General features: G+C 71.0%; 59 protein-coding genes (1 of these 59 only partly in view). 27 read left to right on the forward strand and 32 right to left on the reverse strand.

Translation table 11 applies throughout. The annotated features are described in order from the left end of the window. Positions 1-423 precede the first annotated feature (423 nt). Complete coding sequence (locus tag AQI70_RS00005; RefSeq protein ID WP_062142286.1) at positions 424-1,074, reverse strand: DNA-3-methyladenine glycosylase; 651 nt, start codon at positions 1,072-1,074, stop codon at positions 424-426. A gap of 139 nt (positions 1,075-1,213) precedes the next feature. Between AQI70_RS00005 and AQI70_RS00010 the strand changes: the two genes are divergently transcribed. From AQI70_RS00010 to AQI70_RS00020, 3 genes are all read left to right on the forward strand, one after another. Beyond that, positions 1,214-1,996, forward strand: a complete 783-nt coding sequence (locus tag AQI70_RS00010; protein ID WP_062142288.1) for a sporulation protein — start codon at positions 1,214-1,216, stop codon at positions 1,994-1,996. Between the two features lie 43 nt (positions 1,997-2,039). Beyond that, positions 2,040-2,579 (forward strand): YbhB/YbcL family Raf kinase inhibitor-like protein, encoded by a 540-nt coding sequence (locus tag AQI70_RS00015; protein ID WP_062142290.1) that lies wholly within the window; start codon positions 2,040-2,042, stop codon positions 2,577-2,579. 146 nt (positions 2,580-2,725) lie between these two features. Further along, positions 2,726-3,232: an HNH endonuclease gene (locus AQI70_RS00020; RefSeq protein WP_062142292.1), complete on the forward strand. Its 507-nt coding sequence runs from the start codon at positions 2,726-2,728 to the stop codon at positions 3,230-3,232. Positions 3,233-3,373: 141 nt separating this feature from the next. Here the strand turns inward: AQI70_RS00020 and AQI70_RS00025 are convergent, their stop codons facing one another. The 3 genes from AQI70_RS00025 to AQI70_RS00035 form a co-directional block, all read right to left on the reverse strand. Further along, positions 3,374-4,321, reverse strand: coding sequence for an SPFH domain-containing protein (locus AQI70_RS00025; protein ID WP_062142294.1), 948 nt, complete (start codon positions 4,319-4,321; stop codon positions 3,374-3,376). Positions 4,322-4,454: 133 nt separating this feature from the next. After that, positions 4,455-4,886, reverse strand: coding sequence for an NfeD family protein (locus tag AQI70_RS00030; RefSeq protein WP_079051086.1), 432 nt, complete (start codon positions 4,884-4,886; stop codon positions 4,455-4,457). 94 nt (positions 4,887-4,980) lie between these two features. Next, the gene (locus AQI70_RS00035; protein WP_062142298.1) at positions 4,981-5,778 is read right to left on the reverse strand and encodes an ABC transporter ATP-binding protein; all 798 of its coding nucleotides are present in this window, start codon (positions 5,776-5,778) and stop codon (positions 4,981-4,983) included. A gap of 137 nt (positions 5,779-5,915) precedes the next feature. On the opposite strand from AQI70_RS00035, the gene AQI70_RS00040 reads away from it, so the two are divergent. Further along, complete coding sequence (locus tag AQI70_RS00040) at positions 5,916-6,704, forward strand: hypothetical protein (RefSeq protein ID WP_079051087.1); 789 nt, start codon at positions 5,916-5,918, stop codon at positions 6,702-6,704. 158 nt (positions 6,705-6,862) lie between these two features. Here the strand turns inward: AQI70_RS00040 and AQI70_RS00045 are convergent, their stop codons facing one another. From AQI70_RS00045 to AQI70_RS00055, 3 genes are all read right to left on the reverse strand, one after another. After that, complete coding sequence (locus AQI70_RS00045) at positions 6,863-7,108, reverse strand: chaplin (protein WP_062142302.1); 246 nt, start codon at positions 7,106-7,108, stop codon at positions 6,863-6,865. Between the two features lie 169 nt (positions 7,109-7,277). Then, a complete protein-coding gene (locus AQI70_RS00050; RefSeq protein ID WP_062142304.1) occupies positions 7,278-7,919 on the reverse strand; it encodes a response regulator in 642 nt (213 codons plus the stop codon). Beyond that, positions 7,912-9,057, reverse strand: coding sequence for a GAF domain-containing sensor histidine kinase (locus AQI70_RS00055; RefSeq protein ID WP_062142305.1), 1,146 nt, complete (start codon positions 9,055-9,057; stop codon positions 7,912-7,914). The genes AQI70_RS00050 and AQI70_RS00055 overlap by 8 nt, the downstream gene beginning before the upstream one ends. A gap of 327 nt (positions 9,058-9,384) precedes the next feature. Here AQI70_RS00055 and AQI70_RS00060 point away from each other — a divergent pair, with 327 nt between their 5' ends. From AQI70_RS00060 to AQI70_RS00070, 3 genes are all read left to right on the forward strand, one after another. Next, positions 9,385-10,083, forward strand: coding sequence for an SDR family NAD(P)-dependent oxidoreductase (locus tag AQI70_RS00060; protein ID WP_062142307.1), 699 nt, complete (start codon positions 9,385-9,387; stop codon positions 10,081-10,083). After that, a complete protein-coding gene (locus AQI70_RS00065) occupies positions 10,080-11,216 on the forward strand; it encodes an S-adenosylmethionine:tRNA ribosyltransferase-isomerase (protein WP_208607261.1) in 1,137 nt (378 codons plus the stop codon). Before AQI70_RS00060 ends, AQI70_RS00065 begins: the two co-directional genes overlap by 4 nt. 297 nt (positions 11,217-11,513) lie before the next feature. Further along, positions 11,514-12,281: a transglycosylase SLT domain-containing protein gene (locus AQI70_RS00070; protein WP_062142310.1), complete on the forward strand. Its 768-nt coding sequence runs from the start codon at positions 11,514-11,516 to the stop codon at positions 12,279-12,281. Positions 12,282-12,405: 124 nt separating this feature from the next. Here the strand turns inward: AQI70_RS00070 and AQI70_RS00075 are convergent, their stop codons facing one another. Next, positions 12,406-14,988, reverse strand: a complete 2,583-nt coding sequence (locus AQI70_RS00075) for an ABC transporter ATP-binding protein/permease (RefSeq protein ID WP_208607262.1) — start codon at positions 14,986-14,988, stop codon at positions 12,406-12,408. Between the two features lie 240 nt (positions 14,989-15,228). Here AQI70_RS00075 and AQI70_RS00080 point away from each other — a divergent pair, with 240 nt between their 5' ends. Together AQI70_RS00080 and serB are read left to right on the forward strand one after the other, a co-directional pair. Beyond that, on the forward strand, positions 15,229-17,475 hold the full coding sequence (locus AQI70_RS00080; RefSeq protein WP_244181423.1) for a streptophobe family protein: 2,247 nt from the start codon (positions 15,229-15,231) through the stop codon (positions 17,473-17,475). After that, positions 17,472-18,683, forward strand: a complete 1,212-nt coding sequence (serB, locus tag AQI70_RS00085; RefSeq protein ID WP_062142314.1) for a phosphoserine phosphatase SerB — start codon at positions 17,472-17,474, stop codon at positions 18,681-18,683. Before AQI70_RS00080 ends, serB begins: the two co-directional genes overlap by 4 nt. A 77-nt stretch (positions 18,684-18,760) precedes the next feature. On the opposite strand, the gene AQI70_RS00090 is transcribed toward serB, so the two are convergent. The 4 genes from AQI70_RS00090 to AQI70_RS00100 form a co-directional block, all read right to left on the reverse strand. Then, positions 18,761-19,279, reverse strand: coding sequence for a SixA phosphatase family protein (locus AQI70_RS00090; protein WP_062142315.1), 519 nt, complete (start codon positions 19,277-19,279; stop codon positions 18,761-18,763). A 65-nt stretch (positions 19,280-19,344) separates the two neighbouring features. Continuing rightward, entirely contained in the window at positions 19,345-19,551 is a 207-nt protein-coding gene (locus AQI70_RS00095; protein WP_062144843.1) for a hypothetical protein, read from the reverse strand. Positions 19,552-19,745: 194 nt separating this feature from the next. Next, positions 19,746-19,865 carry an SGM_5486 family transporter-associated protein gene (locus AQI70_RS40565; protein ID WP_086026059.1) on the reverse strand — a complete coding sequence of 40 codons (120 nt, stop codon included), beginning with the start codon at positions 19,863-19,865 and terminating at the stop codon, positions 19,746-19,748. A 49-nt stretch (positions 19,866-19,914) separates the two neighbouring features. Next, complete coding sequence (locus AQI70_RS00100) at positions 19,915-21,210, reverse strand: CynX/NimT family MFS transporter (RefSeq protein ID WP_062142318.1); 1,296 nt, start codon at positions 21,208-21,210, stop codon at positions 19,915-19,917. 70 nt (positions 21,211-21,280) lie between these two features. Between AQI70_RS00100 and AQI70_RS00105 the strand changes: the two genes are divergently transcribed. Further along, positions 21,281-21,973 carry a FadR/GntR family transcriptional regulator gene (locus tag AQI70_RS00105; protein ID WP_062142319.1) on the forward strand — a complete coding sequence of 231 codons (693 nt, stop codon included), beginning with the start codon at positions 21,281-21,283 and terminating at the stop codon, positions 21,971-21,973. On the opposite strand, the gene AQI70_RS00110 is transcribed toward AQI70_RS00105, so the two are convergent. The 3 genes from AQI70_RS00110 to fabG all read right to left on the reverse strand — a co-directional run bounded on the left by AQI70_RS00110 (position 21,951) and on the right by fabG (position 23,941). Further along, the gene (locus tag AQI70_RS00110) at positions 21,951-22,301 is read right to left on the reverse strand and encodes a hypothetical protein (RefSeq protein ID WP_062142321.1); all 351 of its coding nucleotides are present in this window, start codon (positions 22,299-22,301) and stop codon (positions 21,951-21,953) included. The genes AQI70_RS00105 and AQI70_RS00110 overlap by 23 nt on opposite strands. Before the next feature lie 162 nt (positions 22,302-22,463). Next, a complete protein-coding gene (fabI, locus tag AQI70_RS00115) occupies positions 22,464-23,231 on the reverse strand; it encodes an enoyl-ACP reductase FabI (RefSeq protein ID WP_062142324.1) in 768 nt (255 codons plus the stop codon). 5 nt (positions 23,232-23,236) lie between these two features. Beyond that, a complete protein-coding gene (gene fabG / locus AQI70_RS00120; RefSeq protein ID WP_004002313.1) occupies positions 23,237-23,941 on the reverse strand; it encodes a 3-oxoacyl-[acyl-carrier-protein] reductase in 705 nt (234 codons plus the stop codon). 240 nt (positions 23,942-24,181) lie between these two features. On the opposite strand from fabG, the gene AQI70_RS00125 reads away from it, so the two are divergent. The 3 genes from AQI70_RS00125 to tyrS are packed head-to-tail and all read left to right on the forward strand — an operon-like array spanning position 24,182 to position 28,421. Beyond that, positions 24,182-25,705, forward strand: coding sequence for a TldD/PmbA family protein (locus tag AQI70_RS00125; RefSeq protein ID WP_062142326.1), 1,524 nt, complete (start codon positions 24,182-24,184; stop codon positions 25,703-25,705). Then, entirely contained in the window at positions 25,702-27,096 is a 1,395-nt protein-coding gene (locus AQI70_RS00130; RefSeq protein ID WP_062142329.1) for a metallopeptidase TldD-related protein, read from the forward strand. The genes AQI70_RS00125 and AQI70_RS00130 overlap by 4 nt, the downstream gene beginning before the upstream one ends. 56 nt (positions 27,097-27,152) lie before the next feature. Continuing rightward, the gene (gene tyrS, locus AQI70_RS00135) at positions 27,153-28,421 is read left to right on the forward strand and encodes a tyrosine--tRNA ligase (protein ID WP_062142331.1); all 1,269 of its coding nucleotides are present in this window, start codon (positions 27,153-27,155) and stop codon (positions 28,419-28,421) included. A 75-nt stretch (positions 28,422-28,496) separates the two neighbouring features. Here the strand turns inward: tyrS and AQI70_RS00140 are convergent, their stop codons facing one another. Next, positions 28,497-28,775 (reverse strand): GlsB/YeaQ/YmgE family stress response membrane protein, encoded by a 279-nt coding sequence (locus AQI70_RS00140; RefSeq protein WP_062142332.1) that lies wholly within the window; start codon positions 28,773-28,775, stop codon positions 28,497-28,499. 246 nt (positions 28,776-29,021) lie between these two features. Here AQI70_RS00140 and AQI70_RS00145 point away from each other — a divergent pair, with 246 nt between their 5' ends. Both AQI70_RS00145 and AQI70_RS00150 read left to right on the forward strand, forming a co-directional pair. After that, positions 29,022-29,420: a DUF3099 domain-containing protein gene (locus AQI70_RS00145; RefSeq protein WP_062142334.1), complete on the forward strand. Its 399-nt coding sequence runs from the start codon at positions 29,022-29,024 to the stop codon at positions 29,418-29,420. A 202-nt stretch (positions 29,421-29,622) separates the two neighbouring features. Then, positions 29,623-29,832, forward strand: coding sequence for a hypothetical protein (locus AQI70_RS00150; RefSeq protein ID WP_037890030.1), 210 nt, complete (start codon positions 29,623-29,625; stop codon positions 29,830-29,832). Positions 29,833-29,921: 89 nt separating this feature from the next. Here the strand turns inward: AQI70_RS00150 and moaA are convergent, their stop codons facing one another. The 3 genes from moaA to AQI70_RS00165 all read right to left on the reverse strand — a co-directional run bounded on the left by moaA (position 29,922) and on the right by AQI70_RS00165 (position 33,038). Further along, positions 29,922-30,911, reverse strand: coding sequence for a GTP 3',8-cyclase MoaA (gene moaA, locus AQI70_RS00155; RefSeq protein ID WP_062142336.1), 990 nt, complete (start codon positions 30,909-30,911; stop codon positions 29,922-29,924). 145 nt (positions 30,912-31,056) lie between these two features. Then, positions 31,057-32,685: a solute symporter family protein gene (locus AQI70_RS00160; protein ID WP_062142338.1), complete on the reverse strand. Its 1,629-nt coding sequence runs from the start codon at positions 32,683-32,685 to the stop codon at positions 31,057-31,059. Beyond that, a complete protein-coding gene (locus tag AQI70_RS00165) occupies positions 32,682-33,038 on the reverse strand; it encodes a DUF485 domain-containing protein (protein WP_004002304.1) in 357 nt (118 codons plus the stop codon). The genes AQI70_RS00160 and AQI70_RS00165 overlap by 4 nt, the downstream gene beginning before the upstream one ends. 393 nt (positions 33,039-33,431) lie before the next feature. Here AQI70_RS00165 and AQI70_RS00170 point away from each other — a divergent pair, with 393 nt between their 5' ends. The 3 genes from AQI70_RS00170 to AQI70_RS00180 all read left to right on the forward strand — a co-directional run bounded on the left by AQI70_RS00170 (position 33,432) and on the right by AQI70_RS00180 (position 37,681). Continuing rightward, entirely contained in the window at positions 33,432-34,976 is a 1,545-nt protein-coding gene (locus AQI70_RS00170) for a S8 family peptidase (RefSeq protein ID WP_062142340.1), read from the forward strand. A 124-nt stretch (positions 34,977-35,100) separates the two neighbouring features. Continuing rightward, entirely contained in the window at positions 35,101-36,549 is a 1,449-nt protein-coding gene (locus tag AQI70_RS00175; protein WP_062142342.1) for a CoA transferase, read from the forward strand. Positions 36,550-36,655: 106 nt separating this feature from the next. Further along, positions 36,656-37,681 carry a CopD family protein gene (locus AQI70_RS00180; RefSeq protein WP_062142344.1) on the forward strand — a complete coding sequence of 342 codons (1,026 nt, stop codon included), beginning with the start codon at positions 36,656-36,658 and terminating at the stop codon, positions 37,679-37,681. Between the two features lie 33 nt (positions 37,682-37,714). Here AQI70_RS00180 and AQI70_RS00185 read toward each other — a convergent pair whose 3' ends face one another. Continuing rightward, complete coding sequence (locus tag AQI70_RS00185) at positions 37,715-38,758, reverse strand: zinc-dependent alcohol dehydrogenase family protein (RefSeq protein ID WP_062142346.1); 1,044 nt, start codon at positions 38,756-38,758, stop codon at positions 37,715-37,717. A gap of 380 nt (positions 38,759-39,138) precedes the next feature. Between AQI70_RS00185 and AQI70_RS00190 the strand changes: the two genes are divergently transcribed. The 3 genes from AQI70_RS00190 (at position 39,139) to AQI70_RS00200 (ending at position 41,336) form a co-directional block, all read left to right on the forward strand. After that, positions 39,139-40,140, forward strand: a complete 1,002-nt coding sequence (locus tag AQI70_RS00190) for a DEDDh family exonuclease (RefSeq protein WP_062142349.1) — start codon at positions 39,139-39,141, stop codon at positions 40,138-40,140. Positions 40,141-40,219: 79 nt separating this feature from the next. After that, on the forward strand, positions 40,220-40,453 hold the full coding sequence (locus AQI70_RS00195) for a hypothetical protein (protein WP_079051088.1): 234 nt from the start codon (positions 40,220-40,222) through the stop codon (positions 40,451-40,453). Positions 40,454-40,544: 91 nt separating this feature from the next. After that, entirely contained in the window at positions 40,545-41,336 is a 792-nt protein-coding gene (locus tag AQI70_RS00200) for an SURF1 family cytochrome oxidase biogenesis protein (protein WP_062142353.1), read from the forward strand. A gap of 33 nt (positions 41,337-41,369) precedes the next feature. Here AQI70_RS00200 and AQI70_RS00205 read toward each other — a convergent pair whose 3' ends face one another. The 4 genes from AQI70_RS00205 to AQI70_RS00220 all read right to left on the reverse strand — a co-directional run bounded on the left by AQI70_RS00205 (position 41,370) and on the right by AQI70_RS00220 (position 45,126). After that, entirely contained in the window at positions 41,370-42,395 is a 1,026-nt protein-coding gene (locus tag AQI70_RS00205) for a hypothetical protein (protein WP_244181424.1), read from the reverse strand. Positions 42,396-42,490: 95 nt separating this feature from the next. After that, entirely contained in the window at positions 42,491-42,682 is a 192-nt protein-coding gene (locus AQI70_RS00210) for a YbdD/YjiX family protein (protein WP_062142357.1), read from the reverse strand. Next, the gene (locus AQI70_RS00215; RefSeq protein ID WP_062142359.1) at positions 42,679-44,832 is read right to left on the reverse strand and encodes a carbon starvation CstA family protein; all 2,154 of its coding nucleotides are present in this window, start codon (positions 44,830-44,832) and stop codon (positions 42,679-42,681) included. Before AQI70_RS00215 ends, AQI70_RS00210 begins: the two co-directional genes overlap by 4 nt. Positions 44,833-44,907: 75 nt before the next feature. After that, the gene (locus AQI70_RS00220; RefSeq protein ID WP_062142361.1) at positions 44,908-45,126 is read right to left on the reverse strand and encodes a DUF3311 domain-containing protein; all 219 of its coding nucleotides are present in this window, start codon (positions 45,124-45,126) and stop codon (positions 44,908-44,910) included. A gap of 168 nt (positions 45,127-45,294) precedes the next feature. On the opposite strand from AQI70_RS00220, the gene AQI70_RS00225 reads away from it, so the two are divergent. From AQI70_RS00225 to AQI70_RS00245, 5 genes are read left to right on the forward strand one after another with little or no spacing between them, the layout of a single operon-like run. Continuing rightward, positions 45,295-46,857, forward strand: a complete 1,563-nt coding sequence (locus tag AQI70_RS00225; RefSeq protein ID WP_062142363.1) for a sodium:solute symporter family protein — start codon at positions 45,295-45,297, stop codon at positions 46,855-46,857. Beyond that, positions 46,854-47,504, forward strand: coding sequence for an RNA polymerase sigma factor (locus AQI70_RS00230; RefSeq protein ID WP_062142365.1), 651 nt, complete (start codon positions 46,854-46,856; stop codon positions 47,502-47,504). Before AQI70_RS00225 ends, AQI70_RS00230 begins: the two co-directional genes overlap by 4 nt. Then, on the forward strand, positions 47,501-47,812 hold the full coding sequence (locus AQI70_RS00235; RefSeq protein WP_062142367.1) for a hypothetical protein: 312 nt from the start codon (positions 47,501-47,503) through the stop codon (positions 47,810-47,812). Before AQI70_RS00230 ends, AQI70_RS00235 begins: the two co-directional genes overlap by 4 nt. 55 nt (positions 47,813-47,867) lie before the next feature. Beyond that, positions 47,868-49,655: a glycoside hydrolase family 15 protein gene (locus AQI70_RS00240; protein ID WP_062144846.1), complete on the forward strand. Its 1,788-nt coding sequence runs from the start codon at positions 47,868-47,870 to the stop codon at positions 49,653-49,655. A gap of 5 nt (positions 49,656-49,660) precedes the next feature. Then, positions 49,661-50,416, forward strand: coding sequence for an SDR family oxidoreductase (locus AQI70_RS00245; RefSeq protein WP_062142369.1), 756 nt, complete (start codon positions 49,661-49,663; stop codon positions 50,414-50,416). 31 nt (positions 50,417-50,447) lie between these two features. On the opposite strand, the gene amaP is transcribed toward AQI70_RS00245, so the two are convergent. Genes amaP through AQI70_RS00270 form a run of 5 tightly spaced genes read right to left on the reverse strand, consistent with a single transcriptional unit; the run spans position 50,448 to position 52,845 of the window. Then, positions 50,448-51,026 (reverse strand): alkaline shock response membrane anchor protein AmaP, encoded by a 579-nt coding sequence (amaP, locus tag AQI70_RS00250; protein WP_062144849.1) that lies wholly within the window; start codon positions 51,024-51,026, stop codon positions 50,448-50,450. 5 nt (positions 51,027-51,031) lie between these two features. Continuing rightward, on the reverse strand, positions 51,032-51,709 hold the full coding sequence (locus AQI70_RS00255; RefSeq protein ID WP_062142371.1) for a DUF6286 domain-containing protein: 678 nt from the start codon (positions 51,707-51,709) through the stop codon (positions 51,032-51,034). Further along, positions 51,706-52,119, reverse strand: a complete 414-nt coding sequence (locus AQI70_RS00260; RefSeq protein WP_062144852.1) for an Asp23/Gls24 family envelope stress response protein — start codon at positions 52,117-52,119, stop codon at positions 51,706-51,708. Before AQI70_RS00260 ends, AQI70_RS00255 begins: the two co-directional genes overlap by 4 nt. A gap of 4 nt (positions 52,120-52,123) precedes the next feature. Continuing rightward, a complete protein-coding gene (locus AQI70_RS00265; RefSeq protein WP_004002285.1) occupies positions 52,124-52,309 on the reverse strand; it encodes a hypothetical protein in 186 nt (61 codons plus the stop codon). 59 nt (positions 52,310-52,368) lie between these two features. Further along, positions 52,369-52,845, reverse strand: a complete 477-nt coding sequence (locus tag AQI70_RS00270) for an Asp23/Gls24 family envelope stress response protein (RefSeq protein WP_062142373.1) — start codon at positions 52,843-52,845, stop codon at positions 52,369-52,371. A gap of 87 nt (positions 52,846-52,932) precedes the next feature. Between AQI70_RS00270 and AQI70_RS00275 the strand changes: the two genes are divergently transcribed. Continuing rightward, on the forward strand, positions 52,933-53,655 hold the full coding sequence (locus AQI70_RS00275) for a hypothetical protein (protein ID WP_062142375.1): 723 nt from the start codon (positions 52,933-52,935) through the stop codon (positions 53,653-53,655). A 12-nt stretch (positions 53,656-53,667) separates the two neighbouring features. On the opposite strand, the gene AQI70_RS00280 is transcribed toward AQI70_RS00275, so the two are convergent. From AQI70_RS00280 to abc-f, 3 genes are all read right to left on the reverse strand, one after another. Further along, positions 53,668-54,471, reverse strand: a complete 804-nt coding sequence (locus AQI70_RS00280) for an enoyl-CoA hydratase/isomerase family protein (RefSeq protein ID WP_062142377.1) — start codon at positions 54,469-54,471, stop codon at positions 53,668-53,670. Between the two features lie 132 nt (positions 54,472-54,603). After that, a complete protein-coding gene (locus tag AQI70_RS00285; RefSeq protein ID WP_004002281.1) occupies positions 54,604-54,825 on the reverse strand; it encodes a helix-turn-helix domain-containing protein in 222 nt (73 codons plus the stop codon). A 335-nt stretch (positions 54,826-55,160) separates the two neighbouring features. After that, positions 55,161-55,164: the 3' end of a ribosomal protection-like ABC-F family protein gene (gene abc-f, locus AQI70_RS00290; protein ID WP_062142379.1), read on the reverse strand. 1,595 nt of this gene lie beyond the right edge of the window; 4 of the gene's 1,599 nt are visible here — the last part of the coding sequence; its start codon lies off the right edge, out of view; the stop codon is at positions 55,161-55,163.

Consider the following 55,164-nt stretch of genomic DNA (forward strand, 5'->3'; position numbering starts at 1 on the left):
AACCGGTGATCCGGCCGGAGACGGGGTATCAACATATCTGGCGTTGATTTTTGGCACGCTGTTGAGTTCTCAAGGAACGGTCGCTTCCTTTGTACTCACCCTCGCGGGCTTTCCTCCGGGCGCTTCCCTTCAGTCTTGCGTTTCCGACTCTATCAGATCTTTTCTCGATCCGATTCCCTGTCGGCGGGATTGCCGTAAGCCCCTGGGCTTTCGCCCGTCGGCCTTTCGACATTCACTACGTTAGCCGATTTCCCCGCCCGTTCATAATCGGGCTTCGCGGATTCGAATTCGGGCGTGCGGACACGCCAGAATCGACCCCGCTGAGGGGTTGTCACTAGGTAGTGGGTTGGCCGCTCCGGCTGCTGACTAGCGCAGTACCCGGTTCAGCGGCTCGGGCTACGTTACGCCTCTCGCCTAGGCGCGTCAACTTCGGCGGCGCCTCGGGGCATGGGCCCGATAAGGGCTGACCGTGGGGTCGTTGGCGATCCAGAAGCGCCAGGGGTGGATGTCTCCGTTGCCGCCGTCTCCGGCCACGCCGGTGCGTGGGCCGTTGCGTACCTGGTCGGAGGGGGTCGGGGTGCCGGCGAGGATCCTCAGCGGTGTCTCGCCGGAGGCGCACGCGTCCGTGCCGTCCAGAGCCCGGTCCACGTCCAGGGCCGTGGCCAGGCGGGCCGGGCCTTTGGCCAGTTCCTTGTCGTTCCGGGCCGAGAGTCGCCGTTTGCGGGCGAGCTCGGCGCCCTCGACGATCTCGCCGGCGCGCAGCAGGACCGCGCTCGCCCGGCCGTCGGGGCCACAGACCAGGTTCATGCAGTGCCACATGCCGTAGGTGAAGTAGACGTAGACGTGCCCGGGCGGACCGAACATGACGTCGTTGCGGGGCGTACGGCCGCGATAGGCGTGGGAGCCGGGGTCGTTCGGGCCGTCGTAGGCCTCGACCTCCGTGAGGCGTAGGGCGATCGGACCGTCCGGGGTGGAGCGTACGAGGATGCGGCCCAGGAGGTCGGGGGCGACTTCCAGGACGGGCCGGTCGAAGAAGTCCCGGGGAAGGGGCGTACGGTCGGGGGTCGCGATCATGCCGTCCGAGGGTAGTGCAAACGGGTGGTCGCAACGGGGTGGTCACGGGGCGTGCGCCTTGCCAGGGTGGGGCGCGGAACCGGCCACGGCCGGATCGCGTTGATAGGGATCAAGGATCCACTCTGAAAAGAGGAGAGACATGGCGTTCAAGAAGCTGCTCGCGAGCCTGGGGGCCGGCGGTGCTTCGGTCGAGACGGTGCTGACGGAGGTCAACGTCGTTCCGGGCGGTGTCGTCCAGGGTGAGGTGCGGATTCAGGGCGGATCCGTGAAGCAGGACATCGAGGGCCTGTCCGTGGGCCTGCAGGCGCGGGTCGAGATCGAGAGCCAGGACTCGGAGTACAAGCAGGACATCGAGTTCACGAAGATGCCGCTCGGTGGTGCCTTCGAGCTGCAGGCCGGGGCCGTGCACGCGGTGCCCTTCGGGCTGGAGATCCCCTGGGAGACGCCGATCACGATGATCGACGGTCAGGCGCTGCGGGGGATGAACATCGGTGTGAGCACCGAGCTGGCGATCGCGCGGGCCGTGGACTCCACCGACCTGGACCCGGTCAGCGTGCACCCCCTGCCCGCGCAGAAGGCGATCCTCGATGCCTTCATCCAGCTCGGCTTCCGTTTCAAGAACGCGGACATGGAGCGCGGCCACATCCGCGGTACGCGGCAGAAGCTGCCGTTCTACCAGGAGATCGAGTTCTTCCCGCCGCAGCAGTACCGTGGCCTCAACCAGGTCGAGTTGAGCTTCGTCGCGGATCAGAACGCGATGGACGTCGTCCTCGAAATGGACAAGAAGCCGGGGCTGTTCGGCGAGGGCAGCGACACCTTCCGGTCGTTCCAGGTGGGCCTGAACGACTTCCAGGGGACCGACTGGGCGGCGTACCTCAACCAGTGGCTGTCCGAGGTCGGCAGCAAGCGCAACTGGTTCTAGGCTCGGAACTGCTGATTCCACTGTCGCGTCAGGAGGTATCGAAGTGACCGAGCTCAAGAGGCGGCCGCTGCCCCACGACTTCCATCCGCCCGTGCCGTCGTTCACGGTCACGAGCGAGGACGTCGAGCACGGCGGGACCCTCAAGGAAGCTCAGGTCTACGCGGCCGGCAACACCTCGCCGCAGCTGCGCTGGGAGGGCTTCCCGGCCGAGACCAAGAGCTTCGCCGTGACCTGCTACGACCCGGACGCCCCTACGGGCAGCGGCTTCTGGCACTGGGTCGTCTTCGACATCCCGGCCTCGGTGACCGAGCTGCCGGCTGGGGCGGGCAGCGGCAAGTTCGAGGGTCTGCCGGAGGGCGCGATCCAGGCCCGTAACGACTACGGGTCGAAGGACTTCGGCGGTGCCGCGCCGCCGGCCGGGGACGGGCCGCACCGGTATGTGTTCACGGTGTACGCCGTGGACCAGGAGAAGCTCGGGCCGGACGAGGATGCCAGCCCGGCCGTCGTCGGTTTCAATCTGCGGTTCCACACGATCGCGCGTGCCCATGTGATCGGTGAGTACGAGGTGCCCGCCGAAGCCTGACGTTCATGGAACGTTTGCCCGCCCCTGGTCTTGGAAGTGATCAGGGGCGGGCATTTTTTATTTCGTTGTCCATCTCGGCGTGCCCGGCCAGAGTTGATCCCAGTCCGCCAGGGGGTGGGCAGGTGCACACGGGAGGTGGGCTGGTCATGCGGGACACGCTGGTACTGAACGCGAGCTTCGAGCCGCTGTCGACGGTGACGTTGAACCGAGCCGTCGTTCTGGTGCTTCAGGACAAGGCCGTCGTCGAGCAGGCCCACCCCGAGTTGCGTATGCGTGGAGCCGCGGTCGACATACCGGCGCCCCGGGTGATCCGTCTGTGCAGGTACGTGAGGGTGCCGTTCCGAAGACAAGCGCCGTGGTCGAGGCGGGGTGTGCTGGTGCGGGACCGGCACCGGTGCGCGTACTGCGGGCGCAGGGCCACGACCGTGGACCATGTGGTGCCGCGGTCGCAGGGTGGGCAGGACACGTGGTTGAACACGGTGGCCTCTTGTGCGGAGGACAATCACCGGAAGGCTGACAGGACGCCTGAGCAGGCGGGTATGCCATTGCTTCGGGAGCCGTTCGAGCCGACGCCGGCCGATGCGATGCTGCTGTCGCTGGGGGCCGACGACCTTGCTGCGCTGCCGGATTGGCTGGCACTGGACGCGGCCTGACTGGTCGCCGTAGGACTTCAGTGGTTCGTCGGCTGCAGGTTGTGCGTGGCTTGTCGCGCAGTTCCCCGCGCACCTTGGCGGCGTTCGGGCCCGCCTTCGTCAAGAAGGCGGGCCCATTGTCGTTCTGCCGTTCCTACGTCGTCAGTCGATGGACGGCTTCTCTCGGCGTTCCGTGCCGCTGTTGCCGGAGGTGCCGTTGCCCGAGCCTCCGCCCAGGCCGCCCAGGTTGCCCATCGCGCCGGACAGGCCCTTGAGGGCGTCGCCGATTTCGCTGGGGACGATCCAGAGCTTGTTGGCGTCGCCCTCGGCGATCTTGGGGAGCATCTGGAGGTACTGGTAGGAGAGGAGCTTCTGGTCGGGGTCTCCGGCGTGGATGGCCTCGAAGACCGTACGGACCGCCTGGGCTTCGCCTTCCGCGCGCAGGGCGGCTGCCTTGGCCTCACCTTCGGCGCGGAGGATCTGGGACTGCTTCTCGCCTTCGGCAGTGAGGATGGCGGCCTGGCGCGTACCTTCGGCGGTGAGGATCGCGGCGCGCTTGTCGCGGTCGGCGCGCATCTGCTTCTCCATCGAGTCCTGGATGGAGGTGGGGGGTTCGATCGCCTTGAGTTCGACGCGGTTGACGCGGATGCCCCACTTGCCGGTGGCCTCGTCGAGGACGCCGCGCAGGGCCGCGTTGATCTCCTCGCGGGAGGTCAGGGTGCGCTCCAGGTCCATGCCACCGATGATGTTGCGGAGGGTGGTGACGGTGAGCTGCTCGATCGCCTGGATGTAGCTGGCGACCTCGTAGGTGGCGGCGCGGGCGTCGGTCACCTGGTAGTAGATGACCGTGTCGATGTTCACGACCAGGTTGTCCTGGGTGATCACCGGCTGCGGGGGGAACGGTACGACCTGTTCGCGCAGGTCGATGCGGTTGCGGATGGTGTCGATGAACGGGACCACGATGTTGAGGCCCGCGTTGAGTGTCCGCGTGTAGCGACCGAAGCGCTCGACGATGGCCGCGCTCGCCTGCGGGATGACCTGGATCGTCTTGATCAGGGCGATGAAGACCAACACCACCAGAATGATCAGGACGATGATGACCGGTTCCATCGTCGTTTCCCCGTACCCCTTCTCCGCTGCGGCAACTTCGGCAGATCTTATGGCTGTTGAAGATCTTGCTGGTCGAGTCTGACAGACCGTCGCGTGGCCCGTGGCGCGTTCGCGCCACTTACGTCGTGCGAGGTCACATGACGATCGCCGTGGCCCCCTCGATGTCCACGACGTCCACTTCCTGGCCTACGTCGTAGGCGCGGTCGGTGTCGAGGGAGCGTGCCGACCAGACCTCTCCGGCGAGCTTGATCCGGCCGCCGGATGCGTCGACGCGCTCCAGTACGACGGCCTGCTTGCCCTTCAATGCCTCGATTCCGGTGGCGAGTTGGGGCCCCCGTGCGCGATGTCGGTTCGCGATGGGCCGTACGACGGCGATGAGTGCGGTCGAGACGATGACGAAGGTGACGACCTGGACGACGGCGCCGCCGCCGAAGATGCCGGAGACCAGGGCGGCCGCGACGGCGCCCACCGCCAGCATGCCGAGTTCGGGCATCGCGGTGATCACGAGCCCGATGCCGAGCGCTGCCGCGCCGATCAACCACCAAACCCACGCGTCGATTTCCACATGGTCATGGTAGGACCGCGGGCCCTGTCGCGGACAGGGCGCCGATCGTTCCAAAGCGCCTTCTTACCGGGGTTTTGCGGGGTGAAGGGGCGGGTCAGGAGAGCGGGAGGCCCTGTGCGGTCCAGCGCTCGCCAACCTGTTCGACGACGAGGGGAAGACCGAAGCAGAGGGAGAGGTTGCGGGAGGTGAGTTCGAGCTCCATCGGGCCGGCGGCGAGGACCTTGCCCTGACGGATCATCAGGACGTGGGTGAAGCCCGGGGGGATCTCCTCGACATGGTGGGTGACCATGAGCATCGAGGGGGCGATCGGGTCGCGGGCGAGGCGGCCGAGGCGGCGGACGAGGTCCTCGCGGCCGCCGAGGTCGAGGCCGGCGGCGGGCTCGTCGAGGAGGAGCAGCTCGGGGTCGGCCATCAGGGCGCGGGCGATCAGGGTGCGCTTGCGCTCGCCCTCGGAGAGGGTGCCGAACTTCCGGTCGAGGTAATCGTTCATGCCGAGGCGGTCGAGGAAGGCGCGGGCGCGCTGCTCGTCGATCTCCTCGTAGTCCTCGTTCCAGGTGGCGGTCATGCCGTACGCGGCGGTCAGCACGGTCTGCAGAACGGTCTGGCGCTTGGGCAGCTTCTCGGTCATGGCGATGCCGGCCATGCCGATGCGCGGGCGCAGCTCGAAGACGTCGGTGCCGGGCTTGCCGAGGGTCTCGCCGAGGACGCTGGCGGTGCCCGAGCTGGGGAAGAGGTAGGTGGACGCGACGTTCAGGAGGGTGGTCTTGCCGGCGCCGTTCGGGCCGAGGATGACCCAGCGCTCGCCCTCCTTGACCGACCAGGAGACCTGGTCCACCAGAGCCCGGCCCTCACGGACCACGGATACGTCCTGAAGCTCCAGAACATCGCTCATGAGCGCGTTGTCTCCCCTTGCAGTGTGACCGGTCTCGGCGTCTCGGTGGTCGCGTGCGCCTGTGAGCGCAGCCCTCAACGAATCTACGCCACCGGTCGGGCGCTTCATTCCATCGGTCCTGTCCTTAGGGTGGGGGCATGCTCTCGGAACCACGTTCAGGACGCCTTGCGGCTTGGGGAAATGCCCTTTTGGCCGGACTTGTCTCGCCGGATGACGCTGTGCTGGAGATCGTCGGGGACGATGCCGTGCACCGCGTGGAGGGGCTGCCGGGTGAGTCGGCACCGGTCGGGCTCACGCTGGCGCTGGGGCGGCTGCGGGCGCTCGGGGTGGGCGGGCTGCGGGTCGCGCTGCCCACGCCGGGGCATCCGCTGGGGTTGAGCGGGCCCGCGGAGTTCAATGCGCGGGCGATGGATGCCGAGGAGGCGGTGGTCTGTCACGGCGCCGCGTTCGGGCTCGTGCCGGAGGTGTACGAGGCCGGGCCCGAGGGCGATGTGCATGTCGAGGTGGTCTGGCATGTGCTGCCGGTGCGGGAGGCGCCGCCCGCGGATGTGCCGTCGCTGGGTGAGGCCGAGCGGGAACTGGCGGAGGCCCTGCGGGAGGCGACCGAGGTGCTGTCGCGGCTGGATGTGGCGGGGGCCGGGCCGGTGGCCGAGGCGGCGATCGATGCGTATCGGGCGCGGGCCGAGCGGGGGCGGGAGGTGTTGGCTCCGGGCTATCCGCCGCGGGCGGTGCGGGTGCTGGAGCTTGCGCAGCGGGTGGGGTTGCTGGTCTCGCTGGCCCATGAGAACGGGCATGGGGGTGCGGTCAGCTCCGCTGAGATGGCGGCGCGGGCTGAGGCGTTGCGGCCGGTGGAGCGGGTGGCTCGGCGGGCGCAGGTGGCCGCGTACAACGCGTATGTGGAGGAGCGGGAGAGGGGCGTGCGCTGAGCGTGGGCTGAGCTGGTGCCCGGCGCGAGGGCTGGGCGGGGGTGGGTGCGCAGCCCGGCGCTACAGGTTGCCCCTTGTCCCGGCAAAACTGACCGGCCTCCCGGTAGCACCGGGAGGCCGGAGGTCACTGCTCGCTTTGCGGCAGAAGTCAGCGGACGTCAGTGGTTGACGGCCAGGTTGTCGAAGGCGGGGTTCAGCACGCCGACGACGTTCACGGTGTTGCCCGAGACGTTGACCGGGACGTCCACCGGGACCTGGACGACGTTGCCCGAGGCGACGCCCGGGGAGTTCACGGCCTGGCCGTCGGCGTGCGCGCCGCTGGTGGCGGAGGCCATTCCGGCACCGGCGGCCAGCAGGCCACCCGCCACCATCGTCACGGCCGCTGCCTTCTTCAGGTTCTTCACTTTCTGAGCCCTCCTTGCGATTGCCGCGGCAGTCGCCGCAGCACGCCATGGAGAACGGCGGAGATCCACGAAGGATGCGCCATCTGGGGGACATTCCCACGACGGTATGAATCTCAGTCCGGAGCGGAACCCTCCGTATTGCCGACAGTGACGTCCTGCGCAGAGCGTTTCAGCCGGTCACGCCATGGCGAACGGCCCACAGCGCGGCCTGGGTGCGGTCCGCCAGGTCGAGCTTCATCAGGATGTTCGAGACGTGCGTCTTGACGGTCTTCTCCGAGAGCACCAGGGCGCGGGCGATCTCGCGGTTGGAGCGGCCGTCCGCTATCAGGCCCAGCACCTCACGCTCCCGATCGGTCAGGGACCCCGCCCTCCCCTGCCCCGAATTGGCCTCCTCCTGGGACAACAGGGCGCCCGCGACCTCGGGTTGGAGCAGGATGTGGCCGGCGTGGACGGAGCGGATGGCTCCGGCGAGCGCGTCGGGGTCCACGTCCTTGTAGACGTACCCGGCGGCGCCCGCGCGCAGGGCCGGGATGACCGTGCGCTGTTCGGTGAAGCTGGTGACGACCAGCACGCGCGCGGGGTTGTCCAGTTCGCGCAGCTTGCGGAGTGCCTCCACGCCGTCCATGCCGGGCATCTTGACGTCCATCAGCACGACGTCGGGCTTCAGTTCCTCGGCGCGGGCCACGCCCTCGGCGCCGTCGGCTGCCTCGCCCACGACCTCGATGTCGTCCTGCACCTCCAGGAAGGTGCGCAGGCCACGGCGGACCACCTGGTGGTCGTCGACGAGCAGCACCTTGATTGCGTCAGCCACCGGGGACCTCCATCTCGATCATGGTGCCCTTGCCGGGCGCCGATTCCACGGTCAGCGTGCCGCCGACCCCGCTCGCCCGGTCCCGCATGGAGACCAGGCCGAGGTGGCGTCCGGCGCGGCGTATCGCCTTGGGGTCGAAGCCGCTGCCGTCGTCCGTCACACGCAGGACTGCTCCGCTGCCGCGCCGGTCCAGGATCACGTCGACGTGCTCGGCTCCGGAGTGCCGCAGGGCGTTGTGCAGCGCCTCCTGGGCGACGCGCAGGACGGCCTCCTCCTGGGCGGAGGGCAGGGCCTTCACGCCGCGGCCGGCGAAGGTCACGCGCGCGGTGTGGGCGCGGTCGAGGACCTGGATGTGGGTGCGCAGGGTGGCGACGAGGCCATCCTCGTCGAGGGCGGCGGGGCGCAACTCGACGACCGCGGCGCGCAGTTCGTCGGCGGCCTCGGCGGCGAGCGCGGCCACCTGGTGCAGTTCGCCCTTGGCGCGGGACGGGTCACGGTCGATCAGGGCGGTGGCCGCCTGGGCCGTCAGGCGCAGGGAGAACAGCTTCTGGCTGACCGCGTCGTGCAGTTCGTGGGCGAGGCGCGAGCGTTCCTCGGCGATGGTCAGCTCGCGGCTGCGCTCGTACAGGCGGGCGTTGGTGAGGGCGATCGCGGCGTGCTGGGCGAGGATGGAAAGGAGTTCTTCGTCCTCCTCGGTGAAGCCGCAGCTGCCTTCCGGCTTCGGGCAGTTCTTGTTCGCGAGGAACAGTGCTCCGATGACCTCGTCGCCGTCGCGGATCGGCAGGCCCAGGAAGTCGGCCATGTCGGGGTGCGCCGACGGCCAGCCCTCGAAGCGGGGGTCCTTGCGGACGTCCGCGAGGCGCTCGACCTTGGCCTCCTGGAGCATGGCGGCGAGGATGCCGTGCTGACGCGGGAGCGGGCCGATGGCCTTCCACTGCTCGTCGCTGACGCCGTCGACCACGAACTGGGCGAAGCCGCCGTGGTCGTCCGGGACGCCGAGCGCGGCGTACTGCGCGTCGAGCAGCTCGCGGGCCGAGGCGACGATCGTCTTGAGGACGTCGCGCACCTCGAGATGCCTGCTCATGGCCAGCAGCGCGGAGCTCACCGCCGCCAGGCCGGACCTGGGCCTTTGACTCATGCCCTCACGGTACCGGCGGGGTGTGACAGGCGGATCGGACCTGTGACGGCGGCCGGGTGGGGCGCGGGACCTAGGGCTGTGGTCCCGGGTTCGGTCGGCGCCGGACGAAAGGCCTCAGGGGTGCGGCGTGTGGCCGTGGGCCCCGGCTGCATGGCCTAGGGCAAGAGGCCCCGGCTGCACGGCGTAGGGCAAGAGGCCCCGGCTGCACGGCGTAGGACGAAGGGCCCCGCGGGTTTGCGGCCCGCGTCCGAGGCGGGGGCGGTGGCCCGGTTCCTACATTGGGCGCACCGCCGATGGGCGGCGGCCCGGGACGAGGGGACGGTTGTCATGCCGGTAGCGATCATCACGGGCGCCTCGAAGGGGCTGGGGCGGGCGCTGGCCGAGGCGCTGGCCGCGCGCGGCTGGGATCTGGTGCTCGACGCCAGAGGAGCAGAGGGACTCAGGGAGGCGGCGCAGGACGTGTCCGCGTACGGCACGCGCGTGACGGCCCTGCCCGGGGACGTCACGGACGCCGGTCACCGGGCCGCGGTGGTGGCCGCGGCGCGGGCGCTGGGCGGGCTGGATCTGCTGGTGAACAACGCCGGGATCCTGGGCGCCGAGCCCCTCGTACGGCTCGACGGCCATTCGCTGCAGGGCTTCCGGGCGGCTCTGGAGACCAATGTGGTGGCGCCGCTGGGGCTGCTGCAGGAGGCGCTGCCGATGCTGCGCGCGGCGTCGGCCGGTGCGGTGGTCAATCTGAGCTCGGACGCGGCGGCGGAGGCGTACCGGACGTGGGGCGCGTACGGGGCGACGAAGGCGGCCCTGGACCAGTTGTCGGCGGTCCTGGCGGTCGAGGAGCCGGGGCTGCGGGTGTGGTGGGTCGATCCGGGCGGGATGCGTACGAGCATGCTGGCCGCCGCCGAGCCCGACGAGGATCTGTCGGGGACCCCGGCGCCCGAGGAGATCGCCCCTGCCTTCCTGCGGCTGCTCGACAAGCGCCCGGCGAGCGGGCGGTACACCGCGACCGCGCTGCTGGAGTCGTGGTGACCGTCTCGCTGCGGGTACCGGAGGAACTGTCGGCGCGGATCCCGGCCGAGCAGCGTGGGCCCGGGCTGGACCGGGATGCCGTACGGCTGCTGGTATCGCGTGGCACCGAGGTGTCCCACCACGCCTTCGGTGAGCTGCCGCGGGTGCTGCGGTCCGGTGATCTCCTGGTCGTCAACACGTCGGAGACGCTGGCCGCCGCCGTGGACGGGCGGATCGGGCACGGGGACGTGGTGGTGCACTTCTCCACGCGTGGGGACGACGGGCGGTGGGCCGTCGAGCTGCGGGATCCAGACGAGCGGGGCACCACGCGCGCGCGTGCGGGCGGGTCGGCGGGGACTGAGGTACGGCTTCCCGGGGGTGTGCGGCTGGTGCTGGAGGAGCCGCTGAGCGCGGGAAGCGAGCGGCTGTGGTGGGCGCGGGTCGGCAGGGTCCGGGGGGCTGGGGGCGCCGGCCTTGAGGAGCGGGCCGACAATCCGGGGGCGGTGATCCTCGGGCTGATGCGTGAGCACGGGCGGCCGATTCGGTACTCCTATACGGAGCGGGACCAGCCCTTGTCCGTCTACCGGACGGTGTTCGCGCTGCCCTCGGCCGACGGGACGGGCAGCGCGGAGATGCCGAGCGCGGCGCGGCCCTTCACGGTACGGATGGTGACGGAGCTGGTGAGCCGGGGTGTGCAGTTCGCGCCGATCACACTGCACACCGGGGTGGCCTCGGCGGAGGCGCAGGAGCCGCCGTACCCGGAGCGGTTCGCGGTGTCGGAGGCGTCGGCTCGGCTGATCAACGCGGTGCAGGCGGGGGACGGCCGGGTCGTCGCCGTCGGGACGACGGCCGTGCGGGCCGTGGAGTCGGCGGCCGGTGCCGACGGAGTCGTACGCGCGCATGAGGGGTGGACGGATCTCGTCGTGACCCCGGAGCGGGGCGTGCGGGTGGTGGACGGGCTGCTGACCGGGCTGCACGAGCCTCAGGCCTCGCATCTGCTGATGCTGGAGGCGGTCGCGGGCCGAGCCGCAATCGACCGCAGCTACGAGGCGGCGCTGCGCGGGCTCTACCTGTGGCACGAGTTCGGCGACGTGCATCTCATCCTCCCGGCTGACAACCCTCACTCAGCGCATTGCTCCAGCAACCGCCGGTAAGGCTGTTACTTGGCCGATGTGAGGCCGCCAATAGGGCTCAGATCACATACGAAGGGGATTAGGAGATAAAGCGCCCCTTTTGAGCGGGACCGACCCTCCCATCTGTCCTATTTTGCCCCTCCCTGATCCACTATCCAGGATCGTAGGTCACACCTTTGCCTGCCCATTTTGCGGCCGCTAAGAATGGCTGACGTCGCTCAGCGCCGCGGGTTCCGCCCGCGGCGTTTGTGCCGGAAGCACCCGTGTCCCCCGACGGACAACGAGCGACCTCCCGCTATTCGAAGAGGTCCATCTGCCATGCTCAAAAACACCAACAACCGCGGTCACAGTCGCGCGCTGACCAAGCGGCACAAGATCGCGATCGCCGGTGTCGCCACGCTCGGCGCCGCCGCCCTCGCCTTCTCCGCCGTCCCCGGCAACGCCCGGACGACCACGGCTGAGGCCCCCACGGGCCAGGTGGCGTACAGCAGTGAGCAGATCAAGGACGTCAAGGCCAGCGTCACCGACCAGCTCGCCGGTGCCAGCGTGAAGGCCGAGGAGATCGCGGCCAAGAAGGCCGAGGCCGAGGCCGAGAAGAAGGCCGCCGCCGAGGAAGCCGCGAAGAAGAAGGCCGCGGAGGCCGCCGCGAAGAAGAAGGCCGCCGAGGAGGCCGCCAAGAAGGCCGAGGCGGAGCGCAAGGCGAAGGAGGCCGCGAGCCGGTCCACGCAGCGCGTCCAGGTCAAGTCGGTCGTCGCCAAGAGCTACGCCAACAACCTCGACGGCTGGATCCGCGAGGCCCTGGACATCATGAAGAAGCACGACATCCCGGGCACCTACAACGGTCTGTACCGCAACATCATGCGGGAGTCCTCGGGCAACCCGAACGCCATCAACAACTGGGACATCAACGCCCAGAACGGCGTTCCGTCGATCGGTCTGCTGCAGGTCATCAAGCCGACCTTCGACGCCTACCACGTGCCGGGCACGGCCTGGAGCCAGTACGACCCGGTCGCCAACCTCACCGCCGCCGCCAACTACGCGGCCGACCGGTACGGCTCGATCGACAACGTCAACAGCGCTTACTGAGGCCCACGGCGGACCTCCGGGGCTCAGTGACAAGCCGAAGCGCGGCACCCCCTGACGGGTGCCGCGCTTCGTATGCTTTTCCGGCCCCGGTGCTCTCCCACCCGGGCGGGTTGGGTTTTCCGACCTACTTGCGCATGACCTCGGGCTCGTGCCGGCGCAGGAAGCGGGCCACGAAGAAGCCGCAGATCACGCCGAGGGCGATCAGGGCGAGCATGTCCATGGTCCAGGCGCCGACGGTGTGCTCCCACAGCGGGTCGTTGCTCTCGCCCTTGGCGGGCGGGCTGATCCTGTTGAAGTCCAGCGTGGTGCCCGCGGCGGCGACCGCCCAACGCGACGGCATCAGGAACGAGAACTGGTTGACGCCGATCGAGCCGTTCAGGGCGAACAGGCAGCCGGTGAACACGACCTGGACGATCGCGAACATGACCAGCAGCGGCATGGTCTTCTCGGCGGTCTTGACCAGGGCCGAGATGATCAGGCCGAACATCATCGAGGTGAAGCCCAGCGCCATGATCGGCAGGCACAGCTCCAGGAGCGTCAGATTGCCGAGGATCAGGCCCTCGTCGGGGATCGTGCGGCTGGAGAAACCGATCACACCGACCATCAGGCCCTGCAACACGGTGATCACACCGAGCACGAACACCTTGGACATCAGATACGCCGACCGCGACAGGCCGGTCGCGCGCTCCCGCTCGTAGATGACCCGTTCCTTGATCAGCTCACGGACGGAGTTGGCGGCACCGGCGAAGCAGGCGCCCACCGCGAGGATCAGCAGCACCGTGGTGGCGGTGCCGTTCGGGACGGGCAGGCCGGTCCTCGGGTTCACCTCCGTGTTGACCAGCAGGTCCTTGTCCGCATCGATGAGCAGGCTCACCGCGCCGAGGACGGCCGGCAGGATCACCATCAGGGCCAGGAAGCCCTTGTCGGAGGCGATCACCGAAACGTAGCGGCGCACCAGGGTCAGGAACTGGGACATCCAGCCCTGCGGCTTCGGCGGCTTCATCGCCTGCATCGGCGGCATCTGTACGGACTGCGGAGCAACCGCGTCGATGTCCGCGGCGTACATCTGGTAATGCTGCGAGCCCTTCCAGCGGCCCGCCCAGTCGTAGTCGCGGTAGTTCTCGAAGGCGGAGAAGACATCGGCCCAGGTGTCGTAGCCGAAGAAGTTCAGCGCCTCCTCCGGCGGACCGAAGTAGGCGACCGCACCGCCCGGCGCCATCACCAGGAGCTTGTCGCACAGCGCCAGCTCGGCCACGGAGTGGGTGACGACGAGGACCGTACGGCCGTCGTCGGCGAGGCCGCGCAGCAGCTGCATGACATCGCGGTCCATGCCCGGGTCGAGGCCGGAGGTCGGCTCGTCGAGGAAGATCAGCGACGGCTTGGTGAGCAGCTCCAGGGCCACGGAGACACGCTTGCGCTGGCCGCCGGAGAGGGAGGTGACCTTCTTCTCCTTGTGGATGTCCAGCTTGAGCTCGCGCAGCACCTCGTCGATGCGGGCCTCGCGTTCCTTGGCCGTGGTGTCGGCCGGGAAGCGGAGCTTGGCCGCGTACTTCAGGGCCTTCTTGACGGTCAGCTCCTTGTGCAGGATGTCGTCCTGCGGGACCAGACCGATGCGCTGGCGCAGCTCGGCGAACTGCTTGTAGAGGTTGCGGTTGTCGTAGAGGACGTCGCCCTGGTTGGCGGGGCGGTAGCCGGTCAGCGCCTTGAGCAGGGTCGACTTGCCGGAGCCGGACGGTCCGATGACCGCGATGAGGGACTTCTCCGGAACGCCGAAGGAGACGTCCTTGAGGATCTGCTTGCCGCCGTCGACCGTGACGGTCAGGTGGCGGGCCGAGAAGGAGACCTCACCGGTGTCGACGAACTCCTCAAGGCGATCGCCGACGATACGGAACGTGGAGTGGCCGACGCCCACGATGTCCGTCGGGCCGAGCAGCGCCGAGCCGCCCTTGGCGATCGGCTGGCCGTTGACGTACGTGCCGTTGTGCGAGCCGAGGTCGCGGATCTCCATGCGGCCGTCGGGCGTGGCGTGGAACTCGGCGTGGTGGCGGGAGACCTGGAGGTCGGAGACGACCAGGTCGTTCTCCAGGGCACGGCCGATGCGCATGACGCGGCCGAGGGCGAACTGGTGGAACGTGGTGGGGCTGCGGTCGCCGTAGACCGGCGGCGCCCCCGCGCCACCAGCGGGGCCCTGCTGCGCCGGGATGTGCGGGGCGGGCTGCTGCGGCTGCTGCCAGCCGGGCTGCGGCGCCTGCTGCTGCGGGACCTGGTGGGCCGGTGCCTGGTGCTGCGGAGCCTGGTGGGCCGGAGCCTGGTGCGCCGGTGCCTGCTGTGCCCAGCCGGCCTGCGCGCCCTGCGCGGCGTACGGCTGCTGCTGCGGCTGCTGCGGCTGGGCCTGTGGCGAGGCGACGGCGGCCGCGGTGCCGGAGAGGTTCAGGCGCGGTCCGTCGGTCGCGTTGCCCAGGTGCACGGCCATGCCCGGGCCGATCTCCAAGTGGTGGACCCGCTGGCCCTGCACGAAGGTGCCGTTGGTGCTGCCGTGGTCCTCCAGAACCCAACCGCGGCCGCTCCAGCTGATCGTGGCGTGCCGCCAGGACACCCTGGCGTCGTCGAACACGATGTCCCCCTGCGGATCGCGTCCGAGGGTGTAGGGCCTGGACGGGTCGAGCGTCCAGGTTTGTCCATTCAATTCCAGTACGAGTTCCGGCACTCCATGCCCCACTGAGTAGTCCCCCGAGTTACCCCCATCGCAGGGAGTCTAGGGATGTCGAACATCGTCGGGAACTATTTCAGGCTCCGCCCCCTGACTGAAAGTCGGGCCTTGTGATGAGCACGCTTCTCCGCATCGACTGGTTCCGTTGACGGGGTTGAAACCAGCCCGGAGAGTGGTAATCCACGCGAGGGGGACATGCGCGGCGAGCCGGCCGCGACGCGGATCGGGGGGTCTGCCATGAGCGCGTCCACGAAGACCGAGAGTGCGAGGCACGGCACACGACTGCCGTGGGGGGACGTCCTGCTGTCCGCGATCACCGCCGTGAGCTGGGCGTTGATCGGGATGGCGGGCACCGCGGCACTCGGTCTGCATCTGCTGGAGGCGGACACGGCGGGCTCCCTCGGGCCAATGACCGCGGCGCTGGTGGCTCTTGGGGCGGGTGGTTCCGTCACACCGTCCGGTGATGTGTCCGCGTTCGGGCTGACGGGCGCGGAGGCGTCGACGGCCATCGAGATCACGCCACTGGGGGTGAGCCTGGTCGGCGCGGTGCTGCTGTCGTGGTTCTTCTTACGGTCCTTGCGCAGCGCGGGAGTTGTGATCGCGTCGGCCGAACTCCTCGCGCGCGCGGGCGCGGTGGTCGCGCTGTTCGCGGTGATGCTGGGCGGGCTGGCCTGGGCCGGGCACGACGTCATCACGATCGACGGGAGCTCGCTGGGGCTCGACGACCTGCCAGGTGGCGGCGGGGGCGGTGGGGGCGGCGGCGGAATCGAGATCCCCGGGGTGGGTGACATCGGGGACATCGGCGGGCTGCTGCCCGATCAGATCGGCGACCTCATCGACGCGGAGGCGGCGGTCGGCTTCACCGTGGACCTGGCGCCGACGCTGCTCGGCGGCATCGGCTGGTGCGCCGGCATCCTGCTGATCGCCCTGTTCGCCTCGCGCCGTACCCCGCTGCCGCGCGGCTGGGATGCCGTGCACCGCGTCGTACGGCCCGCCGCGTCCGCCCTCGTCACGGTGGTGCTGGTGGCGGTCGCGGCCGGGTTCGCGGCGGCGGCGTACGCGGCGATCGGCGACGACCACCCCAAACGGATCGCCGGCGCCGCCCTGCTCGGCGCCCCGAACGGCGTGTGGCTCGGCATCCCGATCGGCCTCTTCGTACCGTTCGACGGCAGGGCGACGGGGGTCCTGGCGGGTCTCCTCCCCGACCCGTTGGACGACCTGCTGAACGGCGGCACCGACCAGTCGGTGACGCTGGGCCGCCTGGCCGAGCTGGACGGACGCGTGTGGCTGCTGGGCGTCGCAACGGCCCTGATGATGCTGCTTGCGGGGGTGCTGACGGCGGTGCGGACCCCGGTGGTTGGCGCAGGGGGGCCCTGGGGCGTGCCGCCGTCCGGAGCCGGTGCGGGCGAAGGGCCCGGTGCGGGTGTCGTACGGCCGTCAGGAGCCGGCGTCGCAGGAAGGCTGGGTACCGGAGGTGTACCGGATCCCGGTGCCCTTCGTTTCGCCGGGCGGTGTGCGCTGCGGCTCGGGGTCGCCACGGCGTTGTCGCTGCCGTTGCTCGCCTGGCTGACGGAGGTGTCCGTGGACGCCTCGCTGTCGGTGCTGGGATTCGACGCGTTCGGTGCCGGAGTGGAACTGCGGGCGAATCTGGGCATGGCGTTGCTCCTCGGGGCGACCTGGGGCGCGGGGGCGGGTGCCGTGGGGGCGCTGACGGCGCGCGCGACCGGGGCGGCGGGGGTGCGGGCGGCACCGCTGGCCCGGAGTGCCGGGGCGGCGGCGGGTGCGAGGGCGGATGCCGCGGGCCTGGCGGGAAGTGCCGGTACGGCGGCCACGGCGACGGAGGAGGCCGGCGCCTCGCCGTATGCGAGCCGGTCCGGGCCGTACGCACCCGGCACGCCGTACCGGCCACCGAACCCGGCGACCAACCCGTACCTGCGCAGGCCCGACGAGCTGCGCGAGCCGGAGGACGCCCGTCCGCCGGGCGCTGCCCCGCCGTCCGGGGGTGCGGGGGCATCCGGGGGCGCGTGGTCGTCCGCGGGCACGCTTCCGCCCGGGGGCGCACAGCCGTCGGACCTCGCCGAACCACCACCCGCTGACGCACCACCCGCCGCCGGCGACGACATGTACGGCGCGCCCACCGTCGCGCGGCCCCTCGCCCCGCCCCCGAGGTCACCCCGGCCTCCACAGCGGCGCGGGAACCGGTCGTCGTCCGGAACGGGCGACGGCCCCCCCCCCCCCCCCCCCCCCCCCCCCCCCCTCCACCCCCTCCTCCGCCCTCCCCTCCCCCACCCCCGCGGAAGCCGAGGGGACGCTCGTGATCCTCGGCGACGCGCAGGTGACGCAAGGGTGACGCACAGGTACCGGTGCGGCCGTGGCCGGAATGCAAGACTCGCGCCACCCGGCCGACACTCACTGTTCCGTGTCCGCCAGCCGGACCTCAGGGGCACCGGGCACGGAGTGCCGGATACGGTGGAAGCACCATGAGCGCTTCGCAGACCTCCGACATCCCCACCCTTCTCGTCAAGATCTTCGGGAAGGACAGGCCGGGCATCACGGCCGGCCTCTTTGACACGCTGGCCGCCTACTCCGTCGATGTGGTCGACATCGAGCAGGTCGTCACCCGTGGCCGGATCACGCTGTGCGCGCTCGTGACGCAGCCTCCGGCCGACCTGGAGGGTGACCTGCGGGCGACCGTCCACAGCTGGGCGGAGTCGATGAAGATGCAGGCGGAGATCATCTCCGGCCGCGGCGACAACCGGCCCCGTGGGCTCGGGCGGTCGCTGGTGACCGTGCTCGGGCACCCCCTCACCGCGGAGGCGACGGCCGCGATCGCCGCCCGGATCACCAAGTCCGGCGGCAACATCGACCGTATCTTCCGGCTCGCCAAGTACCCCGTGACGGCGGTGGAGTTCGCGGTGTCCGGTGTGGAGACCGAGCCGCTGCGCACCGCCCTGGTGACCGACGCGGCGGCACTCGGTGTCGACATCGCGGTCGTCGCGGCCGGTCTGCACCGGCGCGCCCAGCGCCTGGTCGTCATGGACGTGGACTCCACGCTGATCCAGGACGAGGTGATCGAGCTCTTCGCCGCGCACGCCGGCTGCGAGGACAAGGTGGCCGAGGTGACGGCGGCCGCGATGCGCGGCGAGCTGGACTTCGAGCAGTCCCTGCACGCGCGCGTGGCGCTGCTGGAGGGGCTGGACGCCTCGGTGGTGGAGAAGGTGCGCAGCGAGGTGCGGCTGACGCCGGGTGCGCGCACGCTGATCCGTACGCTGAAGCGGCTCGGCTACCAGGTGGGGGTCGTCTCGGGTGGGTTCACCCAGGTCACCGACGATCTGAAGGAGCGGCTCGGGCTCGATTTCGCCCAGGCGAACACCCTGGAGATCGTCGACGGGAAGCTGACGGGCCGGGTCACCGGCGAGATCGTGGACCGGGCGGGCAAGGCGCGGCTGCTGCGCCGGTTCGCCGCCGAGGCGGGGGTGCCGCTGTCGCAGACGGTGGCGGTCGGTGACGGGGCCAACGACCTGGACATGCTGAACGCGGCCGGCCTGGGCGTCGCCTTCAATGCCAAGCCGGTGGTGCGGGAGGCGGCGCACACCGCGGTGAACGTGCCGTTCCTGGACACGGTGCTGTATCTGCTGGGCGTCACCCGTGAAGAGGTCGAGGCCGCGGACATGCACGACGAGGTCGGGTGACCGGCCCCTGACGGCCGCCATGCGAAGGGGCCCGGCACCGCGAAGGCGCCGGGCCCCTTTCGTGCGGGTCGGTCACGTCACTCGGAGGGGGCCCAGTAGTCGAGCAGCGTGGCCACGCCCGGCTCCAGCGTCTTCCAAATGCCGCTGAAGGAGAGCACGGCGAAGGCGGCGGCCGGGAACCCACGGCGGCTCATGCGCTCGCGCGCTTCGCCCTCGGCCGAGCCGGAGAGGATGTCGGCGAGCCCCTGCACGCCCGGGTTGTGCCCGATCAGCAGGACGTTCTGCACGTCGTCGGGGGTTTCGTTGAGCACGGCGATCAGTTCGCCGGGCGAGGCCTCGTAGACCCGCTCTTCGTAGATGGTTTTCGGCCGGTGCGGGAACTCATGGACGGCGAGCTTCCAGGTCTCGCGCGTCCGGGTCGCGGTGGAGCACAGGGCCAGATCGAAGGGGATCTCGGTGTCGGCCAGCCTGCGCCCGGCCTCTGCCGCGTCCATTCGGCCCCGATCAGCGAGCGGCCGCTCATGGTCGGTCACCTGGGGCCAGTCGGCTTTCGCATGCCGGAAGAGGACAATCCTGCGGGGTTCTGCGACGCTCATGAGACCCAGCTTCGCATGAAACAGGCCATGCGGCGCAGGGAGTTGACGTGCGGCTCCGGCCGTGCTCAGCGCATGATCAGCTGCTGTATGCGCTCGAAGAGCTGGGTGATCGCGGGCTCGGCGGTCGCCGCGTGCGCCTCGGACGGATTCAGTATCAGCGTCAACAAAGTGATGAAGGCGAGGGTCGGCAGGGCCAGGGCCCACCAGGGCAGCCGGACGCCGGAACGGCCCGTGGACGCCGGGTGGGGCGAGGTGTGCATGCGGGCCGACATGATGCCTCCGTAGGTCTTCGAGCGGTCCGTGTCCGCCTCTCGCGGCCACACCTCGAAGCTACGGAATCCTCGGCCCTCGACCCATCCGGTGATCCACCCAGTTGACCCTGACACTCGCCCCCTAGGGGATGGGGGTGCCAGCCCCACCATCGGTACTACGGCACACGTCAGCGCGGCGGGCGTCGAGCCGCCCGTCAGGGCGAGGCGACCGTCGCGATGATGCCGATGATCACGAAGATGGCGAAGAAGGCGCCGAAGACGAGCAGCATCTTCTTCTGGCCGTTCTGGGGGTTCGGGTCGAGCACTGGCGACATACGGCAAGTCTCGCACCCTCCGCCCCGGCGCGGCCCTCCGGGGTGCGGCTCAGCGGGCCGCCTCGTCCTCCACGGTGCGGTCGCGTCCGGCCAGGACGCCCACCAGCATCTGCGGGATCATGAGGCCGGTCATGAGCGCGATCGGCAGCCCCCAGCCGCCGCTGTGCTGGTAGAGCACGCCCACCAGGAGCGGCCCCGGGATGGAGAGCAGATAGCCGGTGCTCTGCGCGAAGGCGGACAGCTGGGCGACGCCCGCGCCGGTCCTGGCCCGCATCCCGACCATGGTGAGGGCCAGCGGGAAGGCACAGTTGGAGACGCCGAGCAGCACCGCCCAGACCCAGGCGCCGCCGGCCGGAGCGAAGTACAGGCCGGCGTAGCCCGCGAGCCCGCAGACGCCGATCACGAGGACGATCGGGCCCTGGTGCGGCAGCCGGGTGGCCACGCGCGGGATGACGAAGGCCAGCGGCACTCCCATGACCATCGTGACGGCGAGCAGCAGCCCGGCCGTGGACGCGGGCACGCCCGCGTCCCGGAAGATCTGCGCCATCCAGCCCATCGTGATGTAGGCGGCGGTGGCCTGGAGCCCGAAGAAGACGGCGAGCGCCCAGGCGGTACGGCTGCGGGTGATGCGCAGAGCCGGCTCCTCGCGCGCGTGCTCCTGCCGCGCCGCCGGCTGCTCGGCCGGCCTCGCGCCCCGCTCCCGTACGAACGGCAGCCACGGCAGTACGGCCGCCGCGGCCAGCCCCGCCCACACCGCGAGGCCGGTCTGCCAACTGCCGCCCAGCGCTTCGGTCATCGGCACGGTCACCGCGGCCGCCGCCGAGGTGCCGAGGGCGAGGGCCATCGAGTACAGGCCGGTCATGGAGCCGACCCGGTCCGGGAACCAGCGCTTGACGATGACCGGCATCAGGACGTTGCTGACGGCGATGCCCATCAGGGCGAGGGCGCTGGCGGCCAGGAAGCCGGCCGTGCTGCCGACGTACGGGCGCAGCAGCAGGCCCGCGGTGATGGCGGCCATGCCGGCGCACACCACCGCGCCGGGGCCGAAGCGGCGGGCCAGCCGTGGGGCCATGACGCCGAAGACGGCGAAGCAGAGCGGGGGCACTGAGGTGAGCAGTCCGGCCACGCTGCCGCTCATGCCGAGCCCGTCGCGGACTTCTTCCAGGAGGGCGCCGAGGCTGGTGATGGCGGGGCGGAGGTTCAGGGCGGTCAGCACGATGCCGAGCACCAGCAGCCGCATCGTCCACGCGCGCGTGGCGGGCGCCGGGGTGGTGTGCGCTTCAGGGGTGCGTATCCGCATGGACGTCACCGTCCGGGTTTCCTCGCTTGCCATGCGACCCATCATAGAATCATGGGATGATTGGCTGTACACCCCCGGGCCGCCCGGTCCCGGCCCTCCCGTGCGAAGGTGTGCCATGCCCCTGAGCCACCCCCGCCGCTCGGCGCTGTCCGAGCAGGTCATCGCGGCGTTGCGGAACCAGATCGCCTCGGGCGAATGGCCGGTCGGCTCCCGCATCCCGACGGAGCCCGAGCTGGTCGAGCAGCTCGGCGTGGCCCGCAACACGGTCCGCGAGGCGGTCCGCGCGCTCGCGCACAACGGCCTGCTGGACATCCGCCAGGGCTCGGGCACCTATGTCGTGGCGACCAGCGAGCTGGCCGGCGTGATGCACCGCCGCTTCGCCGACGCCGACCCCCGGCACATCGCCGAGCTGCGCTCCACGCTGGAGTCGGCCGCCGCGAGGCTGGCCGCCGAGCGGCGCACCGAGAGGGATCTCAAGCAGCTGGACACGCTGCTGGTGCGGCGGGAGGAGGCCTGGGAGTCGGGCGACGCGGAGGCGTTCGTGACGGCCGACGCGACCTTCCATCTGGCGGTGGTGGCGGCCTCCCACAACGACGTGATGAGCGCGATGTACGCCGACCTCGGCGAGGTGCTGCGGGACTGGCTGCGCGAGGACGTCGGCGAGGAGCTGACTCCGGAGACGTACATGGACCACGGGCGGCTGGTCGACGCGATCCGCGCGGGCGACGCGACGGCGGCCGCGGCGGAGGCGGCGAGCTATCCGTTCCTGTGCCGTCCGGGGCGGTTCAGCTCCCCCGCCGGTGGCTGATCCACACCGAGCCGACTTCCTTCCAGCAGCGCCCGGTCAGCCGTACCGTCTGCGCGGGCGCGGCGTTCACCGGGGAGCTGTCGCTGTCGAGGTCCCACCAGCGGGCGCACTCGACGTGCAGGCTCACCCGGTCGGTCTCCGGATACGGGTTGTGGCAGTACGCGGTCACATGGGAGCCGGTGACGCGGATCCGGCACGCGGCGCCGAACAGTTCCTCCGGCTCCGTTTCCGCGGCGTGCACGCGCGCGTGGGGTATCGCCTCGTACGACACCAGCAGGACGAGAGCGACGGCGACGGTCGTTGAGGCCAGGCGGCGGGACAAGCGCACAAGGGGACCTCCTCGGCCGTGCTGGGGAGGGGCTCGCGTGGTGAACGCTTAGTCCAGAGTGCGCAGTTGTGGGTCTCCCCCGCCCGGACTGGTAGGCCGAACGGGTGACGCCCCGCTCCCCGCGCGGTGCGGGAAACGGGGCGTCGACGACGTACCGGAGGATCAGGCGCCGATGGCGTGCAGGCCGCCGTCCACGTGGATGATCTCGCCGGTGGTCTTCGGGAACCAGTCGCTCAGCAGGGCGACGATGCCGCGGCCGGCCGGCTCGGGGTCCTTCAGGTCCCACTCCAGCGGGGAGCGGGAGTCCCACACGGAGGCCAGGTCGGCGAAGCCCGGGATGGACTTGGCGGCCATGGAGCCGATGGGGCCGGCGGAGATGAGGTTGCAGCGGATGTTCTGCTTGCCCAGGTCGCGGGCCATGTAGCGGCTGGTGGCCTCCAGGGCGGCCTTGGCCGGGCCCATCCAGTCGTACTGCGGCCAGGCGTACTGGGCGTCGAAGGTGAGGCCGACGACCGAGCCGCCGTTCTGCATCAGCGGCAGGCAGGCCATGGTCAGCGACTTCAGGGAGTACGCCGAGACGTGCATGGCCGTCGCGACCGACTCGAACGGCGTGTTGAGGAAGTTGCCGCCGAGGGCGTCCTGCGGGGCGAAGCCGATGGAGTGCACGACGCCGTCGAGGCCGCCGAGCTCCTCGCCGACGATGTCGGCCAGGCGCCCGAGGTGCTCGTCGTTGGTCACGTCGAGCTCGATGACCTTGGTGGGCTTCGGCAGCTTCTTGGCGATGCGCTCGGTCAGCGTGGGCCGCGGGAAGGCGGTCAGGATGATCTCCGCGCCCTGCTCCTGGGCCAGCTTGGCGGCGTGGAAGGCGATGGAGGACTCCATCAGCACACCGGTGATCAGGACGCGCTTGCCCTCGAGAATTCCGCTCATGGTGATCAGTGACCCATTCCCAGTCCGCCGTCAACGGGGATGACGGCTCCAGTGATGTACGAGGCGTCGTCCGAGGCGAGGAACCGCACCGCCGCGGCGATCTCCTCCGGCTGCGCGTACCGGCCGAGCGGCACCTGCGACACGATGTTCGCGCGCTGCTCGTCGGTGAGCACCTTGGTCATGTCGGTGTCGACGAAGCCGGGCGCGACGACGTTGAAGGTGATGTTGCGCGAGCCCAGCTCACGGGCGAGGGAGCGCGCGAAGCCGACCAGGGCGGCCTTGGAGGCGGCGTAGTTGGCCTGGCCGGGGCCGCCGTACAGGCCGACGACCGACGAGATCAGGACGACACGGCCCTTCTTGGCGCGCAGCATGCCCCGGTTGGCGCGCTTGACCACGCGGAAGGCGCCGGTGAGGTTGGTGTCGATGACCGAGGTGAAGTCCTCCTCGGACATGCGCATCAGGAGCTGGTCCTTGGTGATGCCGGCGTTGGCGATCAGAACCTCGACCGGGCCGTGCTCGGCCTCGATCTCCTTGTAGGCCTGCTCCACCTGCTCGGTGTCGGTGATGTCGCACTTGACGGCCAGGAAGCCGGCCGGCGGCTCACCCGAGCGGTACGTGATCGCGACCTTGTCGCCGGCGTCGGCGAAAGCGCGGGCGATGGCGAGGCCGATGCCCCGGTTGCCTCCGGTGACGAGAACCGAGCGGCTCAACGGATCACCCTTTCGGTAGAGGTCTGACACACCCGCCCGAACACGTGGATGACAGGCGGCTTCCCGGAAAACCTATCGGCCCGGTCCCGGCCGCGGACATTCGGGCACCGACAGTGCCTTACGGGAGTCACTGTCGGGTCCCTACAGAAAGAAGCCGACTCCCGCCGGAAACGTGTGGTCCACGGCCCTGACCGCGCGACATGATCGGAGCCGACAGGCCACGACAGCAGGGAGACCTCCGTGCCCCATACCATCGATGAAGCCTTCACGGCGCTTCCGCTACGCGCCCTGGCCGACGCCGCGCTGGCACGCGCGCGTGCGCTGGGCGCCGAGCACGCGGACTTCCGGTTCGAGCGGGTGCGCAGCGCCTCCTGGCGCCTGAGGGACGCCAGGCTCGCCGGGTCGTCGGACACCACCGACCTCGGGTACGCGGTGCGCGTGGTGCACGGCGGGACCTGGGGGTTCGCGTCCGGGGTCGATCTGACGCTGGACGCCGCCGCCAAGGTCGCCTCGCAGGCGGTGGCGATGGCGAAGCTGTCCGCCCAGGTGATCAAGGCCGCCGGGTCGGACGAGCGGGTCGAGCTCGCCGACGAGCCCGTGCACGCCGACAAGACCTGGATCTCGTCGTACGAGATCGATCCGTTCACCGTGCCCGACGAGGAGAAGTCGGGGCTGCTTGCGGAGTGGAGCGCACGGCTGCTGGCGGCGGACGGGGTCAACCACGTCGACGCCTCGCTGCTCACCGTCCACGAGAACAAGTTCTACGCCGACACCGCCGGGACCGTGACGACCCAGCAGCGCGTGCGGCTGCACCCGCAGCTGACCGCCGTGTCGGTCGACGAGTCGAGCGGCGAGTTCGACTCCATGCGCACCATCGCGCCGCCGGTCGGACGCGGCTGGGAGTATCTGACGGGCACCGGCTGGGACTGGGAGTCGGAGCTGGCGCAGATCCCGGAGCTGCTCGCCGAGAAGATGCGGGCACCGAGCGTCGAGGCGGGGCCGTACGACCTCGTCGTCGACCCCTCCAACCTGTGGCTGACCATCCACGAGTCCATCGGCCACGCCACCGAGCTGGACCGCGCCCTCGGCTACGAGGCCGCCTACGCGGGCACCTCCTTCGCCACCTTCGACCAGCTGGGCAAGCTCAGGTACGGCTCCGAGCTGATGAACGTCACCGGCGACCGCACCGCCGAGCACGGCCTGGCGACCATCGGGTACGACGACGAGGGCGTCGAGGGCCAGTCCTGGGACCTGGTGAAGGACGGCACCCTCGTCGGCTACCAGCTGGACCGGCGCATCGCGAGGCTGACCGGCTTCGAGCGGTCCAACGGCTGCGCCTTCGCCGACTCCCCCGGGCATGTGCCGGTGCAGCGCATGGCCAACGTGTCGTTGCAGCCGGATCCGGCCGGGATGTCGACCGAGGATCTGATCGGCAGCGTCGACCGCGGCATCTACGTCGTCGGCGACCGATCCTGGTCGATCGACATGCAGCGCTACAACTTCCAGTTCACCGGGCAGCGCTTCTTCAAGATCGAGAACGGGCGGATCACCGGTCAGCTGCGGGACGTGGCCTACCAGGCGACGACCACCGACTTCTGGGGCTCGATGGCCGCGGTGGGCGGTCCGCAGACCTATGTCCTGGGCGGGGCCTTCAACTGCGGAAAGGCACAGCCGGGGCAGGTCGCGGCGGTCTCGCACGGCTGCCCTTCCGCCCTCTTCAAGGGAGTCAACATCCTCAACACCACGCAGGAGGCCGGTCGATGAGCGCCCGTACCAACAAGCCGCACGAGATCGTCGAGCGCGCCCTGGAGCTGTCCCGGGCCGACGGGTGCGTCGTCATCGCCGACGAGCAGTCGACCGCCAACCTGCGCTGGGCCGGCAACGCGCTGACCACGAACGGCGTCACGCGCGGGCGGACGCTCACCGTCGTGGCCACGGTCGACGGCAAAGAGGGCACGGCCTCCGGGGTCGTCTCCCGGTCCGCGGTGACCGCCGACGAGCTGGAGCCGCTGGTGCGGGCCGCCGAGGCCGCCGCGCGCGGCGCCGGGCCCGCCGAGGACGCGCAGCCGCTGGTGACGGACGTACCGGCGTCGCCGGACTTCACGGACGCCCCGGCCGAGACGTCGTCCACCGTGTTCGCCGACTTCGCCCCGGCGCTCGGCGAGGCGTTCGCACGCGCGCGTGCGGGCGGGCGGGAGCTGTACGGTTTCGCCAACCACGAGCTGGTGTCGACCTACGTGGGCACGTCCACGGGGCTGCGGCTGCGGCACGACCAGCCCAACGGGACGCTGGAGCTGAACGCCAAGTCGCCCGACCGTACCCGCTCGGCGTGGGCGGGGCGCTCCACGCGGGACTTCAAGGACGTGGACCCGACCGCGCTCGACGCCGAGCTGGCCGTACGCCTCGGCTGGGCCGAGCGGCGCCTGGAGCTTCCGGCGGGCCGGTACGAGACGCTGCTGCCGCCGACCGCCGTGGCCGACCTGCTGATCTACCAGATGTGGTCGGCGTCCGGGCGGGACGCGGTCGAGGGCCGCACCGTGTTCTCCAAGCCGGGCGGCAAGACGCGCGTCGGCGAGCGCCTGACCGAGCTGCCGCTGACCCTGCGCAGCGACCCGAACGAGCCGGGCCTGGAGTCCGCCCCGTTCGTGATCGCGCACTCCTCCGGCGGCGACCAGTCGGTGTTCGACAACGGGCTGCCGATCACGGCCACCGAGTGGATGCGCCAGGGCGAGCTGAAGCACCTCACGACCACCCGCCACAGTGCCGGGCTGACCGGACTGCCGGTGGCGCCGGGCGCCGACAACCTGATCCTGGACGGCGGCGAGGACCGCTCGCTCGAGGAGATGGTCGCGGACACCGAGCGCGGGCTGCTGCTGACCTGCCTGTGGTACATCCGCGAGGTCGACCCGGCGACGCTGCTGCTCACGGGCCTGACCCGGGACGGGGTGTACCTCGTCGAGAACGGTGAGGTGACCGGCGAGGTCAACAACTTCCGGTTCAACGAGTCGCCGGTGGACCTGCTGGGGCGGGCGACGGAAGCGGGCCGTACGGAGAAGACGTTGCCCAGGGAATGGAGCGACTGGTTCACCAGGGCGGCGATGCCCGCGCTGCGCGTCCCCGATTTCAACATGAGCTCTGTCAGTCAGGGCGTATAACCTCGTAGTCGGCTGTCACCCGACTGCCCGAAGACCATCGAGGAGACACGAGAACAGTGACGGACATCGTCGACGAGCTGAAGTGGCGTGGCGTGATCGCCCTGTCCACTGACGAGGACGCATTGCGCAAGGCGCTCGCGGACGGTCCCGTCACGTTCTATTGCGGTTTCGACCCGACCGCGGCCAGCCTGCACGTCGGCCACCTGGTCCAGGTGCTCACCATGCGCCGCCTGCAGCAGGCGGGCCTGCGCCCGCTGGCGCTGGTGGGCGGGGCGACCGGCCAGATCGGCGACCCCCGCCCGACGGCCGAGCGCACGCTGAACGACCCGGAGACGGTCGCGAACTGGGTGATGCGGCTGCGCGCGCAGATCGAGCCGTTCCTGTCCTTCGAGGGCGAGAACGCCGCGGTGATGGTGAACAACCTGGACTGGACGGCCGGCATGTCGGCCATCGAGTTCCTGCGGGACATCGGCAAGCACTTCCGCGTCAACAAGATGCTGACCAAGGACTCGGTCGCCCGTCGACTGCAGTCCGAAGAGGGCATCAGCTACACGGAGTTCAGCTACCAGCTGCTGCAGGGCATGGACTTCCTGGAGCTGTACCGGCGCTACGGCTGCACGCTCCAGCAGGGCGGCAGCGACCAGTGGGGCAACCTCACGGCGGGTCTGGACCTGATCCACAAGCTGGAGCCGCACGCCAAGGTGCACGCTCTCGCGACCCCGCTCATGACCAAGGCGGACGGCACCAAGTTCGGCAAGACCGAGGGCGGCGCCGTCTGGCTCGACCCGGAGATGACGACGCCGTACGCGTTCTACCAGTTCTGGCTGAACGCTGACGACCGGGACATCTCCACCTACATGCGCATCCTCTCCTTCAAGTCCCGTGCGGAGCTGGAGGAGCTGGAGAAGCAGACCGAGGAGCGCCCCCAGGCCCGCGCCGCGCAGCGTGCGCTCGCCGAGGAGCTGACGACGCTGGTGCACGGCGCCGAGCAGACGGCCGCCGTGATCGCCGCGTCCAAGGCCCTCTTCGGCCAGGGCGAGCTGTCGGAGCTGGACGACCGCACGCTGGCCGCGGCCCTCTCCGAGGTGCCGCACATCCGGGTCGAGCAGCTCGGCCCGGTCGTCGACCTGTTCGCCGAGGTCGGCCTGGTGGCCAGCAAGTCCGCCGCGCGACGCACCGTGAAGGAGGGCGGGGCCTACGTGAACAACGTGAAGGTCACCGCCGAGGACGCGGTGCCCGCGAAGGAGGACCTGCTGCACAGCCGGTGGCTGGTGCTGCGCCGGGGCAAGAAGAACCTGGCGGCGGTCGAGGTCACAGGCGTCTGACGGGCGTACACGGACGTGTCCGCGACGAAGGGGCGGCTTCCCTGACGGCAGGCCGCCCCTTCGGCGTGTCCGGTCTCATCTCCGTTGCTTTCGCCTGCCCAGCGTCGCCATGTACAGCATGTCCCCGACGTACACGATGATCACTGCCGCGACGACCTGGAAGGCGTGCCGGCTCCAGTCGATGCCGTCGGTCGAGTCGACACCGGCCGCGCGTGCGATGGAGTTGCCGACGATGGCGCCGAGCATGCCGAAGATGGTGGTCAGCCAGAGAGGGCTGTGCTGCTTGCCCGGGATGAGCGCCTTCGCGATCAGCCCCAGCACGAAACCCACGATGATCGCCCACAACCAGCCCATGGCTGCCTCCTCCTACGGCTCGGGGTGAGCAGTACGGCCAGTCTCGGTCCGGGCGTCGTACGCCGCATGCCGGGTACGGCCGTACGCGTTACGGCTGAGTCCGTTCCCCCAGGTGGCAGGGGCCCCGGTCTCGTAGGCGGCGGAGGTGGGGCGTAACGTGGAAGGTGTCCCGGCCCGGGTCCCCGACCGGGGGGCGGACGGGTGCGGGCAGGGGGAGAGTCCGATGCGGGCGGATGGTGGAATGTGATGCGGAAGCTGCATGGCGGTGGCAGCACCCAGGTGTTCCGGATCACCGGCGCCCGGGCGGGGCTCCAGGACGATGTGCGCGCCCGTCAGCGCCGGTACGTCATCTCGATGTCGGTCCGTACCGTGTCGGTGATCCTCGCGGCCACGCTGTGGAACGTCGAACGGCACGTCGCGATCGTGGCATTGGTGCTCGGGGCGGTCCTGCCGTACATCGCGGTCGTCATCGCCAACGCGGGGCGGGAGAATGCGCCGTCGCTGCCGTCGACGTTCGTGACCGCGCCGATGCGGCCGATGATCGCGCCGCCGCGGACGAATGACGGTTTCGCGGAACCGGTCCCGGAAGATGTCGCGGACGGCTCCGCGCCGGGCGCACAAAGCAAACCGCGCGACGGCGCGTGATCCCGCGGACCGGTGCCCTCCGGAAGTCGACTCCACGCCAAGCTCAGGAAAAGCTCAGATCAATAGTGCTGTTCCGGTGCCGGGCGAAGGGTTACCCGTGACATACTTCGTACGCGCTCCGCATCCCCCGTCGGAGCGACGGACCGACGCCGGGCAGCTCCCCCCGTGGCTGCTCGGCGTCGCCTTTTTGTGAGACGAATCTGTGACTGACGCCATCTGTTCTGCCAAGGGTTGCCGTGCCGACGCTGTGTGGGTTCTGGCGTGGAACAACCCGAAGATTCATACGCCGGAGCGGCGTAAGACGTGGCTCGCCTGTGAGGAGCACCGCGAGCATCTGTCGCAGTTCCTCGGGGTGCGGGGGTTCTTGAAGGACGTGGTCCTGCTGGAGGAGTGGGAAGAGCAGGACGTCTGAGGTCTTGGCCTGCGGCCCGGTGCGGGCTGGTCGCGCCCACGCGGCGAAGCCGCACATCGATACAGCCCCGCGCCCCTGAGGGCGTTGCGCTAACCCCCGATGGCGGACATCGGCCGGTCCGGCTGCACGAACGTCGGGTCGTCCAGGCCCGCTCCCGCCTTCTTGCCCCACATCGCCAGGCGCCAGATGCGGGCGATCTCCTCGTCGGGGGCGCCCGAGCGCAGGGCCGCGCGCAGGTCGGTCTCCTCGCGGGCGAACAGGCACGTGCGGACCTGGCCGTCGGCCGTCAGGCGGGTGCGGTCGCAGGCCGAGCAGAACGGGCGGGTGACGGAGGCGATGACCCCGACCACGTGCGGGCCGCCGTCGACCAGCCAGCGCTCCGCCGGGGCCGAGCCACGCTTCTCCGCGCCTTCCTCGGTGAGCTCGAAGCGGGTGCGCAGGGAGGTCAGGATGTCGCCGGCGGTGATCATGCCGTCGCGCTTCCAGCCGTGCTGGGCGTCCAGGGGCATCTGCTCGATGAAGCGCAGTTCGTAGTCGTGCTCCACCGCCCAGGCCAGCAGGTCGGGGGCCTCGTCCGCGTTCAGGCCCGGCATCAGGACCGAGTTGACCTTCACCGGGGTCAGGCCCGCCTCGCGGGCGGCGTACAGGCCCTCGATGACGTCCTTGTGGCGGTCGCGGCGGGTGAGGGTCTTGAAGACGTCGGGGCGGAGGGTGTCCAGGGAGACGTTGACCCGGTCCAGGCCCGCCGCCTTCAGGGCGGGGGCGGTGCGCCTGAGGCCGATGCCGTTGGTGGTCAGCGACATCTGGGGGCGGGGGGCGAGGGCGGCGACCCGCTCGACTATGCCGACCAGGCCGGGGCGCAGCAGGGGCTCGCCGCCGGTGAAGCGGACTTCCTTGATGCCGAGGGAGGTGACGGCGATGTCGATCAGGCGGACGATCTCGTCGTCCGTGAGCAGATCGGGCTTGGCCAGCCACTGCAGGCCCTCCTCGGGCATGCAGTACGTGCACCGCAGGTTGCAGCGGTCGGTCAGCGAGACCCTCAGGTCGGTGGCCACCCGGCCGTAGGTGTCGATGAGCACGTGGGCCCCCTCCCTCGTCACGGACCAGATTTTTCCGTCACCTGTGAGCCTACGTGACCCCACTGACAAGGACAGGGCCCGATCCCACGAGGTAAGACGCGGCCGCGTCGTAGGGACCTACGACGCGGCCGCTGAAGGGGCGTGCTCAGTGGGCGCCGGTGCCGGTCAGGGACCGGACCTCCAGCTCCGCGTACTTGCCCTTGTCCGCCTCTTCCTTGGACAGGACCGTGCCGAGCCAGCCCATGAGGAAGCCGAACGGGATGGAGATGATGCCCGGGTTCTTCAGCGGGAACCAGGCGAAGTCGACGTCGGGGAACATCGCCTTGGGGTCGCCGGAGACGACGGGCGAGAACAGCACCAGGCCGACGGCGACGATCAGACCGCCGTAGATCGACCACAGCGCGCCCTGGGTGGTGAACCGCTTCCAGAACAGGCTGTAGAGGATGGTCGGCAGGTTGGCGGAGGCCGCGACCGCGAAGGCCAGGGCGACCAGGCCGGCGACGTTGAGGTCGCGGGCGAGGGCGCCGAGGAGGATGGAGACGGCGCCGATGCCGATCGTGGCGAGGCGAGCGGCCCTGACCTCCTGCTTCTCGGTGGCCTGGCCCTTCTTGATGACGTTTGCGTAGATGTCGTGGGCGAACGACGAGGACGAGGCCAGGGTCAGGCCGGCGACCACCGCGAGGATCGTCGCGAAGGCCACCGCCGAGATGGTGGCGAGCAGGATCGCGCCCCAGGCCGAGTCCACGCCGCCCAGATGCAGGGCGAGCAGCGGTGCGGCCGTGTTGCCGGACGGGTTGGACGCGATGATCTCCTCCTGCGAGATCAGCGCGGCGGCGCCGAAGCCGAGGGCGATGGTCATCAGGTAGAAGCCGCCGATGATGCCGATCGCCCAGTTGACGGACTTCCGGGCGGCCTTGGCGTTGGGCACCGTGTAGAAACGGATCAGGATGTGCGGCAGACCGGCGGTGCCGAGCACCAGGGCGATGCCGAGGGAGATGAAGTCCAGCTTGGACGTGCCGGTGGCGCCGTACTGCAGGCCGGGCTCCAGGAACGCGGCACCCTTGCCGCTGTTCTCGGCGGCCTTGCCGAGCAGGTCGGAGATGTTGAAGTTGAACTTCAGCAGCACCAGGAAGGTGATCAGGATGGTGCCACCGATGAGCAGCACGGCCTTGACCATCTGGACCCAGGTGGTGCCCTTCATGCCGCCGATGGACACGTACACGATCATCAGGACGCCGACCAGGGCGACGATGAGGATCTTGCCCGCGTCGGAGGTGATGCCGAGCAGCAGCGAGACCAGGACGCCCGCGCCCGCCATCTGGGCCAGCAGGTAGAAGATCGACACGACGATGGTGGAGGTGCCGGCCGCCGTGCGCACCGGGCGCTGACGCATGCGGTACGCGAGGACGTCACCCATCGTGTAGCGGCCGGAGTTCCTCAGTGGCTCGGCCACCAGGAGCAGGGCGACCAGCCAGGCGACCAGGAAGCCGATGGAGTACAGGAAGCCGTCGTAACCGAAGAGGGCGATGGCGCCCGCGATACCGAGGAAGGAGGCGGCGGACATGTAGTCGCCGGAGACGGCGAGGCCGTTCTGGAAGGCGCTGAACGACCGGCCGCCCGCGTAGAAGTCGGCGGCGTCCTTGGTCTGCCGGCCCGCCCAGACGGTGATGAACAGGGTCGCGACCACGAAGGCGGCGAACAGGGAGATGATCAGCGGCCGGTGCTGGCTGGCCTCGTTGGCGGCGAGCTGGAACTGGGTCATCGCGGGGCTCATGCGCCGCCCTCCATACGGGTCTTGATGGCCTCGGCCTTGGGGTCGAGCTTGGCGCCTGCGTGCCGCGCGTACCACCAGGCGATGAGGAACGTGGTGACGAACTGGGCGATACCGAAGACGAACGCGATGTTGATGTTGCCGAACAGCTTGGTGCCCATGAAGTCGCCCGCGTAGTTGGAGAGCAGGACGTACAGGAGGTACCAGACGATGAAGGCGACGGTCAGCGGGAAGGCGAAGGAGCGGTAGGAGCGGCGCAGTTCGGCGAACTCCGCACTCTGCTGCACCTCGGTGAACTCCTCGGTCGAGGGGAGTTTGTGTTGCTCTTTCGAGGGGGGCGGTGCGTCGGTAGCCACGGAGTCTCCTCGCGTTGCGGGCGCTGTTGCGACAGTGGACGGAAGGGAAGGATCTGGGGTGTTCCGGGACGGATCTGGGGTCGGGGACGGATCGGGTACGGACATGACGGCTCTGTTCCTCGCGGTGACGTGGATCACTTGAGCCGGGTGGCGATGTTAGGGCCCCGGCGCGTGATCCAACAGGGGCTCGATCGTGCTCGCGCCTCCTGTCCAAGGTCACGGCGCCACGCGAGGACCGGTTCAACCGCCCGGGCTTCTTTCCGAAGTCGCTCGGGTAGTCATTGCTGGCCAGGTAGATCGGGGATAGCTTCGCCCCTGCACTTCTCGTCATGTACCTGCCCGAGCGCCACCCGCGTCTCGGGCGGTTCCCGTTCCGGATGATGTGGAGATCCCATGGCTCATCTGCGGTCCAGACGCCGCCTCGGCCTCGCCGTGCCCCTCGTTCTGTCCCTGACCGCCTCGCTCGGCTTCCTGCCGGCGGCGGCCTCCGCGGCACCGCTCGCGGAGCCCGGCGCACAGGCCGCGGAGCCCGCGGCACAGGCCGCGGACGCGCCCACCCTGGCGTACGTCGTCAATACCAAGTCGGACCGTCACACGATCGAGTCCGTGCGGAAGGCGATCGCCGCGGCCGGCGGCACGGTCGTGATCGCGTACGAGAGGATCGGCGTGATCGTCGTCCACTCGGCGAACCCCGGCTTCGCCGAGGCGATACGCGCGGTGCGCGGCGTCCAGTCGGCGGGTGCGACCCGTACGGCGCCGCTGACCGCCGCCGGGACGACGGACGAGGGCCCCCTCCAGCTCCTGACGAAGTCGCAGGCCGCGAAGACCGCGAGCGCCGCCGCAGGGGAGGGCGAGCCACTGGAGGCCGACCAGTGGAGCCTGCGCGCCATCGGCGCCGACCGGGCCGCACGGATCAACCCGGGCAGCTCGAAGGTGACCGTCGCCGTGATCGACAACGGCGTCGACGACACCCACCCCGACCTCGCGCCGAACTTCTCCGCCGCCCAGTCGGCGAACTGCGTCGGCGGCAAGGCGGACACCAGCGCGGGCGCCTGGCGGCCGGACACCACCGCCGACGCGCACGGCACCCATGTGGCGGGCGAGATCGCCGCACCGCGCAACGGCATCGGTGTCGCCGGCGTCGCCCCCGGCGTGAAGGTCTCCGGGATCAAGGTGAGCGACCCGGTCAACGGCCTCTACTACCCCGAAAGCGTCGTGTGCGCCTTCGTGTTCGCCGCCGATCACGGTGTCGAGATCACGAACAACAGTTATTACGTCGACCCGTGGCTGTACAACTGCATGGACGACCCGGACCAGCGGGCGATCGTCGACGCGGTCAACAGGGCCCAGCTGTACGCGCAGAAGAAGGGCACGCTCCACCTCGCGTCGGCCGGCAACTCCAACCACGACCTGGACTCCGACGCGATCGTCGACGAGACCAGCCCCGACGACTCCACCCCGGTCAGGCGCACCGTCGACCCGCACGAGTGCTTCGACGTGCCGACGCAGCTGCCGGGCATCGTCACGGTCAGCGCCACGGGTGTGCGGAACCTCAAGTCGTACTACTCCTCCTACGGTCAGGGCGTCGTCGACGTCGCGGCCCCGGGCGGCGACCGGCGCTACCAGATCCCGGACACCCCGTCGCAGAACGGCCGCATCCTGTCCACCGTCCCGGACGGCAAGTACGGCTTCCTGCAGGGCACGTCGATGGCCTCCCCGCATGCGGCGGGCGTCGCCGCGCTGCTGAAGTCGCGCTACCCGCACGCGACTCCGGCCCAGCTGCAGGCGCTGCTGAAGGCCCAGGCGGACAACCCTGGCTGCCCGGAGTCGTACGACCAGGACGGCGACGGCACGCAGGACGCGGTGTGCGAGGGCGGCAAACGGTTCAACGGCTTCTACGGGTTCGGCATCGTCGACGCGCTGGACGCCGTCGAGTGACGCACGGGTCCTGAACTGCGCGCAGCGGGCCGGGTGGCACTGTGCCGCCCGGCCCTTGCCCTTCCGGCGCCGGAACCGGCTGTCCACAAGGCCGGGCCGGTCGTGACCGGCGCATAGTGGCGTCATGACAGACAGCGGTTCCGGGACAGACACGGTCAGTGCCCCTACGGCAGACCTGGCGTACGCCTGGTCCGCCCTCGGCGGCGATCCCGCCCTCCTCGCACACGTCTCGCTCGTCCCCCGGCGTGGCGCTCTCCGAGCGCGCCTGCCGGTGCGGGAGTTGGCGCGCGCCTGCGTGGGGGCGTGCGCGCTGGCCGCCGCCGAGCTGGGGGCGCGGCGGGCCGGGCTCGCCGAGGTGCCCGGCGTGCGGCTGGACGACGGGGCGATCGCCACGGCGTTCGTGAGCGAACGGCACCTGCTGGTCGACGGGCGGGCGCCGGTCAACTTCGCGCCGCTTTCGAGGTTCTGGCGGACGAGGGACGGCTGGGTGCGCACGCACGCGAACTATCCGCACCACCGGGCCCGCCTGCTGGCCACGCTGGGGGTGACCGAGGAGGATCCGGACGCCGTGGGGGCGGCGCTGGCCGAGCGGTCCTCGCGGGAGACGGAGGAGGCGGTGTACGCGGCCGGCGGCCTGGCCGTGGCGCTGCGGACGCCCGAGGAGTGGGCGGCGCACGAACAGGCGGCCGCGGTGGCCCGACGGCCCCTCGTCGAACGGGAACAGCTGGACACGGCACGCGCGCGTGCCCTCTCCCATCTCGACGTCTCCCATCTCGACGTCTCTCCCCTGCTGCCCGCCGCCGGGGTGCGCGTGCTGGACCTGACGCGGGTGATCGCCGGACCGGTCGCCACCCGCACCCTGGCGCTGCTCGGCGCGGACGTACTGCGCGTGGACGCGCCGCGGTTGCCCGAGCTGCCCGACCAGCACGCCGACACCGGTTTCGGGAAGCGCTCGGCGGCGCTGGACCTGGTGGCCGACCGGCGCGCCTTCGAGGAGCTGCTCGCGGCGGCGGACGTCGTCGTCACCGGGTACCGGCCGGGCGCCCTGGACCGGTTCGGGCTGTCGGCGCGGGAGTTGGCCGAGCGGCGGCCCGGGGTGGTCGTGGCGCACCTGTCGGCGTGGGGCTCGTACGGGCCGTGGGGCGGGCGGCGCGGGTTCGACAGCCTCGTGCAGACCGCCACCGGTATCGCCGCGCTGGAGGCTTGCGAGGACCGGCCCGGCGCGCTGCCCGCCCAGGCCCTCGACCACGGGACGGGCTATCTGCTGGCGGCGGCCGTGCTGCGGGCGTTGGCCGAGCGGACGGAGCACGGGTACGGCCGGTGCGTACGTCTGTCGCTGGCGCGCACCGCGCAATGGCTGACGAACGGGATCCAGCACGGCCCAAAGGGGCACTTGGCGTACGACGGGCCCGACGCCTGGCTGGCCGAGCGGGACAGCGCGCTGGGGCGGCTGCGGTACGCCCTGTCGCCGGTGGCGTTCACGGGCGGTCCCGGCGACTGGGCGCGACCGCCGGGGGTCTGGGGCGCGGATCCGGCGCGGTGGGGTGACGGAGGCCTGGATTCCGTGCGGTGAGTCCGAACGTCGGGGCCGCCTTGGACGTATCCACCGGCGGAATCCCGTACCGCCACTTGTTTTCCGGCACTTGCCCGGATCTGTGACGGCTTGTGAAGATCTTGAGGTGACGTCGACGAGACCCTCCCCTGCCGGGTCCGACGGGTCCGACGGGTCCGACCGCAGTGAGCCCGGACCGCGCCCCCGCGTCGGCCGGGCCGTCGCCGTGCTCGTCCTGGTGGGGCTGGCGGCGCTGATCCCGCTGCTCGGGCCGTCGGCCGCACTGCACGGCACCGGGGAGGCCGCCGCGCCCGGCACCGGCGGGATCGCGCTGCTGCGCACGGTCCTCTTCGCGGCGCTGTGCGTCCCGGTGGGCGAGCTGTTCGTGAACCGGCTGGCCCGTTCCGTGCCCGGCGCTCCACCGGCCCGGCCCCGCAGTTGGGCGCCGTACGCGGCCGGCGCCGGTTTCGTCGCCGCGCTCGGCCTCGCCTCGGTCGTGTCCACCGGCAACCTCGTGCCGCACAGCCCCTCAGACCTCGACGTCGGCGGCCTCTACGCGTCACGCGACGGCAAGCTCGCGCTGGTGGAGGTCAACGCCTTCGCCGTGGCCGGGCTGTGCGCCCTCTCGCGCCGGCCGGCGACGCAGATCTGGCCGCTGGCCGCGGTGGTGGTGGCGGAGGCGCTGCGTGCGCATCCCACGACCGAGTACAGCCCGCTGCTGGGCTCCGGGCTCACCCTGGTGCACCTGACCTGCGCGACACTGTGGGTGGGCGGGCTGGTGCACGCGCTGCGGACCCTGCGCGGGTGGGGCGGCGCGGCGGCGGGCGCGGCCCTGCTCGGGAGCTACGCGCGCGTGGCGGTCTTCCTGCTCGCCGTCATCACGGCGACAGGGGTGGGGAGTTCGCTGCGCCGGATGCCCTCGGACACGGTCCTTGAGCAGCTGACGGACACCGCGTACGGGCGTGCCCTGCTGGCCAAGGTGATCCTGATGGTGGCCGTGGCGGCGCTCGCCCTGTGGGCCAGGATCCGGCTGCGCCGGGCGGCCGACCCGCTGACCGCCTGTTCCCCCGCGCGGGCGGAGGTCGTCGCCCTGGGAGCGGTGGTCGCGCTGTCGGGTCTGCTGACGGCACTGCCGGTGCCGATCCGCTGGTGACCCCGCCCGCCCTCAGCCGACCTGCGGGCGGCCTCAGTCGGCGACCAGGACCTTGAGCGCGGTGCGCTCGTCCATCGCCTTGTAGCCGGCGGGGACGTCCTCCAGGCCGACGGTCAGGTCGAAGACGGGCGACGGGTCGATCGTGCCGTCGAGGATGTCGGGCAGCAGCTGCGGGATGTAGGTGCGGACCGGCGCGACGCCGCCGCGGAGCGCGATGTTCCGGTCGAACATGACGCCGAGGTCGAGCCCGGTGCCGCTGCCGTGCGGCACACCGACGAAGCCGATGACGCCGCCGTCGCGCGCGATGTCGACCGCCGTACGCATGGACTGCTCGGTACCGACGGCCTCAACGACGGCGTGCGCGCCCTGTCCGCGGGTGAGTTCGCGTACGGCCTCGACGGCAGCGTCCCCGCGCTCGGCGACGACCTCGGTGGCGCCGAAGCGGCGCGCGATGTCCGTGCGGGCCTGGTGGCGGCCCAGCGCAATGATCCGCTCGGCGCCGAGGCGCCTGGCGGCGAGCACCGCGCACAGTCCGACGGCGCCGTCCCCGACGACCGCGACGGTGGCGCCCGGGCGGGCTCCGGCGCCGAGGGCGGCGTGGTGGCCGGTGCCCATGACGTCGGACAGGGTCAGCAAGGCGGACAGCAGGTGGCCGTCGGAGGCCGCGTCCTTGGGGAGCTGGACGAGGGTGCCGTCGGCGTGCGGGACGCGCACGGCCTCGCCCTGGCCGCCGTCGGAGCCGACGGAGCCCCAGAAGCCGCCGTGCTCGCAGGAGGTGGTGAGGCCCTCGCGGCAGTAGTCGCACACGCCGTCCGACCACATGAAGGGCGCGACGACGAGGTCGCCGCGGCGCACGCCGGTCACCTCGGAGCCGGTCTCCTCGACGACGCCGAGGAACTCGTGGCCGATCCGCTGCCCCGGCTGCCGGGCCGCCTCGCCCCGGTACGCCCACAGGTCGCTGCCGCAGATGCAGGCGCGCAGCACCCGGACGACGGCGTCGGTGGGCTGCTGGACCACCGGGTCGGGCACGTCCTCCACGCGCATGTCGAAGGGGGCGTGGATGGTGGTGGCGCGCATGGCGAGCGTCCTTCTCGTCTCTGGTCGTACGTGGCTCGGGGCGTGGCCGAGCCCTCATCGCACGGTACGTGTCCGTCCGCGCCCGGCGCGCTTCGAGGGCTCCGAGTGTGTCACCGGCCCGCGGAAGCCGCGCGGCAATATCGACGCCCCGGGAGGGCAGGGCAAACTCCCGCTTCTGGTCACATGCGGAGGAGGGCACTACCGGGGACATGTGGGGCATACCGGAAGCTCGCAGGCAGGCGGCGGGCTCACCGGACCCTGCCAATGACCCGCACGTGCGGGCCGGTTGACGTCCTTGTGTTCGCGGCGCTCGAACGGGCAGGCGGAGCAAGGCACCTGACGGCCAGGACTGTCAGTGCCGGCCCGTATCCTCAGTGACCATGCTCGAAGACCGTACGACCGCAGCGTCCTCCCCCACGGCGTGGCCGACCGTCTATCCCCAGGGGTACGCGGTCGTTGACGTGGAGACCACGGGCCTGGCCCGGGACGACCGGATAATCTCCGCGGCCGTCTACCGGCTGGACGCGCGCGGCGAGGTCGAGGACCACTGGTACACGCTGGTCAACCCGGAGCGGGACCCGGGCCCGGTCTGGATCCACGGTCTGACGAGCGAGGCGCTGGAGGGCGCTCCCCTCTTCAAGGACATCGCCGACGAGTTCTCGGCCCGGCTGGACGGCCGGGTGCTCGTCGCGCACAACGCCGTCTTCGACTGGCAGATGATCGCGCGGGAGTACGCGCGCGCGGAGCGCGAGGCCCCGGTGCGGCAGCGGCTGTGCACCATCGCGCTGTCCAAGGAGCTGGGCCTGCCGCTGCCCAACCACAAGCTGGAGTCGCTGGCCGCGCACTTCGGCGTCGTACAGCAGCGGGCGCACCACGCGCTGGACGACGCGCGCGTGCTGGCGGAGGCGTTCCGGCCGAGCCTGCGGGCCGCGGCGGCGGGCAGCGTGCGGCTGCCACTGCAGGAGTGCCGGCCGCTGACCGAGTGGCGGGACACCGCCACGCCCCGGATCGGACAGCAGGCGGGCGGCTACGGCGGCTACAGCGGCTATCGCCCGACCAGTTGGCGTCCGTCACGCAAAAGGCCTGCCTGCCCCTATCCCAACCCAGGGCGCTACGAAGAGGGCAAAAGACTCAAACAGGGCATGCGGGTGGCCTTCTCCGGGGACACGTCGATCGAGCGCGAGCTGCTGGAGGACCGGGCGACCGAGGCGGGGCTGCATGTCTCGACGAGCCTGTCCCGGCTGACCAGCCTGCTCGTCACGAACGACCCGGACTCGGCCACGTCGAAGGTGGTCAAGGCCCGGCAGTACGGGACGCCGGTGGTGGACGAGGCGGCGTTCGGGCAACTCCTCAGGGACGTGGAACCGGCGTCGGAGCAGTGACCGTACGGACGGGTGATTGCCGCGCGACTCGCCCGGAGCCCCCTCGCCCGGGCCGCGGTGACGGCTCACCCTGTGGCGCATGGCGACATGTGAAGTGTGCGGAAACGACTACGGCATGACCTTCGAGGTGCACGCGCAGGGCGCGGTGCACGTGTTCGACTGCTTCTCCTGTGCGATCCACCGCATGGCACCCGTCTGCGAGCACTGCCGCGTCCAGATCATCGGGCAGGGCGTCGAGGTCGAGGGCCACTGGTACTGCGGCGCCCACTGCGCCCGCGAGGAGGGGAAGGTGGGGATCGTCGACAAGGTGTGACGAGGTGCGATCCGGCCCGGACCCGTACCGGACTCGTACCGGACCCGTACCCGCCTGAACGCACCCCACGACCGAGTTGTACGGTCGTGGGGTGTACCGCTTCCTGTTGTCCCGGCAGTGGGTGATCCTCACGCTGGTCGCCCTCCTCCTCATCCCCACGATGATCAGGCTGGGCTTCTGGCAGATGCACCGCTACGAGGAGCGCAGCGCCCGGAACCAACTGGTCGCCGACGCGCTGAACGCCAAGCCGGTGCCCGTGGAGAAGCTGACCTCCCCGGGACACACCGTGACCACCGGCCAGCGGTATCGCACCGTGACCGCCGTGGGTCACTTCGACACCGACCGGGAAGTCGTCGTCAGGCGGCGCGTCAACGCCGACGAGGAGGTCGGCTTCCACGTCCTCACCCCCTTCGTCCTGACGGACGGCAAGGTCCTGCTGGTCAACCGCGGCTGGATCCCCGCCGACGGCCCGAGCCAGACGGCCTTCCCCAAGGTCCCCGCACCGCCGAGCGGCCGGATCACCGTCACCGGGCGGCTGATGCCGGACGAGACGACCGAGGCGAGCGGCATCAAGAACCTCAAGGGTCTCCCCGACCGGCAGGTCATGCTGATCAACAGCGAGCAGGAGGCACGGCGCCTCGACGCCCGGGTGCTCGGCGGCTACATCGCGCAGACCGCACCCGAGCCCAAGGGCGACACCCCGGAGCTGATCGGCAGGCCCGGCGACGAGAACGCCCCGCTGAACTACGCCTACGCCATCCAGTGGTGGCTGTTCGCCGCGGGCGTCCCCCTCGGCTGGGTGATCCTGGCCCGCCGCGAGGCCCGTGAACGGGCGGAGGCGGCCGCACCGGACGAGACGGAGACGGCTCCGGCCCCCGTGTAGCGGCCCGGCCGCGTCACGCCGCCGCCACCTCCCTCACGTCCGGCGGTGGCCGGTCAGCTGGTCGCGCCAGTAGCGGAAGGCGCGTTCCGGCTCGGGCAGCAGGTCCCACGGGTGGCGGGTCATGTGGCGGCCGACGCGCTGGAAGGCGAGGGCCGCGTCGGCCGGGCGGTGGGCGCGGGTCAGGGCGAAGGCGAGGACGTTGAGGTCGATGACGGCCTCGGCGTGCGGTGCGGCGGCGGTGTGGAACCAGCGGGAGAGGGCCGTGTCGATCTCCTGGCCCGCCCGGGGCTCGTTCCAGTGACCGCTCGCGCCGAGCGCGGCGAGATGCGTCTGCCCCTGCCGGTGGGCGACGAGTTCCACGCGGGCCGCCACGGGCAGCAGGGCGACCGGGGAGCCGTGCGGTGCCTGGAAGGCGGCCTGCCAGGCGAAGTCCATCATGTCGGGGACCGCGCCGTGGCCGCGTGGGGACAGGTAGCGCAGCATCAGGTGGTAGGCCGTCCGGTGCCAGGGGGCGCGGTTGACGGCCTGCGTCCACACCGGCACGGCGTCCCGCACCGGTACGGCACAGGAGTGCATCAGGGACAGCAGCGCCAGCCAGGGCGTCGGGTCCTCCGGGCAGGCCACGGCGGCACGCAGACACGTCTGCTCGGCCCTGCGCACCGCGGAGTGTCCCTCGGCCGGGGCGCGGGCCGACTCGACGAAGGCGCGCAGGACCAGGGCGTCACCGTCGTCGGGCCGGTCGGCGGTCCATCGCTCGCCGACCACGGCCGGCAGGCCCCGGGCGAGGACGGCGACCCGGTGGGCACGGCGGTCCCAGTCGCGTCCGGTGGCGCGCAGCAGTTCGGCCACGGGTTCCCATGCGGGGCTGGTACGGCCCGCTCCGAGGCCGTGCAGCTGCTGGGTGGGACGGAGGTCGAGCAGGGTTTGGTGCAGGGGGTCGTCGTCGAGCTCCGGGCGGATCAGGAGGGGTGGCCGGCGTCTCAGCATGTGGGTCCATGTCTCGCCGTGGGAGTTCTGCTTCGTGGGGGACGGCGGGTGGTCGGTGGCTGGTCGTGCCACGCGGCGGAGCCGCATGTCGATACAGCCCCCGCGCCCCCTGAGGCACGTCCACTTCACGTACTCAAGGGGCGCGGGGCTGCGATCACTGTGCGGCGTCAGCAGCAGCGGCTCTGCGGGTGCTCCTCGCGGCGCAGGGTCCGCAGTGCCTCGTACTCGCGCCGGGTCGGTACCGGCGCGTGAGGGTGGTGGCGGCGGTGCCGGTCGCAGTAGCGGTCGCACTCCGCCTCGCCGGTCAGCTCACGCGCGTACCAGCGCACGGCCCCCCACACCCTCCTGACGGTTCTCATGACCGTGCCCCCACCAGCGGCTCCTCGGACCGCTCGGGCGCGTCGATGCGGGACTCGACGTACGGCGCCTCGGTCGTCGGCAGCGGCTCGGTGGCGCGGACGGCGCGGACGCACACCACGGCGCAGTTGACGAGGACGGTGAGGACCAGCAGCAGGAAGATCGCCATGATCACGCCGTCAACGGTGTTGTTGAGCACGATGGTGTGCATGTCGTCCATGTTCGTGGCGCCCGGCAGGAGCTGACCGTCCTCGATGGCCTGGGCGTACTTGTCGCGCAGGGCGAAGAAGCCGATCGCCGGGTTGTCCGAGAAGATCTTCTGCCAGCCGGCGGTGAAGGTGACGGCCACGTCCCAGGCCAGCGGGATGCCGGTGACCCATGCCCAGCGCAGCCTGCCGGACTTGATCAGCACGGTGGTGGTGACGGCCAGGGCCACGGCGGCGAGCAACTGGTTGGCGATGCCGAAGAGCGGGAAGAGCTGCTTGATGCCGCCCAGCGGGTCGGTGACACCGGCGTAGAGGAAGTACCCCCAGGCGCCGACGACCAGGGCGCTGGTGATCCAGATGCCGGGCTTCCAGGTGACGCGGCCGATCGGCTTCCACACGTTGCCGAGCATGTCCTGGAGCATGAAGCGGCCGACCCGGGTGCCGGCGTCCACCGTGGTGAGGATGAACAGCGCCTCGAACATGATCGCGAAGTGGTACCAGAAGGCCTTCATCCCGGCACCGCCGAACACCCCGGCGAAGATCTCCGACATGCCGACGGCCAGGGTGGGAGCGCCTCCGGAGCGGCCGACCAGCGTCTCCTCCTCGACAGCCTTGGCCGCCGCGGTGAGCTGGTCGGGGGTGATGGTGAAGCCGAGGTTCTTCACCGCCTCGGCGGCGGTGTCCACGGTCGGGCCGAGCAGCGCGGCCGGGGAGTTCATGGCGTAGAACAGGCCGGGTTCGAGCACGCAGGCGGCGATCAGGGCCATGACGGCGACGAAGGACTCGGTGAGCATGGAGCCGTAGCCGATCAGCCGGACCTGGGACTCCTTCTGGATCAGCTTCGGCGTGGTGCCGGAGGAGACCAGGGCGTGGAAGCCGGACAGGGCGCCGCAGGCGATGGTGATGAAGAGGAAGGGGAAGAGGGAACCGGCGAAGACCGGTCCGGCGCCGGTCGAGGCGAAGTCGGTCACCGACTCGGCCTTGAGGTTCGGGGCGGCGATCACCACACCGACGGCCATCAGGGCGATGGTGCCGACCTTCATGAAGGTGGAGAGGTAGTCACGCGGGGCCAGCAGCATCCAGACGGGCAGCACCGAGGCGAAGAAGCCGTAGCCGACCAGGCAGAACACCAGGGTCTCCGGGCTCCACACGAAGTACTCGGCGAGCGAGGAGTCCTGGATCCAGCCGCCGCCGAGGATGGCGAGCAGCAGCAGCGCGACGCCGATGAAGCTGGTCTCCACGACCCGCCCGGGGCGCAGATAGCGCAGGTAGAAGCCCATGAAGAGGGCGATGGGGATGGTCATGGAGACGGAGAAGGTGCCCCACGCGGACTCCGCCAGCGCGTTGACGACGACCATCGCCAGCACCGCCAGCAGGATGATCATGATGGCGAAGACGCCGATCAGCGCGGCGGCACCGCCCACCCTGCCGATCTCGTCACGGGCCATCTGGCCGAGGCTCTTGCCGTCCCGGCGCATGGAGAGGAACAGGACGATCATGTCCTGCACGGCGCCTGCGAAGATCACACCCGCGATGATCCAGATCGTGCCCGGCAGATAGCCCATCTGCGCGGCCAGGACCGGGCCGACCAGCGGGCCGGCGCCCGCGATCGCCGCGAAGTGGTGGCCGAACAGCACCCGCTTGTCGGTGGGGTGGTAGTCGACGCCGTCCTCAAGGCGTTCGGCCGGGGTGGCCCGGGTGTCGTCGACCTGGAGGACCCGCCGGGCGATGAACCGCGAGTAGAAGCGGTAGGCGATCGCATACGAGCCGAGGGCCGCCACGACCAGCCAGACGGCCGAGATCTCCTCGCCCCGGGCCAGGGCGAGCACACCCCAGCCGAGGGCGCCGAGGGCGGCGACGGCGGACCAGATCGCAACCGACTTGGGCGACATTCGCGACTTTTCCGGCGCCTGACGGCCGGATTCGGGCAAGGCTGATGTGGGCATGGCGGCTCCTGACCTCAACAAGGGGGCAAAGCAGGGGTGAAGCGGAAAGGGTGAAGCGGAAAAGGGGAGTACGGCTCAGCGATGTCGGTGCCGGTCCGTCAGCGCGTAAGCGGCGAGCAGGCAGAGGCCGCACCCCGGCACCCAGGCGAGCTGGTACCAGTAGAAGAACGGCGTCCCCGCGAGCCGCGGATCGGCACCGGCGTACAGAGGGACCCACAGCAGGCCCGCGGCGGGCGCGAGAAGCAGTAGGGCGATCGCGACGCGCCGTAGCCGGTGATGACCGGTCCGTGCCATGACCTGCGCTCCTCTCCCGCCCGCTGTGGGTTTGTGCAAGAGTTGCCCACCCGCCGGAGACGGTTGACAGCGGATGTCGAGAAAATTTCCCGCCGCTTTCCGTCCTCCGAACGAGCCCCCCGCGCAACTACGTCGGTGAGGGCCCAGGCACACCAAGGACGGTGACCCATGGCGGATGGCGCCATGACCGCGACGTTTCTCGCCGTGATCGGCGGGGCGTCGCTGCTCGCCGTCACCGCGCGCCGCCTGCACCCCAGCGACCGGCTGCCCTCCCTGGAGGGCTGGGCGCTGGCCGACCGCAGTCTCGGCCCGGTGTGGACCTGGCTGCTGCTCGGCGGCACGATCTTCACCGCGTACACCTTCACCGCCGTACCGGGACTGGCGTACGGCAACGGCGCACCCGCCTTCTTCGCGGTGCCGTACACGGTGATCGTCTGTCCGATCGCCTTCGTGCTGCTGAGCCGGCTGTGGTCGGTGGCGAAGCGGCACGGCTATGTGACCGCCGCCGACTTCGTGCGCGGGCGGTACGGCTCGCCGCCGCTGGCGCTGGTGGTCGCGCTGACCGGGATACTGGCGACGATGCCGTATCTGGCGCTTCAGCTGCTCGGCATACGCGCGGTGCTCACGGCGGGTGGCCTGTACCCGCGGGGCGCGGCCGGTGACCTGGTGATGGTGGCGCTGTTCGCCGGGCTTGCGGTGGCGACGTACCGGCACGGGCTGCGGGCGCCGACGGTGATCTCGGCGCTGAAGGCGGTGGCCGTCTTCGTCTCGCTCACCGCCGTGTGCTGGCTGGTCCTGGAGCGGCTCGGCGGGTTCGGCGCGGTCTTCGACGGCGCGGCCCGGCGGCTCGGCGGCACGGACGCCGCGAACTCGCCCCTCCTGCTGTCCCCGGACCAGCAGCCCGCGTACGCCACCCTCGCCCTCGGCTCCGCGCTCGCCCTGCTGATGTACCCGCACGTCCTCACCGCGGGCTTCGCCGCCGACGGCCCCCGCACCCTGCGCAAGGTCTCGGTGGCCCTGCCCGCCTGGACGGGACTGCTCGCCCTCTTCGGCTTCCTCGGCATCGCGGCCCTCGCGACGGGGGTGGAGGCACCCGACGGGGGCGCCGAGGCGGCCGTGCCGATGCTGGTCGACCGGCTGATGCCGGGGCCGCTGGCCGGGCTGGTGTTCGGCGCGATCACCGTGGGGGCGCTGGTCCCGGCGGCCGTGATGTCGATCGCCGCCGCCACCAGCTTCGTACGGAACGTGTACGTCGAGTACGTCCATCCCACCGCCACGCCCAAGCGGCAGGTGCGCATCGCCAAGGCGGTGTCGCTGACCGCGAAGGTGGGGGCGGTGGCGTTCGTGTTCGGGCTGCGCGACCAGGACGCCATCAACCTCCAGCTGCTCGGCGGCGTATGGATCCTCCAGGTCTTCCCGGCCGTCGCCGTCGGCCTGTTCACCGGGCGGCTGCACCCGCGGGCGCTGCTCGCCGGGTGGGCCGTGGGCATGGTGGCCGGCACCTTCCTCGTGGTGCGCGAGGGGTTCTCCTCGGTCGTGCCGCTCGGCACCGGCGCCGGACCGGTCGAGATCTACGCCGGGCTCGCCGCCCTGCTGCTCAACCTGATCGTCGCGGTGGCCGGGACCGCGGTGCTCGAACGCCTCGGTGTCCCGCGCGGCGCCGACCTGACCGACCTGCCGTCCCGCCTGACCGTCAGGCGGCGCCCCGAGACGGGAGCGAACCAGCCGTGAGACGCAGACCCACAACTCCCCTACGGGAGGCGGCCGTTCCGAGTCCGCAGGAGCCGCTCGCGACGCGCCCCGCCGACCCGGGCGGAGCGGCCCTCGCGTCGGCGCCGCCCGGCGCACCCCTGGCACCCGCCGTGACCGACCCGGTGGAGCTGGAGCGCGAGGCCGCCCTCGCGCGGCTCTTCGAGCTGCACTACTCCTCGATGCTGCGCCTGGCCGTGCTGCTCGGCGCCGACGACCCGGAGAACGTGGTGGCCGAGGCGTACTACCAGATCTACCGCAAGTGGCGGCGGCTGCGGGACGTCGAGTCGGCGGAGGCGTATCTGCGCTCCACCGTCTGCAATCTGACGCGGATGCGCATACGCCACCTCCAGGTCGCCCGCAGGCACACCGAGAACCCCCCGGCCCCGCCCGTCGACGTCGTCGCCTCCGCCGAGAGCACCGCGCTGCTCCGTGACGACCAGCGCGTGCTGATCGACGCGCTCCAGCAATTGCCCGCCCGGCAGCGCGAGGCACTGGTGCTGCGGCACTGGCTCGGACTGAAGGAGAGCGAGATCGCCGCGGCGATGGGCATCTCCTGCGGGTCCGTCAAAACCCATACCGCGCGCGGCCTCGCCGCCCTGACCCAGGCGATGGAGGCCCGGCGATGACGCATCGAGACGCGACTGGGTCGCGTGGCACCAGTGCGGACCGCACGGAGCGGGAGCTGCGCGAGGCGCTCGCCGCGCTCGCCGGCGGAGTGCAGGCCGCGCCCGACGCCTATCGCACGGCGCGCGGCGAGTGGCTGCGCCGGGAACGCCGGCGACGGCTCGTCCTCGCCGTCCTCGTCATGGTCGTGTTCGCCCTGGCCACCCTGATCGGGCTGTGGGTCCTGAACCAGGCCCCGGCCGATCCCGGCGTGATCTTCTCCGGTACCGGGTCCGCGGCGGGCGTGTCGCTTCCCCGGCCCCACCCCTGATCGGCGCCTGGACACTCAGGATTGGTCCATGGAGACCCAGGGAACCCGCAACCCCGTGCACCCGCGCATCGAGGACTACGCCCTGATCGGTGACGAGCAGACGGCTGCCCTGATCGGCACGGACGGCTCCGTCGACTGGCTGTGTCTGCCCCGCTTCGACTCGGCCGCCTGCTTCGCCAGGCTGCTGGGTGACGAGGAGAACGGCCACTGGCGCATCGCCCCCAAGCACGCGAAGGGCCCCTGCACCCGCCGCGCCTACCGCCCGGACACCCTGGTGCTGGACACCGAGTGGGAGACCGACGAGGGCGCGATCCGCGTCACCGATCTGATGCCCCAACGCGACCGCGCCCCCGACCTGGTGCGCATCGTGGAGGGCCTCAGCGGCCGAGTCACCGTGCACAGCGCCCTGCGGATCCGCTTCGACTACGGCTCGATCGTCCCCTGGGTGCGCAAGTCCGACGGCCACCGTGTGGCCGTGGCCGGACCGGACTCGGTGTGGCTGCGCAGCGAGCCCGAGGTGCACACCTGGGGCAAGGGCTTCGGCACCTACTCGGAGTTCACGGTCGAGGAGGGCGAGAAGGTCGCGTTCGTCCTCACCTGGCACCCCTCGCACGAGCCGCGCCCGCCGCTCGTCGACCCGTACAGGACACTGCGCACCAGCGTCCGCGACTGGCGGAAGTGGGCAAGCCGCTGCCGCTACGACGGCCCGTACCGCGACGCCGTGGTCCGCTCCCTGATCACCCTCAAAGCCCTCACCTACCGGCCGACCGGCGGCATCGTCGCCGCCCCCACCACCTCGCTCCCCGAGGAGTTGGGCGGGGTCCGCAACTGGGACTACCGCTACTGCTGGCTGCGCGACTCCACCCTCACCCTGAACGCCCTGCTGGCGGCGGGCTATCAGGAGGAGGCCGAGGCGTGGCGCAACTGGCTGCTGCGCGCGGTCGCCGGCGACCCGGCAGACCTGCAGATCATGTACGGCCTGGCGGGCGAGCGGCGGCTGCCCGAGTTCGAGGTGCCGTGGCTGTCCGGCTTCGCCGGCTCCAGGCCCGTCCGCATCGGCAACCAGGCCGTGCAGCAGCTCCAGTTGGACGTGTACGGCGAGGTCATGGACACGCTGGCGCTGGCCCGGCACGCGGGTCTGTCCACCAAGCCGCAGATCTGGGCGATCCAGGCCGCCCTCATCGACTGGCTGCGCGAGCAGTGGCAGCGGCCGGACGAGGGGCTGTGGGAGGTGCGCGGCGGCCGCCGTCACTTCGTGCACTCGAAGGTGATGGTGTGGGTGGCCGCGGACCGGGCCGTGCGCACCCTGGAGAAGAACCCGAACCTGGAAGGCGACCTCGACGGCTGGCGGGAGCTGCGCGACGACGTCCACCGCGAGGTGTGCGAGAAGGGCTACGACGCCGAGCGGAACACCTTCACACAGTCCTACGGCTCCCGTGAACTCGACGCCGCGCTGCTGCTCATCCCGCGCGTCGGCTTCCTGCCGCCCGACGACCCGCGCGTCACCGGCACCATCGACGCGATCCGCGCCGAGCTCAGCCATGACGGTTTCCTGCGTCGCTACAGCACCGACGAGACGACCGTCGACGGGCTGCCGGGCAGCGAGGGCGCGTTCCTGGTGTGCTCGTTCTGGCTCGCGGACGCGCTGCACATGACGGGCCGTATCCAGGAGGCCCGGGAGCTGTTCGAGCGGGTGGCCGGGCTCGCCAACGACGTGGGCCTGCTGTCCGAGGAGTACGACCCCGTCTCCGGCCGCCAGCTCGGCAACTTCCCGCAGGCCTTCAGCCACATCGGCCTGGTGAACACCGCCCTCGCCCTGTTCGGGGACGAGGAGGCAGGATAGGGGCCATGGATCTTGGACTGAAGGACCGGGTGTACGTCGTCACGGGGGCCACCCGCGGACTGGGCAACGCGGCGGCGCGTGAGCTCGTGGCCGACGGGGCGAAGGTGGTGGTGACCGGGCGGGACGAGAAGCGGGTCGCCGCCGCCGCGGGCGAACTGGGGCCGAACGCCGTCGGGATGGCCGTCGACAACGCCGACCCGGAGGCGCCGGCTCGGCTCATCGCCGCCGCGCGCGAGCGGTTCGGCCGGTTCGACGGCGTTTTCATCAGTGTGGGCGGACCGCCGGCCGGTTTTGTCGCCGACAACACCGACGAGCAGTGGCAGGCCGCGTTCGAGTCGGTGTTCCTCGGAGCGGTCCGGCTTGCTCGGGCGGCAGCGGCGGAGCTCGATGAGGGCGGGGTCATCGGGTTCGTGCTGTCGGGTTCGGTGCATGAGCCGATTCCGGGGCTGACCATTTCGAACGGGCTGCGGCCGGGGCTGGCCGGGTTCGCCAAGTCCCTCGCGGACGAGTTGGGGCCGCGGGGCATTCGGGTGGTCGGACTGCTTCCGGCGCGTATCGATACGGACCGGGTGCGGGAGCTGGACGGCATGTCGGCGGACCCGGAGGCCACCCGGGCCGCGAACGAGGCGCGGATTCCCCTTCGGCGGTACGGGACGCCGGAGGAGTTCGGGCGTGCGGCGGCGTTCCTCCTGTCGCCGGCGGCTTCCTATCTGACGGGGATCATGCTGCCGGTGGACGGCGGGATGCGGCACGGCTTCTGAGGTTCAAGTCACCCTCTCGGCACGGGTTCACTCAAGTCACCCTCTCGGCACGGTGCTTGACGCCCCGCAGCCGGACCTCGGTCGGCAGTGCGGCCAGGCCCGCCGAGTCGCGGGCGTGGGTCAGGGCCTGCGCCGTGAGGTCGTTCAGCGCGGTCCCCGGGTCCACATGCGGTTCCAGCAGGAGCCGCACCCGGGTCTCGGGGGCGCTGCGGCGGCCCGTCAAGTGGACGTGGGCGCGCTGGACCCCCTCCAGCCCCGCCGCCTCGCTTTCCAGTACGCCCTCCAGGGCCCGTCCCCGCAGCAGTGCGCCCTCGCCGTCGCCGGTGTCGACCAGGATCTCGGCGAGGCGGCGTCGGCGCAGGTTCGTGGTCAGCCACCACAGGGCGAGCAGCACCAGGACGGCCAGTACGGCGATGACGGTCGGCCACCACCAGGCGTCGCCCCGCCAGCGCGTCCGCTCGGCGTCGCTGAGCAGGACGTCGTGGCGGTCGTGGTGGATCCACCAAGAGGGAGGATCCAGGCCGAGCCCCACGGCCAGGACGGAGCCGCCGATCACCACCAGCACCAGCCCGACGATCCCGATCAGCACCCGGTTGACCACCCTGAGCACGGCCGTCACCCCTTCCGTCCGGGTCGCCGTACATGGACCGACAGCGCGGGCGGGCGGGTCAGCCCCAGGCCCCTGATCGCGTCGGCGAGCGTGGCGTCCAGGTCGGTGCGTACGTCGTCCAGATCGCGGAAGTGCGAGACCGCGCGGACGTCGGCCCGGGCGCGGCCCACCCGTACCCGTACGGTCTGGACCCCGGCGACTTCCATGGCCCGGTCGCGCAGGACCAGGGCGGCCAGGTCGCGGTGGAGTCCCGCGCGGACGTCGGGGTGGGTGCGCCGCATCGGCAGTACCGACCGCAGACCGGGTGTGGCGGCCAGGACGAGCAGCCAGAGGCCGAGGGCGGTGGCGACGCCCGCGCCGACGAGCACCCAGATGTCGTCGAGGGGGCGTTCGGCGAGCCCGCGGGCCAGTTCCCGGCGCCAGCGCATGGCGGGCCGGTCGGCGCGCACGGCGGCGATGTCGTAGAGGAACATGCCCGCGGTGGCGAGCAGCACGAGCGCGGTGAGGGCGGCCGGGATACGGCGGGCCGACCAGAAGCGGCGCTCACGGCCGTCGCCGTCGACGGCCGGCGGGGGCTCGTAGTCCGCTGCCGACGCCGACTGGTCGAGGCTGCCGGGCCCGGTCGCCTTCTCGATGACCGGCAGTCGCTGTGTGGTGCCCTCGGTGCCCTGGGGCTCGCTCATCGCGTCCTCCCCTGTGCCGTGCCCTGCGCGGGCGCCGGGTGCAGCCGCTCCACGTGCACGGTGACCTCCGGCACCTCCATGCCCACCAACGCGCCTACCCGCTCCACGACATGCCGACGCACAGCCGCGCACCGGGCGCCGATGTCGGTGGGGTAGTCGAGTTCGAGGTGGACGCGGACCCGGGCCGTGTCGACGGGGGCCGCCCCGGCCCGAGCGGAGTCGAGCGCCTGGGGGCGGACCACGACGTCGGCGTAGGGCCGGGCCGCGTCCTTGGTCAGCTCACCCACCGCCTCGCGTGCGGCCTGTGAGGCGATCTTCGCGACGACCCGGTCGGCGGTCCGGGTCGCCCCGCGTTCAACGGGCGGCACCGTGCTCAGCGGTCTGCGGAGCTCCGTCGCCCCACCGCTCACGGTGTCACCGCCGCCGTTCGTCACGGTGCCGGAAGAAGTCGCCGAGCTCCCAGTCCCCTTCCAGGAACCGCCCGGCGACGAAGCCGACGGCGCCCAGGGCCGCCACCAGCAAGAAGGCGCCGAACCCGCCGAAATAACCGGCGAAGCCCAGTGTCATGCCGGCGATCATGCCGACCACGGCCATGCTCATGGTGCGCTCCTCAGCTCCTCAGCAAGTCCCCGCCCCCGCGTTGTCCGGTCGCCGGTGCGTCACTGGATCCGGCGCTCCGGTTCCTCTTCCTCTTCGTCCGGCAGCTTCACATCACTCACCGAGATGTTGACCTCGACGACTTCGAGGCCGGTCATCCGCTCGACGGCGGTGATGACGTTCTCGCGCACGTCGCGGGCCACGTCGGCGATCGACACGCCGTACTCGACGACGATCTCCAGGTCGAGCGCGGCCTGTACCTCACCGACCTCGGCCTTCACCCCGCGCGTCACCGACTTGGCCCCGCCGGGCACCCGGTCGCGCACCGCCCCGAAGGTCCGCGCCAGTCCGCTGCCCATGGCGTGCACACCGTCCACATCGCGTGCGGCCATCCCGGCGATCTTCTCCACGACGCCGTCCGCGATGGTCGTCCTGCCCCGGCCACCGGGGTCTCCCCCGCCGCGCCGGGTCGCCTGCGTCTTTCGCGTGCTGAGGGTCTCGCCCTCCGTCCCCCGGTTCTGCTCGGTCGTCTCAGTCATGGCCGTTCGTCCTTTTCGGTTGTCGTCCCTTGACCACCGTAAGCACGGCGACGCGATCCCGCGCCACGGATGCGGCAGGCTGGAGGAATGACGACGGCAGATCGGTGGACGCAGGCAGTGCGGCAGCAGCTCGGGCTCGGCAGACTGCTGCCTCTGGGCGGCGCGCGCGACGGCTCGTGGATCTCCGAGCGGGCGGCCGAGGTGGTGTTGCGGCGCGCGGCAGCGGGCGTGCGCGGGGTACGGCTGGGCGCGCTCCGGATCGGGCTGACCGACCCAAAGGACGTGCACGAGGCCGCCGTACCGCTGCCTCCGAGCGCGCTGCCGCCGGGGCCGCTCCGGGTCACGGCGGACTTCGCGGCGACGGCGGCCGAGCCGCTGCCCGCGACGGCGGAGCGGCTGCGCGCGCTGTTGGCCGCGGCGGCGACGGAACGCCTCGGCCTGACGGTGACCGAGGTGGATCTACGAGTGACGGCCCTGCTCGACGAGGAGGCGGAGGCCCCTGCCGTACAGCCGCCCGAGCCGACCCGGTCGGCGGAGCCCGCCACTCCCGACGAGGAACGCATCGCCGCCGTGACCCTGGCGATCCCGGGCGTCACCCGAATGACCGGCACCCTGGGCGGGTTGGGCCGTTCGGTGCACATCGAGGAACGGCAGGACGAGGCCGCCCTGCCGCATCGCCATGTACGCGTGGAGATCGCGGTGAGCGCCGACCAGCGGGCCGTTGAGGTGGCCCGGGAGGTCCGCGAAAGGGTGGGAAGGGCGCTGGCGGATCACCCGACGGTGGCGGTGCTGGTCACGTCCGTCGGCTGAGCAGCGCAGGGCTCACTCGCCGAGGCCGGCCAGGTCCCGCAGCCGCCGCGCCTGCGCGGCCCGCTCGGCATCGCGCTGCTCGTCGTACGTGCGGTCCACGGCACCACGAAGCAGCGCCTTGGTCTCGATGACGGCATCCCGCGGCGCGGCCACGACGGCCCCCGCCAGATCCCGTACGGTGTCGTCGAGCTGCTCGGCGGGCACGGCGAGGTTGGCCAGCCCGCTGCTGACGGCCTCCTCGGCCGACACGAACCGACCCGTCACGCAGATCTCCAGCGCACGGCCGTATCCGACCAGGCCGACGAGCGGATGGGTGCCCGTCAGGTCCGGCACCAGCCCGAGGCTGGTCTCGCGCATGGCGAACTGCACGTCGTCCGCGACGACGCGCACGTCACAGGCGAGCGCGAGCTGGAAGCCCGCCCCGATGGCATGCCCCTGGACGGCGGCGATGGACACGATGTCGTTGCGCCGCCACCAGGTGAAGCCCTCCTGGAACTCGGCGATGGCAGCGTCGAGTTCGGCGTCGCTGCTGCGCGCGAGATCGATGAAGGAGGGTTCGCCCTCGATCCCCTCGGGCGTGAACATCTGCCGGTCGAGCCCGGCGGAGAAGGACTTGCCCTCACCGCGCAGGACCACGACCCGCACGTTGCCCGGCAGCACCCGCCCGGCCTCGGCGAGCGTCCGCCACATGGCGGGGCTCTGTGCGTTGCGCTTGGCCGGATTGGTCAGCGTCACCGTGGCGATCGCGCCGTCGACGGTGAGCCGTACGCCGTTCTTGTCGAGCAGGGGAGCGAGTTTTTCCTCGGGCGAAGCCATGGGGCGCCTCCGATGAGTGCGGTCATCCACGGGATGCCGGGAAGGCACCCCCTAAGTGACTGCACAGTAACCACCCGGCCGATCAGCCGACCGACCGGGTGGCCACCATCGAAGCCGATGGGCCGCCCGGGATCAGGACGATGCGGCCTTCTTGCCCCGTGTCGCCCCGCCACGCCCACGGAGCGTGACGCCCGATTCGCTGAGCATCCGGTGTACGAAGCCATACGAGCGGCCGGTTTCCTCGGCCAGTGCCCGAATGCTCGCACCGGAGTCGTACTTCTTCTTCAGGTCTGCCGCGAGCTTGTCGCGCGCGGCGCCGGTCACCCGGCTGCCCTTCTTCAGAGTCTCGGCCACCCGTGCCTCCTCATGGGAAGTGCGCTCTGGTCTCCTCATGATCACCCCTCCGGGGCTTCATGGCCACCCATTCGGCAAGGTCCGTGAGACAAGGTTTTGACGACAGGAGCACATCCCCACATGCGGAATTAATGATTCCGCACGATGTCGTCCGTACAGCCGAACGGGTTCTTTTACGAAGTCCCAGGTCAGAGACGCACCGCGGCCGAGCCCCGCTCGATAGGGGACTCGGCCGCGAAATCGGTGTAGTACACACCTCGGTACGAGGAGATCTCACACAGATGATGGATCACGGATGGGCCGAATGATCCATACGCCGGTGATCACGCATTCGATCAA

It is taken from the genome of Streptomyces curacoi (genome assembly GCF_001513975.1).
In the GTDB taxonomy this organism is placed as follows: domain Bacteria; phylum Actinomycetota; class Actinomycetes; order Streptomycetales; family Streptomycetaceae; genus Streptomyces; species Streptomyces curacoi.

Excerpts from the sequence above, each read along its gene's own strand:
- AQI70_RS40565 (WP_086026059.1), bottom strand. The coding sequence starts at position 19,865 with ATGTCGCCAGTGCTCGACCCGAACCCCCAGAACGGCCAGAAGAAGATG.
- AQI70_RS00130 (WP_062142329.1), top strand. The coding sequence starts at position 25,702 with ATGAGCGCCCGTACCAACAAGCCGCACGAGATCGTCGAGCGCGCCCTG.
- AQI70_RS00185 (WP_062142346.1), bottom strand. The coding sequence starts at position 38,758 with ATGCGCGCCACCACCATCCACGCCCCCTTCGACATGCGCGTGGAGGAC.
- AQI70_RS00070 (WP_062142310.1), top strand. The coding sequence starts at position 11,514 with ATGCTCAAAAACACCAACAACCGCGGTCACAGTCGCGCGCTGACCAAG.
- AQI70_RS00170 (WP_062142340.1), top strand. The coding sequence starts at position 33,432 with ATGGCTCATCTGCGGTCCAGACGCCGCCTCGGCCTCGCCGTGCCCCTC.
- AQI70_RS00035 (WP_062142298.1), bottom strand. The coding sequence starts at position 5,778 with ATGAGCGATGTTCTGGAGCTTCAGGACGTATCCGTGGTCCGTGAGGGC.
- AQI70_RS00275 (WP_062142375.1), top strand. The coding sequence starts at position 52,933 with ATGACGACGGCAGATCGGTGGACGCAGGCAGTGCGGCAGCAGCTCGGG.
- AQI70_RS00255 (WP_062142371.1), bottom strand. The coding sequence starts at position 51,709 with ATGAGCGAGCCCCAGGGCACCGAGGGCACCACACAGCGACTGCCGGTC.
- AQI70_RS00220 (WP_062142361.1), bottom strand. The coding sequence starts at position 45,126 with ATGGCACGGACCGGTCATCACCGGCTACGGCGCGTCGCGATCGCCCTA.
- AQI70_RS00105 (WP_062142319.1), top strand. The coding sequence starts at position 21,281 with ATGCCCCTGAGCCACCCCCGCCGCTCGGCGCTGTCCGAGCAGGTCATC.
- AQI70_RS00140 (WP_062142332.1), bottom strand. The coding sequence starts at position 28,775 with ATGGGCTGGTTGTGGGCGATCATCGTGGGTTTCGTGCTGGGGCTGATC.
- AQI70_RS00245 (WP_062142369.1), top strand. The coding sequence starts at position 49,661 with ATGGATCTTGGACTGAAGGACCGGGTGTACGTCGTCACGGGGGCCACC.
- AQI70_RS00210 (WP_062142357.1), bottom strand. The coding sequence starts at position 42,682 with ATGAGAACCGTCAGGAGGGTGTGGGGGGCCGTGCGCTGGTACGCGCGT.
- AQI70_RS00040 (WP_079051087.1), top strand. The coding sequence starts at position 5,916 with ATGCTCTCGGAACCACGTTCAGGACGCCTTGCGGCTTGGGGAAATGCC.
- AQI70_RS00195 (WP_079051088.1), top strand. The coding sequence starts at position 40,220 with ATGGCGACATGTGAAGTGTGCGGAAACGACTACGGCATGACCTTCGAG.
- AQI70_RS00080 (WP_244181423.1), top strand. The coding sequence starts at position 15,229 with ATGAGCGCGTCCACGAAGACCGAGAGTGCGAGGCACGGCACACGACTG.
- AQI70_RS00235 (WP_062142367.1), top strand. The coding sequence starts at position 47,501 with ATGACGCATCGAGACGCGACTGGGTCGCGTGGCACCAGTGCGGACCGC.
- AQI70_RS00160 (WP_062142338.1), bottom strand. The coding sequence starts at position 32,685 with ATGAGCCCCGCGATGACCCAGTTCCAGCTCGCCGCCAACGAGGCCAGC.
- AQI70_RS00190 (WP_062142349.1), top strand. The coding sequence starts at position 39,139 with ATGCTCGAAGACCGTACGACCGCAGCGTCCTCCCCCACGGCGTGGCCG.
- AQI70_RS00225 (WP_062142363.1), top strand. The coding sequence starts at position 45,295 with ATGGCGGATGGCGCCATGACCGCGACGTTTCTCGCCGTGATCGGCGGG.
- AQI70_RS00175 (WP_062142342.1), top strand. The coding sequence starts at position 35,101 with ATGACAGACAGCGGTTCCGGGACAGACACGGTCAGTGCCCCTACGGCA.
- AQI70_RS00025 (WP_062142294.1), bottom strand. The coding sequence starts at position 4,321 with ATGGAACCGGTCATCATCGTCCTGATCATTCTGGTGGTGTTGGTCTTC.
- AQI70_RS00265 (WP_004002285.1), bottom strand. The coding sequence starts at position 52,309 with ATGAGCATGGCCGTGGTCGGCATGATCGCCGGCATGACACTGGGCTTC.
- AQI70_RS00215 (WP_062142359.1), bottom strand. The coding sequence starts at position 44,832 with ATGCCCACATCAGCCTTGCCCGAATCCGGCCGTCAGGCGCCGGAAAAG.
- AQI70_RS00060 (WP_062142307.1), top strand. The coding sequence starts at position 9,385 with ATGCCGGTAGCGATCATCACGGGCGCCTCGAAGGGGCTGGGGCGGGCG.
- AQI70_RS00145 (WP_062142334.1), top strand. The coding sequence starts at position 29,022 with ATGCGGAAGCTGCATGGCGGTGGCAGCACCCAGGTGTTCCGGATCACC.
- AQI70_RS00090 (WP_062142315.1), bottom strand. The coding sequence starts at position 19,279 with ATGAGCGTCGCAGAACCCCGCAGGATTGTCCTCTTCCGGCATGCGAAA.
- serB (WP_062142314.1), top strand. The coding sequence starts at position 17,472 with ATGAGCGCTTCGCAGACCTCCGACATCCCCACCCTTCTCGTCAAGATC.
- AQI70_RS00280 (WP_062142377.1), bottom strand. The coding sequence starts at position 54,471 with ATGGCTTCGCCCGAGGAAAAACTCGCTCCCCTGCTCGACAAGAACGGC.
- AQI70_RS00010 (WP_062142288.1), top strand. The coding sequence starts at position 1,214 with ATGGCGTTCAAGAAGCTGCTCGCGAGCCTGGGGGCCGGCGGTGCTTCG.
- fabI (WP_062142324.1), bottom strand. The coding sequence starts at position 23,231 with ATGAGCGGAATTCTCGAGGGCAAGCGCGTCCTGATCACCGGTGTGCTG.
- AQI70_RS00270 (WP_062142373.1), bottom strand. The coding sequence starts at position 52,845 with ATGACTGAGACGACCGAGCAGAACCGGGGGACGGAGGGCGAGACCCTC.
- AQI70_RS00020 (WP_062142292.1), top strand. The coding sequence starts at position 2,726 with ATGCGGGACACGCTGGTACTGAACGCGAGCTTCGAGCCGCTGTCGACG.
- AQI70_RS00100 (WP_062142318.1), bottom strand. The coding sequence starts at position 21,210 with ATGATGGGTCGCATGGCAAGCGAGGAAACCCGGACGGTGACGTCCATG.
- AQI70_RS00055 (WP_062142305.1), bottom strand. The coding sequence starts at position 9,057 with ATGAGTCAAAGGCCCAGGTCCGGCCTGGCGGCGGTGAGCTCCGCGCTG.
- AQI70_RS00005 (WP_062142286.1), bottom strand. The coding sequence starts at position 1,074 with ATGATCGCGACCCCCGACCGTACGCCCCTTCCCCGGGACTTCTTCGAC.
- AQI70_RS00095 (WP_062144843.1), bottom strand. The coding sequence starts at position 19,551 with ATGTCGGCCCGCATGCACACCTCGCCCCACCCGGCGTCCACGGGCCGT.